The organism is Acidobacteriota bacterium, assembly GCA_039030395.1.
GTDB lineage: Bacteria > Acidobacteriota > Thermoanaerobaculia > Multivoradales > JBCCEF01 > JBCCEF01.
The window spans coordinates 1-57671 of record JBCCEF010000026.1; the positions used below are offsets into that span (position 1 = coordinate 1).

The 57671-nt window shown below is 65.6% G+C and carries 51 protein-coding genes, 2 tRNA genes and 1 pseudogene (1 of these 54 running past the window's edge); 25 read left to right on the plus strand and 29 right to left on the minus strand.

Going from position 1 to position 57671, the window contains the following annotated elements; translation table 11 throughout:
* Positions 1-386: 386 nt before the first annotated feature.
* From AAF481_17885 to AAF481_17910, 6 genes are all read right to left on the minus strand, one after another.
* A complete protein-coding gene (locus AAF481_17885) occupies positions 387-758 on the minus strand; it encodes a hypothetical protein (protein MEM7483048.1) in 372 nt (123 codons plus the stop codon).
* 163 nt (positions 759-921) lie between these two features.
* Positions 922-2025, minus strand: coding sequence for an efflux RND transporter periplasmic adaptor subunit (locus AAF481_17890; GenBank protein MEM7483049.1), 1104 nt, complete (start codon positions 2023-2025; stop codon positions 922-924).
* 234 nt (positions 2026-2259) lie between these two features.
* Complete coding sequence (locus tag AAF481_17895; protein MEM7483050.1) at positions 2260-3522, minus strand: ABC transporter permease; 1263 nt, start codon at positions 3520-3522, stop codon at positions 2260-2262.
* A gap of 15 nt (positions 3523-3537) precedes the next feature.
* Entirely contained in the window at positions 3538-4770 is a 1233-nt protein-coding gene (locus tag AAF481_17900; GenBank protein ID MEM7483051.1) for an ABC transporter permease, read from the minus strand.
* A gap of 20 nt (positions 4771-4790) precedes the next feature.
* The gene (locus AAF481_17905) at positions 4791-5525 is read right to left on the minus strand and encodes an ABC transporter ATP-binding protein (protein MEM7483052.1); all 735 of its coding nucleotides are present in this window, start codon (positions 5523-5525) and stop codon (positions 4791-4793) included.
* 247 nt (positions 5526-5772) lie between these two features.
* Positions 5773-6096, minus strand: coding sequence for a YhbY family RNA-binding protein (locus AAF481_17910; protein ID MEM7483053.1), 324 nt, complete (start codon positions 6094-6096; stop codon positions 5773-5775).
* Positions 6097-6212: 116 nt separating this feature from the next.
* On the opposite strand from AAF481_17910, the gene AAF481_17915 reads away from it, so the two are divergent.
* From AAF481_17915 to AAF481_17925, 3 genes are all read left to right on the plus strand, one after another.
* Complete coding sequence (locus AAF481_17915) at positions 6213-7280, plus strand: dipeptide epimerase (protein ID MEM7483054.1); 1068 nt, start codon at positions 6213-6215, stop codon at positions 7278-7280.
* Between the two features lie 97 nt (positions 7281-7377).
* Positions 7378-8154, plus strand: a complete 777-nt coding sequence (locus tag AAF481_17920) for a DUF481 domain-containing protein (protein ID MEM7483055.1) — start codon at positions 7378-7380, stop codon at positions 8152-8154.
* 143 nt (positions 8155-8297) lie between these two features.
* Entirely contained in the window at positions 8298-9398 is a 1101-nt protein-coding gene (locus tag AAF481_17925; protein ID MEM7483056.1) for a DUF1611 domain-containing protein, read from the plus strand.
* 107 nt (positions 9399-9505) lie between these two features.
* On the opposite strand, the gene AAF481_17930 is transcribed toward AAF481_17925, so the two are convergent.
* The 9 genes from AAF481_17930 to AAF481_17970 all read right to left on the minus strand — a co-directional run bounded on the left by AAF481_17930 (position 9506) and on the right by AAF481_17970 (position 19812).
* Positions 9506-9844, minus strand: a complete 339-nt coding sequence (locus AAF481_17930) for an SdpI family protein (protein ID MEM7483057.1) — start codon at positions 9842-9844, stop codon at positions 9506-9508.
* A 54-nt stretch (positions 9845-9898) separates the two neighbouring features.
* Positions 9899-11722 (minus strand): S8 family serine peptidase, encoded by a 1824-nt coding sequence (locus tag AAF481_17935; GenBank protein ID MEM7483058.1) that lies wholly within the window; start codon positions 11720-11722, stop codon positions 9899-9901.
* An 85-nt stretch (positions 11723-11807) separates the two neighbouring features.
* Positions 11808-13007 carry an alpha/beta hydrolase-fold protein gene (locus AAF481_17940; protein MEM7483059.1) on the minus strand — a complete coding sequence of 400 codons (1200 nt, stop codon included), beginning with the start codon at positions 13005-13007 and terminating at the stop codon, positions 11808-11810.
* Positions 13008-13110: 103 nt separating this feature from the next.
* Positions 13111-14148: a tRNA preQ1(34) S-adenosylmethionine ribosyltransferase-isomerase QueA gene (gene queA / locus AAF481_17945; GenBank protein MEM7483060.1), complete on the minus strand. Its 1038-nt coding sequence runs from the start codon at positions 14146-14148 to the stop codon at positions 13111-13113.
* Positions 14149-14155: 7 nt separating this feature from the next.
* Positions 14156-15430 (minus strand): MFS transporter, encoded by a 1275-nt coding sequence (locus AAF481_17950; GenBank protein ID MEM7483061.1) that lies wholly within the window; start codon positions 15428-15430, stop codon positions 14156-14158.
* A gap of 48 nt (positions 15431-15478) precedes the next feature.
* Positions 15479-16474, minus strand: coding sequence for an ABC transporter permease (locus tag AAF481_17955; protein ID MEM7483062.1), 996 nt, complete (start codon positions 16472-16474; stop codon positions 15479-15481).
* A complete protein-coding gene (locus AAF481_17960; GenBank protein MEM7483063.1) occupies positions 16467-17441 on the minus strand; it encodes an ABC transporter permease in 975 nt (324 codons plus the stop codon). Before AAF481_17960 ends, AAF481_17955 begins: the two co-directional genes overlap by 8 nt.
* Before the next feature lie 16 nt (positions 17442-17457).
* The gene (locus AAF481_17965; GenBank protein ID MEM7483064.1) at positions 17458-19125 is read right to left on the minus strand and encodes an ABC transporter substrate-binding protein; all 1668 of its coding nucleotides are present in this window, start codon (positions 19123-19125) and stop codon (positions 17458-17460) included.
* A 237-nt stretch (positions 19126-19362) separates the two neighbouring features.
* Complete coding sequence (locus AAF481_17970; protein MEM7483065.1) at positions 19363-19812, minus strand: Hsp20/alpha crystallin family protein; 450 nt, start codon at positions 19810-19812, stop codon at positions 19363-19365.
* Positions 19813-20027: 215 nt separating this feature from the next.
* Here AAF481_17970 and AAF481_17975 point away from each other — a divergent pair, with 215 nt between their 5' ends.
* Positions 20028-21407 (plus strand): ATP-binding protein, encoded by a 1380-nt coding sequence (locus AAF481_17975; GenBank protein MEM7483066.1) that lies wholly within the window; start codon positions 20028-20030, stop codon positions 21405-21407.
* Here AAF481_17975 and AAF481_17980 read toward each other — a convergent pair.
* The 7 genes and pseudogenes from AAF481_17980 to AAF481_18010 form a co-directional block, all read right to left on the minus strand.
* The gene (locus AAF481_17980) at positions 21387-21557 is read right to left on the minus strand and encodes a hypothetical protein (GenBank protein MEM7483067.1); all 171 of its coding nucleotides are present in this window, start codon (positions 21555-21557) and stop codon (positions 21387-21389) included. The two genes, AAF481_17975 and AAF481_17980, sit on opposite strands and share 21 nt — an antisense overlap.
* A gap of 19 nt (positions 21558-21576) precedes the next feature.
* Positions 21577-23103: an ADP-ribosylation factor-like protein gene (locus tag AAF481_17985; GenBank protein MEM7483068.1), complete on the minus strand. Its 1527-nt coding sequence runs from the start codon at positions 23101-23103 to the stop codon at positions 21577-21579.
* Between the two features lie 471 nt (positions 23104-23574).
* Complete coding sequence (locus tag AAF481_17990; protein MEM7483069.1) at positions 23575-23937, minus strand: roadblock/LC7 domain-containing protein; 363 nt, start codon at positions 23935-23937, stop codon at positions 23575-23577.
* 79 nt (positions 23938-24016) lie between these two features.
* Positions 24017-24673 (minus strand): annotated as a pseudogene (locus AAF481_17995) (DUF4388 domain-containing protein).
* The gene (locus AAF481_18000) at positions 24670-25809 is read right to left on the minus strand and encodes an ATP-binding protein (GenBank protein ID MEM7483070.1); all 1140 of its coding nucleotides are present in this window, start codon (positions 25807-25809) and stop codon (positions 24670-24672) included. Before AAF481_18000 ends, AAF481_17995 begins: the two are co-directional and overlap by 4 nt.
* Before the next feature lie 207 nt (positions 25810-26016).
* A complete protein-coding gene (locus AAF481_18005) occupies positions 26017-27390 on the minus strand; it encodes a sigma-54 dependent transcriptional regulator (protein MEM7483071.1) in 1374 nt (457 codons plus the stop codon).
* Positions 27391-27398: 8 nt separating this feature from the next.
* Entirely contained in the window at positions 27399-28169 is a 771-nt protein-coding gene (locus AAF481_18010) for a HAMP domain-containing sensor histidine kinase (protein ID MEM7483072.1), read from the minus strand.
* Positions 28170-28467: 298 nt separating this feature from the next.
* Between AAF481_18010 and rplU the strand changes: the two genes are divergently transcribed.
* The 6 genes from rplU (at position 28468) to AAF481_18040 (ending at position 32338) form a co-directional block, all read left to right on the plus strand.
* The gene (gene rplU / locus AAF481_18015; GenBank protein ID MEM7483073.1) at positions 28468-28776 is read left to right on the plus strand and encodes a 50S ribosomal protein L21; all 309 of its coding nucleotides are present in this window, start codon (positions 28468-28470) and stop codon (positions 28774-28776) included.
* A gap of 53 nt (positions 28777-28829) precedes the next feature.
* Positions 28830-29087 carry a 50S ribosomal protein L27 gene (gene rpmA / locus AAF481_18020; protein ID MEM7483074.1) on the plus strand — a complete coding sequence of 86 codons (258 nt, stop codon included), beginning with the start codon at positions 28830-28832 and terminating at the stop codon, positions 29085-29087.
* Positions 29088-29284: 197 nt separating this feature from the next.
* Positions 29285-30361, plus strand: a complete 1077-nt coding sequence (gene obgE, locus AAF481_18025; GenBank protein MEM7483075.1) for a GTPase ObgE — start codon at positions 29285-29287, stop codon at positions 30359-30361.
* Positions 30358-30972 carry a nicotinate-nucleotide adenylyltransferase gene (gene nadD, locus AAF481_18030; protein MEM7483076.1) on the plus strand — a complete coding sequence of 205 codons (615 nt, stop codon included), beginning with the start codon at positions 30358-30360 and terminating at the stop codon, positions 30970-30972. The genes obgE and nadD overlap by 4 nt, the downstream gene beginning before the upstream one ends.
* Positions 30969-31436 (plus strand): ribosome silencing factor, encoded by a 468-nt coding sequence (gene rsfS / locus AAF481_18035; GenBank protein MEM7483077.1) that lies wholly within the window; start codon positions 30969-30971, stop codon positions 31434-31436. Before nadD ends, rsfS begins: the two co-directional genes overlap by 4 nt.
* Positions 31433-32338: a sigma 54-interacting transcriptional regulator gene (locus tag AAF481_18040; protein ID MEM7483078.1), complete on the plus strand. Its 906-nt coding sequence runs from the start codon at positions 31433-31435 to the stop codon at positions 32336-32338. Before rsfS ends, AAF481_18040 begins: the two co-directional genes overlap by 4 nt.
* Before the next feature lie 208 nt (positions 32339-32546).
* Here the strand turns inward: AAF481_18040 and AAF481_18045 are convergent, their stop codons facing one another.
* The 6 genes from AAF481_18045 to AAF481_18070 all read right to left on the minus strand — a co-directional run bounded on the left by AAF481_18045 (position 32547) and on the right by AAF481_18070 (position 38428).
* A complete protein-coding gene (locus AAF481_18045; protein ID MEM7483079.1) occupies positions 32547-33569 on the minus strand; it encodes an HD-GYP domain-containing protein in 1023 nt (340 codons plus the stop codon).
* A gap of 467 nt (positions 33570-34036) precedes the next feature.
* A complete protein-coding gene (locus tag AAF481_18050; protein ID MEM7483080.1) occupies positions 34037-34813 on the minus strand; it encodes an enoyl-CoA hydratase-related protein in 777 nt (258 codons plus the stop codon).
* 82 nt (positions 34814-34895) lie between these two features.
* Positions 34896-35681, minus strand: coding sequence for an enoyl-CoA hydratase/isomerase family protein (locus tag AAF481_18055; protein MEM7483081.1), 786 nt, complete (start codon positions 35679-35681; stop codon positions 34896-34898).
* Complete coding sequence (locus tag AAF481_18060) at positions 35678-36415, minus strand: gamma-glutamyl-gamma-aminobutyrate hydrolase family protein (protein MEM7483082.1); 738 nt, start codon at positions 36413-36415, stop codon at positions 35678-35680. The genes AAF481_18055 and AAF481_18060 overlap by 4 nt, the downstream gene beginning before the upstream one ends.
* A 16-nt stretch (positions 36416-36431) precedes the next feature.
* On the minus strand, positions 36432-37613 hold the full coding sequence (locus AAF481_18065) for a thiolase family protein (protein ID MEM7483083.1): 1182 nt from the start codon (positions 37611-37613) through the stop codon (positions 36432-36434).
* Complete coding sequence (locus AAF481_18070) at positions 37613-38428, minus strand: enoyl-CoA hydratase/isomerase family protein (GenBank protein ID MEM7483084.1); 816 nt, start codon at positions 38426-38428, stop codon at positions 37613-37615. Before AAF481_18070 ends, AAF481_18065 begins: the two co-directional genes overlap by 1 nt.
* 442 nt (positions 38429-38870) lie before the next feature.
* Between AAF481_18070 and AAF481_18075 the strand changes: the two genes are divergently transcribed.
* From AAF481_18075 to AAF481_18145, 15 genes are all read left to right on the plus strand, one after another.
* A complete protein-coding gene (locus AAF481_18075; GenBank protein ID MEM7483085.1) occupies positions 38871-39629 on the plus strand; it encodes a hypothetical protein in 759 nt (252 codons plus the stop codon).
* A 235-nt stretch (positions 39630-39864) separates the two neighbouring features.
* On the plus strand, positions 39865-40095 hold the full coding sequence (thiS, locus tag AAF481_18080; GenBank protein MEM7483086.1) for a sulfur carrier protein ThiS: 231 nt from the start codon (positions 39865-39867) through the stop codon (positions 40093-40095).
* Between the two features lie 65 nt (positions 40096-40160).
* Positions 40161-40236, plus strand: a tRNA-Lys gene (locus tag AAF481_18085).
* A 122-nt stretch (positions 40237-40358) separates the two neighbouring features.
* Positions 40359-40445, plus strand: a tRNA-Leu gene (locus tag AAF481_18090).
* 56 nt (positions 40446-40501) lie between these two features.
* Positions 40502-41797, plus strand: coding sequence for a trigger factor (gene tig / locus AAF481_18095; GenBank protein ID MEM7483087.1), 1296 nt, complete (start codon positions 40502-40504; stop codon positions 41795-41797).
* A 237-nt stretch (positions 41798-42034) separates the two neighbouring features.
* Complete coding sequence (locus tag AAF481_18100; protein ID MEM7483088.1) at positions 42035-42640, plus strand: ATP-dependent Clp protease proteolytic subunit; 606 nt, start codon at positions 42035-42037, stop codon at positions 42638-42640.
* Between the two features lie 242 nt (positions 42641-42882).
* On the plus strand, positions 42883-44121 hold the full coding sequence (gene clpX, locus AAF481_18105; protein ID MEM7483089.1) for an ATP-dependent Clp protease ATP-binding subunit ClpX: 1239 nt from the start codon (positions 42883-42885) through the stop codon (positions 44119-44121).
* Between the two features lie 48 nt (positions 44122-44169).
* Entirely contained in the window at positions 44170-46587 is a 2418-nt protein-coding gene (lon, locus tag AAF481_18110; protein MEM7483090.1) for an endopeptidase La, read from the plus strand.
* Positions 46588-46798: 211 nt separating this feature from the next.
* Positions 46799-47401, plus strand: coding sequence for a ribosome biogenesis GTP-binding protein YihA/YsxC (gene yihA / locus AAF481_18115; protein ID MEM7483091.1), 603 nt, complete (start codon positions 46799-46801; stop codon positions 47399-47401).
* Positions 47398-48714, plus strand: a complete 1317-nt coding sequence (gene rho / locus AAF481_18120) for a transcription termination factor Rho (GenBank protein MEM7483092.1) — start codon at positions 47398-47400, stop codon at positions 48712-48714. Before yihA ends, rho begins: the two co-directional genes overlap by 4 nt.
* 6 nt (positions 48715-48720) lie before the next feature.
* On the plus strand, positions 48721-49518 hold the full coding sequence (locus AAF481_18125) for a menaquinone biosynthesis protein (protein ID MEM7483093.1): 798 nt from the start codon (positions 48721-48723) through the stop codon (positions 49516-49518).
* Positions 49519-49784: 266 nt separating this feature from the next.
* Positions 49785-50966: a cyclic dehypoxanthinyl futalosine synthase gene (gene mqnC, locus AAF481_18130; protein MEM7483094.1), complete on the plus strand. Its 1182-nt coding sequence runs from the start codon at positions 49785-49787 to the stop codon at positions 50964-50966.
* 222 nt (positions 50967-51188) lie between these two features.
* A complete protein-coding gene (locus AAF481_18135) occupies positions 51189-51605 on the plus strand; it encodes a hypothetical protein (protein MEM7483095.1) in 417 nt (138 codons plus the stop codon).
* Between the two features lie 11 nt (positions 51606-51616).
* Positions 51617-53128 carry a hypothetical protein gene (locus tag AAF481_18140; GenBank protein ID MEM7483096.1) on the plus strand — a complete coding sequence of 504 codons (1512 nt, stop codon included), beginning with the start codon at positions 51617-51619 and terminating at the stop codon, positions 53126-53128.
* An 8-nt stretch (positions 53129-53136) separates the two neighbouring features.
* Positions 53137-54018, plus strand: a complete 882-nt coding sequence (locus tag AAF481_18145) for a diacylglycerol kinase family protein (protein ID MEM7483097.1) — start codon at positions 53137-53139, stop codon at positions 54016-54018.
* On the opposite strand, the gene AAF481_18150 is transcribed toward AAF481_18145, so the two are convergent.
* On the minus strand, positions 54015-57671 hold the 3' portion of the coding sequence (locus tag AAF481_18150; protein ID MEM7483098.1) for a CHAT domain-containing tetratricopeptide repeat protein. 975 nt of this gene lie beyond the right edge of the window; only the last 3657 of its 4632 coding nucleotides appear in the window; its start codon lies beyond the right edge, outside the window — the gene reads right to left on this strand; the stop codon is at positions 54015-54017. The genes AAF481_18145 and AAF481_18150 overlap by 4 nt on opposite strands.

Sequence of the window (57671 nt, forward strand, 5' to 3'; positions counted from 1 at the left end):
TGCTCTCCATAGCCGTGGACAACAACGATGCGGGCTTTTGGCTTCGTGATGCCGGTGTTTTCGGTCGCAAGGCTGATTCCGTCCGAGGTGATGTATCGCCTCTCGTTGCGATCTGGTTCGTTCATGGACTGGATCTTTTATTGATAGACGGCGTAAGCCACGGGCGCGTAACCTCGATCCTTGAAGTGGGCGAGATAAAGTGTGTTGGAAATCCGAGGTCGCGGAAAGATCTTGACATTGGTCGCTCCGACGACCGTGTGGTGGAAAATCTTCTGCCGACTCGAGTGGTTCTCCGGAAGAATTTGTTGAAATCGAGGTCACAAAAGGTAGCCGCTCCCTGTGATCGTTCGTATTAGGCTAACTCGGAGATAGTCGAATCGAGAGCTTTACTTCTCGAAGGTGGTTTCAAACTGGATAGAGGCTTCTCCGGGTCGTTCCAGGATGTACGTCAGGTTGCCGCGCGATTCAATAATCTTGTACAGAAGGAAATCTCGCTGCTTCATGACAATGAAGGAGGTTTTGCCGGAACTATGCATTTCTTCTCGGTCGAGCCAAAATTTGACCGGTGTCGAAACGAAGGGATTTACCCCCTCATCCAGCGACTTGTAGTACTCCTTTTGTAGTCGGCTGTAGTTCTCTGGGATGCCGAGCAGGGCCCGATCTTCTTCGGGAAACTGCATCAGGGTCTCCTGGATTCCCTCTTCATCGAAGAAGACCTCCATCTCCAGCGTCGGAGGAAAGAGGTTTGAGTAGTCCAAGAATCCAAGGGTAGAAAGGCGACGTCGGAAGAGATTTCGCAAAATATGTGAGAAGTGCGATATTCAAATGTCTTTGAACAGGCCTCGCCATGGAGGCCTTGGCGGAGGTTACTCGAGGGCTTCCGGACCCTTGGCCCACCTAGACTGCTGAGTACTTCTCCTCTCAGGCCCCGGCGGCCTGGGCGCTGCCCGGGTCTTTGATCTGATCGGTTTCTTGGACGCCGGAGAGGACTTCGATGTTGATGCCGTCGGAGAGGCCGGTTTCGATGGGGCGGCGCTCGAATTCTTGGTCGGCGGTCTGGACTTCGATGTAGGGCTCGCCGTCGTCGAACTGGAGCCAGCTCTCTTTGACCGCCATCACCTCGTCTCGTCGGGCGAGGACGATGTCGGCGTTGGCGCTGTAGTTGGCGCGCACGAAGAAGTCGTCCTTCAAAATCAGGGCAGCGCGGATTTCGAACTGGATGGCGCCGTTTTCTTCGACACCCTTGGGAGCGATGTATTCGAGGGTGGCGGCGAATTGCTCGGTGTCGAGGGCGCCGATGGTGAGGAGCAGTTCCATCCCCTCGCGCAGCTTGCCCACTTCCGATTCGTCCACCAGGCCTTCGAACACCAGCTCGTCCATGTCGGCGATGGTGGCGATGGTGGTGCCGTCGTTGAAGGTGTTCGATTCGATCACCGAGTCGCCCACCTCGATGGGCACTTCCAAGACCATTCCCGGCACGGTGGCCCGCACGACGGTGTTGGTGGCGATGCCGGTCCGCTTACGGGCGCCTTCGCGCACCAGGGCGAGGTTGTCTTCTGCCGCCGAGAGCTCCTCCTGGGCGTTCTTTTGGGCCAGGTCGAAGGTCAGGAAGGTGGCTTCCGAGAGCAGGCCTTCCTCAAACAGCTCGCGGTTGCGGTCGAACTCTTTCTGAGCGTTTTCGAGGCCGATGCGCGCCCGGTTGACCCGCGTTTCGGCGTTCGACAGGGTCACCATGTCCGGCACGATGGCGATGCGCGCCATGCGGTCGCCCTTGGCGACTTCGACGCCGGGCTCGATGTAGAGCTCCTCGATGATGCCCGATACCTTCGGCTTGATGGTGACCTCCTTGCGCGGCACCACGGAGCCGGTCGCCACGGTCTTCTGCAGGATGGTGGCGGAGAAGGGCTCCGCCGTCTGCCACACCACCGGCTCTTCCTGTGACTTGGCGTACAGGAAGTAGAAGGTGCCGGCGAAGGCGACGAGGAGGGCGAGGCCGCACAGCGAAAGGAGGATTCTTTTCATCATTTCCCGGGTCCTAGAGATCAGTTCATCAGAGCGAAGTGCTTGCAGTTTTGGCCTGGCTTTCTCATCGGCGACCGTAGCGAGAGGCCGTAGGTCGCTGGAGATGCAAGGCATCCGCGGGTTCTGTGCCGAAGGCGTACTTTCAGTACGTCGAGAAGCAGGTTCCGCGGATAACGCAGCAGATTCAGTGGCATACGGACTCGCAGTAGGTTGACGGTGAGAAAGGCAGGCTAAGGGTCATTCGGTACGGAGTGCTATCACCGGGCTCACGGATACAGCCCGCCGTGCCGGAATCAGTCCGGCCAAGGCGCCGGAGGCGATCAAGATGAGGAGTGCCTGAACGGCGGTGGCGAGATCCACCCCGGGGTTCTGGAAGGCGCCGGTGGCGGCACCGGTCGATTCGAGTAGGCTGCGCGCCAGTTCCAGCAGCCCCACCCCTGCCAACAAGCCAAAGTAGCCGGCGATCGAGGTCAAGACCAGCGCTTCGAGAAGTACTTGGCGGATCACCTTCATCGGCGTCGCCCCGATGGCCCGCCGCAGGCCGATCTCCTTGGTGCGTTCCTTGACCAGGATCAGCAGGATGTTCGATACCCCGATGACCCCCGCCGCCAAGGTGCCGATGCCGACGATCCACACCAGCAGCCGGATGCCGGCAAACAGTCCCTGGACCTTCTGGAATTGTTCGTCCTGGTTGAAGTGGCCGAAGGCGCGTTGGTCTTCCGGGTGGATGCGGTGGCGCTTGGCGAGGAGCTTCATCACCTTCGCCTCCACCTCCGAGGCGCGCACCCCGTCCTGGGCTGCGATGGCGTACCAGTGCACCCGTTCGCCGCCGTTGAAGGCGCGCTGGAAGGTGGACAGGGGGATGAACAAACTCTGGGCCTGGCGCTCGGCGTCCTCGCCGTCGGCCAGCGACTCGAAGACTCCGATCACCTTGAAATAGACCCCCTGCACCTGGATCGAATCGCCGATCGGATCCTCGTCCGGCTCGAACAGCACTTCCTTGACCCGGCTGCCGATCACCGCCACTTTGCGGATCTCTTCCACGTCGAAGGGATTGAGGAAGCGGCCGGCGACCAGCTTGACCGGTTCGATGGCGAGGTACTCGGGCACGTCGCCCATCACGCTGAATCCGCCGGTGCGGTTGCCGCGGGTGACGTTGTCCGCCGCCCGGTGGCCGCCGAGCTGCGCCCGCGGCGCGACCACCTTGGCCTCGGCGATCTGCTCGCGGATGGCGACGGTGTCGTCGTTGTTGAACTCGTAGCGGCGTCCCGCCGGCAGCCCGCGGTAGGGCATGCTGGTGCTGCGAGTCCACATGAAGAAGCTGTTGGTGGCGCCGTCGCCAAAGCCAGCGCTGATGCCATTTTCCAAGCCGCTGCCGGAGCCGAGCATCACCACCAGCATGAAGATGCCCCAGAACACCCCAAAGGCGGTCAGCAAGGTGCGCAGCTTGTTGCGCGAAAGGGTGATCCAGATCTCCTGCCAGGCGTCGAAGTCGAACATCGTTCGGTCCCTTCCCTATTCCGTGCGCAGCGCTTCGATGGGTTGGATACGCGCCGCTTTGCGGGCCGGGAAGAAGCCCGCCAGGCAGCCGGCGGTAACCAGCACGGCGGTGGCCGCCAGGGCGAGGCCGAGATCGACACTGGGATCGCGGAAGAAATCGGTGTTCGGCAGCTTCGCGCCGCCCAACTCCAGCACCGCCACGCCCAGCACCAGGCCGATGTAGCCGGAGACGGCGGTGATCAGCACCGACTCCTGGAGCACCAGGCCGATGATCGAGCCGGGGGTTGCCCCCAGCGCCTTGCGTACCCCGATCTCCCGGGTGCGCTCCTGGACGGCGATCATCATGATGTTCGATACCCCCACCACCCCAGCCAGGATGGTGCCGATGCCGATGATCCACACGAACAGCCGGATACCGGTGATCACCTGCAGAATGCGCAGGAAGCCGGCGTTGTTGTTGCGCACGAAGAGCGCTCGGTCGTCTTCCGGGTCGAAGCGGTGGCGGCGGGCGAGCTGAAGCTGCGCCGCTTCGGCCATCGCCTGCGTTTCTTCGAGCGACGCGTCGCCGGTGGTGAACATGATCTGGCTCACCCGGTCGGCGCCGTTGAATACCCGCTGGGAGGTGGTGATCGGCAGGTAGATCTGCTCCATCTCGCCTTCGCCGCCGACGTCCTCGAATACCCCCACCACCTTGAACAGGATGCCGCCGATCGAGAAATACTCACCGATCGAGGGCTCGTCTCCGAACAGGGCGTCGCGCACCCGGGCCCCGATGGCCGCCACTTTGCGGTGTTCTGCGATGTCGAGGTCGTTCAGGAAGCGCCCCTCGACGACGATCGTCTTCTCCAGGTACTGGTGGCCCGGGTGCACCGAGCGGATACTGAAGTTGCCGTGCTGGCTGCCCCGCGCCACCAGCAGGTGGCCGCGGGTGTAGAAGCGCGACGTGATGTGCTCGACTCCCGGAATGGCGCGGGCGATTTCGGCGTGGTCGGCGTTGGTGAGTTGAACGTTGCGGCCGGGCTTCAGGCCCTGGAAGGGAATGGTGGTGCGGCCGGCCGAGATCCAGATGCTATTGATGGCGTCGTCGCGGAACTGATAGTGCACGCCGTTCGCCAGGCCGGTGCCGGAGCCCAGCAGGATCATCAGCATGAAGATCCCCCACGCGACGCTGAAGCCGGTCAAGAAAGTGCGCAATTTGTTCTGGCGTAGGGTGGAGAGGATCTCCTGCCATTTGTCGAGATCGAACATGCCGGGTCGTCGAAACCCCTCTAGGCGGTGGCTCCGGCCGCGCCCTGCGCGGTTGGAGAAGCGGTGGCGGCCGGAACTGTCGGCGACGACTCGTCGGCGTCGATGCGCCCGTCGACCAGATGGATCGAGCGGTCGGTCATGGCGGCGATGTCGTGCTCGTGGGTGACGATCACCACCGTAGTGCCCGCTCGGTGAATGTCCTGGAGCACCTCCATGACCTCGTAGGACGTCTTGGTGTCGAGGGCGCCGGTCGGTTCGTCGGCCAGGATCACCTGCGGGGCGGTGATCAGCGCCCGGGCGATCGCCACCCGCTGCTGCTGACCGCCGGACATCTCCGTCGGCAGGTGGTTCGCCCAATCGTTGAGGCCTACTCGGTCGAGCATCTCCAGGGCCTGCCGGTTCCGCCGCCGCCGCGGCACCTGCTGGTAATAGAGCGGCAGGGCCACGTTCTCGGCGGCGGTTTTGAAGGAGATCAGATTGAAGGACTGGAACACGAAACCGAGCAACCGGTTGCGCATGCGCGCCGCCTTGCGCTCGGAGAGTTCTTTCACCGGCTCGCCGGCGAGCGAGTATTCGCCCTCGTCGTAGCTGTCCAGGATGCCGAGGATGTTGAGCAGGGTGGATTTGCCGGAACCGGAAGAGCCCATGATCGAAACCAGTTCGCCGGCGCCCACCTCGAGATCGAGGCCCTTCAACACATGTAGCCGGTTTTTCCCGACCTGGTAGGACTTGTGGAGATTCTTCAGGCTCAGCATGGTCTTGCGGTCACTCCGTGGTCCTGCGATCCGTGCAGGTCGATTTTTGGAGGGTGAACTCATCGCTCGCCCGTCGTCTTCTACGGATGGGCCGACCGGTTTGTTTCGCTCCGGGGGCACGAAATACTACCTTGGTCGTATTCGGCGCCGTGCATCTTTTGGATGCAGATTTCTCGAGTGGTCGGTGGAGAATCCTCCGGCGAGCACTCCGGAGTACGGCATGGCGGCGGCGCGGTGAGGTGACGTCTCAGAGGCGGATCGAGCGCTTGTCCGGCTCCCGGTGGCGCCGGTAGAAGATCGCGATATGGCCGATGAGGCCGGCCGACTGGCTGGCCATGCGCTCGTCGATCTCGGCCATCAGCGCCTTCTTCTCGGCCTTGTCGCCGGGGAGCTGGATCTTGATCAACTCGTGGGAGTCGAGAGCTCGCTCCATCTCCTTCCACACCCCATCCGTCAGGCCCTGTTGGCCTACCCGCACCACCGGCTTGAGGCTGTGGGCCAAGCCCCGCAGGCGTCGGCGTTGGGCGCCGGTGAGTGGGTGAGGACGGTCTTCGGCGGTGGGCTGGTTCATGGGGTCTTGTTCCAGGGTTGAGGATGCTCCGGCGGAGCGGATGGGGGATCGTAGCATTCGGTGTGGCCGGGAGCTGGTCCCTGCTACAGTCCGGCCTGCCCGGAAGGTCCGCTGCCATGAGAATTCTACGCGCCACGAGCTCTCTCGAACGCATTCCCCTCAGCCGGCCGTACACCATCGCCTACGCTTCCTTCGATGCGGTGGAGATGTGCCGGGTACGGCTCGAGGCGGACAACGGGCTGGTGGGATTGGGCTGCGGATCTCCCGCCGAGATGATCACCGGCGAAACGCCGCGCTCGGCGGAGACCGCCCTGGCGGATCGCCTGGGGGCGGTGCTGGAGGGGACGGTGCTCGAACCGCTTCCGGCCCTTCTGGCGCGCGTCGACGAGGCCTTCCGGGAAACGCCGGCGGCGCGGGCGGCCGTCGACCTGGCCCTTCACGATCTGTGGGGCAAGGGATTGGGACGCCCCCTGGTCGAGATCTTCGGACGTTGCCACCGGCGCATGGCGACCTCCGTTACCGTCGGCATCCTCGACGCGCAGGAGGCCCTCGAAGAAGCGCGCGAGTGGATGGCGCGAGGCTTCCGCTGTCTCAAGATCAAGATCGGCCGCAACCTTGAGGAGGAGCTGGAGCTGCTGACCTTGCTCCGCGCCGAGCTGGGCGATGCGGTGCGGATTCGGGTGGATGCCAACCAGGGCTACCGCGCGGACCAACTACCGATCTTGTTTTCGAGCCTCGGCCGCCTCGGCATCGAACTGGTGGAGCAGCCCTTGCCGCCGGCCGAGGACGCGGCCCTCGGCGATCTGGTGCCGGCGGATCGCCGCCTCGCGGCCGGCGACGAGAGCGTACAGACCCCCGGCGACGCCCGGCGGCTGGCCGCTCGCGGCACCTACGGCGTGTTCAACATCAAGCTGATGAAGTGTGGCGGCATCGAGCCGGCGCGGCGCATTGCGGCAACGGCGGAGGAGGCGGGGATCGGCCTGATGTGGGGCTGTATGGACGAGAGCGTCGCTAGCCTGGCCGGCGCCCTCCACGCCGCCTTCGCCAGCCCGGCGACCCGCTTCCTGGACCTCGACGGCAGTCTGGATCTGGCCCGCGATCCGGCCCGCGGCGGCTTCGAGATCGAGGATGGCATGCTGCGCCTGCTCGATCGGCCCGGCCTGGGAATAGAGGCCGCAGACTGAGCTCTACGGATGGCTCGTGGTAAGGTGCGTCGCCGTGAAAACCCCAACGATTTATAGAGTTTTAGCGCCTGCTCTGGTATGTGTCGGGCTGTGGGGCGTGGCCGGTCCGGCGGCGGCCCAGGTCAATACCGAGCGCCTGCGCCTGGGCCAGTCGGAGGAGGGGTGGAGCGGTTTTGTCGCTCTTCGCCTGGCGGCCAAGGAAGGCAACACCGACCGCCTGGCGGCGGGCCTAGGCTTTCGGGTGCAGTACGCCGAACCAGAGCCTGGGGAGCGGTCGGACGATCTGCCGTCGCTCGATCCGTTGATGAAACGGCTGGTGTTTCTGGTCGCCGAGGGAGATTACGCGGAGGAGAGCGGCGAGCGCTCCGAGTACCGCTCCTTCGCCCATCTGCGTTGGGTCGAGCGGCGCTCCCCCAAACTCGCCCACGAAGTTTTCCTGCAGAACGAGTTCAACGAGTTCCAGCGCCTCGACAGCCGCTATCTGCTGGGCTTCGGTGAGCGGATCACCCTGCTTCGCAAGCCTTCCAGAGAGGTCTTCCTCGGTCTCGGTTTGATGGGTGAGGCGGAGCGTCTCGACGTTCCGGATGTCGGTCCCGATGAGCGGACTTCGGAGTTCGTGCGGGCCTCGACCTACCTGGCGGCCCAGATGAAGCTCGGATCGAAGGGCGCCACCGTCGTCAATACTCTCTACTACCAACCGCGGGTCGACCGATGGGACGACTTTCGGATCCTCGAAGAACTCGACCTGCGGGTACCCCTGGCGGAGCACCTCGAATTGAGCCTGGCGATCGTCGTGCAGCACGACAGCGAGGCGCCGGAGGATGTCGAGGAGTGGGACCTCTCCGTCACCAACGCGTTGAGGGTCCGGTTCTAGAAACCGCTGAAAAGGCTTCGCGTTCTTTCTCAGCGGCTTCTAGATTCATTGGCAGGGGGGCTTTTCAAAGTTGACCACTTTGGAGGGCAGTGAGCCCCTTCGTCTCCTTGCCGGAAGGCTTGGGGCCGTGGTCTCATCGGTTCATGGCCCCTGAACCCGCCCTTCTGCTGACCGACGGTCTGCTCGACACCCGCTTCGCCAAGACGGCACATGGGCTGCTGCGGGGCTCGCATCGGTTCACTCCCGTGGCGGTGGTGGATGCCGTCCACGCCGGCCGCGACGCCGGTGAGGTGATGGATGGGCGGCGCCTCGGCGTGCCGGTGATGGAGAACGTCGCGGCCTGCTTGAGCGGTGTGCTGCCGCAGGAACCGCGCTGGCTGGTGGTGGGGGTGGCCTTTCCTGGGGGGCGACTGCCGGTGACGGCGCGGGCGACGGTCGAGGAGGCCCTGCGCCACGGCCTGTCGGTGGTGTGCGGCCTCCACAAGCTGCTCGGGGACGACCCGGAATTGCGCGCCCTGGCCGAGGCCGGCGGCGGTGAGATCGTCGACATCCGCCGGCCGCGGCGGGATCCCCAGTTCTGGACCGGCGATGTCTTCGATGTGCCGGCCGCCCGAGTGGCGGTGCTGGGTACGGACTGCGCCGCCGGCAAGCGCACCACCTGCCGCTGGCTGTTGGAAGGCTGCCGAGAGCGGGGCGTCGCCAGCGAGATGATCTACACCGGCCAGACCGGCTGGCTTCAGGGGTATCCCTACGGCTTCATCTTCGATGCCACCCCCAACGACTTCGTGAGCGGCGAACTGGAGCGGGCGATCGTCGAGTGCGACCGAGAGCGGCAGCCGGATCTGATCCTGATCGAAGGCCAGTCCGGCCTGCGCAACCCTTCCGGGCCGTGCGGCGGCGAGTTCCTCCTCTCTGCCGCCCTCGACGGTGTGGTGCTGCAGCACCTGCCCGGCCGGCAGTTCTTTATCGGCCTCGAAGAGCGGGGCTGTCGGATACCGTCCGTCGAATCGGAAGTGGAGCTGATTCGCTCCTACGGTGTGGGAGTGCTGGCGGTGACCCTGAACGGCGAAGGGATGGAATCAGAGGCGCTGATCGCCGAGCAGGAGCGATTGCGCGAGGTGCTCGATCTGCCGGTGGTGCGTCCCTTGGAAGAGGGGGTCGGGGAAATCTTGTCACTGCTGGAGAGGAGGCTCGCCCCGAGCCCGAAGGGCGAGGCGGCGCCAGAGGCGCCGAGGACGGGGTGAGATCGAAAAGACGCGTCTTTTCGGGCGACGGGGCGCCCAGCCCCCTACAGAAGATCAGCTAGCAGGACTGCTGAAATCGTGCGCGAAGTGCTCCTTCAGCAATTCTGCTAGAGCCGCTGAGCGAAGCGGTAGGCCTGCCAGCAGGGGATCACCACCAGGATCGGCGCCATGGCGAAGGCGAACGCCAAGCCTTCGGAGCGGCCGACCGGCGGAGTGAGCGCCAGCAGGCCGATGATCCCCACCACCACGGACCAGTAGAGCAACAGCTTGCCGCCGTAGCGGTTGATCCGGTACCAGTTCTCCTCGGACTCGAAGGACTTCTTGAAACGCACCCCGTACAGGCGGTTCGGGGCGATGCGCTCCTGGAGCAAGGGAATCGACAGGCCGCCCAACAGCAGGGCGCAGAAAACGTTGCTGGCGGCGACCAGGATTTGCAGAGCGGTCATGGTTCACCCTACGGGTTGGGGGTGGAGCTCATTCCACCGCGTCGGGCAGGCGAATCAGGGTACCGCCGCCGACCAGGCCGAGGTCTCGCCGGACTCGAAGCCGTCTTCGAAAAGCACGTTGGAAACTACCGTGAGCTGGACCGTCCCGGTGTCCTCCCGCACGCCGTCGCTCACCGTGTACTCGAAGCTGTCTTCGCCCTCGTATCCCGGGTCCGGGCAGTAGGTGAGCGATTTGTCGTTCGAGTTGCAGATGGTGCCGTGTTCCGGTGCCGTCCAGCGGACGACGGCCAGGGGGTCGTCCTCCGGATCGGTGTCGTTGCCGGTCAGGGCGGCGAACAGGATGTCCAGCGGTCCGTTGTCGACATCGAGACGGTCGTTTTCCGCCGTCGGGGGTGCGTTGGAGGTGAGATCGCCGATCGCCGCCTGCAGGTCCGGGAACGGGCCGATGTGGCCGCCGGTGCCCTGCGAGATACCGGTGGCTACGAGCAGATTGCGCACCCCCAGCGGCGACAAGCGCTCACCGTACTCGGCCACCGCTGCCTGCTGCACTAGGGCCGCCGCCGAGGCGATGAAGGGCGAGGCGGAACTGGTGCCGTTGAAGGTCGCGGTGTAGCGCTGGTTCGGATCGCCCCCATAGGTGGCGAAGCCGCCGTAGCCCAGGGTGAACACTCCGGTGCCCCAACCCTGGAGGTCGACCCGCGAGCCGTAGGTGGAAAAGCTGAGTTTGTCGTGATTCGTGTTGTTCGAGCCGGCGCCCACCAGAATAGCGCCGCTGTGGCCGCGGCCGCGGTAGTCGTCGTAGTCCGGGCTGTCGAGGTTTTGGTTGCCGTTACCGGCGGCGCCCACCACCACCACACCGGCATCGACGCCGGTCTTGACGGCGACCCACACGGCCATCGAAAGCTCCGCCGGTCCGAAGCCGCTGGCGCCGCTGGTCTGCATTTCCAGGAGCACGACGTCGCCGGCGGCAGAGTCGGCGAGGGCGTGGGTGATCGCCGTCACCCGGCGCGGACCCTCCTCGACGGTCCACTCGGAGTAGGTGTAGATTCCGGCCCCCGGCGACATCCCGGTCACGCCGTAGGCATTCGCCACCGCGGAGGTCTCACCGATCACCGCCGTCCCGTGGCGGTCCCAGCCCAGGACCGCCACATCCGGGTGGATGGTCTGGCCGGGCTCGGCAAAGACGTCCCGGTCCACCAGGTCCTCGTGGCCGGGGTTCCAGCCGTATTCGCAGTCCGAGATGCGGATGCCGGAGCCGTCGAAGCCCTGGCCGGCGGCATAGGTGACGTCCATCCCGGGGTCCGGTCCCAGGTAGCCCTGGAGATCGGTGTGGTCCGGGGTCACCGGCGGAATGTCTTCGGGTGGCGGCACCAGGAGCGCCTCGAGTTCCGCGAATTCCACCTGCGGCAACTTCTGCAGCCGGTTGCCGAGGTCGGCGAGTTGGGCCGGCGAGCGGCCCGGCGCCTGCACGATCATCAGGCCGGCGAGGTCCGCCGCGGCGGTCCCGGTGCGGGCTTCGGCTCGCCGTTGGAGGGCGGTGAGCTTGCCCTCCGGCAGGTGGATCAACGGCTCGAAGGTGAGACCTTCACGCTGGGCGAAGGCGTGGAGGTTGACCAGGGAGGCATCGGTCTCGGAACGAAGCGCTCCCTGCACGGCGCGTCCCCGCACGCCGTCGGTGGTCTTGACGATCAGCCGGTAGCCGCTGGGCGCCGTCGTCGCCCGAACCGCTGTCGGTGCTCGCAGTTCCATCTTCGCCAGCGGTGGCCGGGGGGTAAGCCGCTCGGCTGCCGTGGCGGTGGCCGTCGGCAGGCCGAGGGCGCAAGCGATGGCGACGGAAACGATGGCGGCGGAAAAAATGTTAGCGGGACCTGCGGTCATGCCCTCTCCCCAATGCGATACGGAATGATTCGACGAGTGAGGATCTTAGTCTACCGCCGATGGCTTCGTCCCCTGCCGCGCAGCTCTATCTCTTCGCCAGGCTTTCCTTCGCCGCCGCCAGATTCTGTTCGTAGACACCCAGGTTGGGGCTGTTTTCTTGCTTGCCGAGTTGGACTGCCTTGGCGTAGCTGTCGCGCGCTTCGGTCAGGCGGCCGGCGGCTTTGAGCCCGTCGCCGAGGCTGTCCCACACGTTGGACGAGGCCGGATGATCCCGGGTGTTCTTCTCGAAGATGGCGATGGCTTCGTCGACCTTCTCTTCGCCGAGCAGCCGATAGCCGAGGAGGTTGACGCGGTTCTCCGGCACCGGTACCGGGTAGCCGTAGTGTTCGGAAACGGCGGCGAAGTGCCGTTCGAGGCCGTCGAGGCCCTCGTCGGCCAGAAAGGTCGGCGGTGGCCAGCGGTCGAAAATGGTGCGCATGGCGTAATACACCGTCGGCAGGGGGACAGAGCCGTGGTCTTCCCCTTCGAGCACCCGCGCCGTCCAGGCGAGCGAAGGCGGCGCCCGGTGGCGCAGAATCTCCTCGAAGCGCTTGAATTGGGTGAGCATGTCGCCGCCCTCGTCGCCGAGGGTGGCGTAGAGGCGTCCGGCCAGATCCGGGCGAGTCTCGATCATCTCGGCAAACTCCTTCACCGGTCGGCCGCCGTCCCACCACAGGCTCGGGCTGACGGCGATGAAGGCCTGGTAGGCGGCGGGATTCTCGGTGATCGCGTGGACCGCGAATAGGCCCCCGAAGGAGTGACCGACGAGGGCCTCGAAGGGCGCTGTGCGATAGCTCTGGCGTACCTGAGGCCGCGCTTCTTCAAGCAGGAAGCGCAGGAATTTGTCGGCCCCGCCCCCGGTCTCGATCATCTGCTCGCGGCCCTCTTCCGGTTCGCCGCGCCAGGGCGGGGTGAGGTCGCGGGTACGCTGGGTGTTGGTGATCCCGACGACGATCATCGGCGGAATGTGGCCGCTGCTCGCCAAGCTGCGGACCGTGCCGAGAGTGTGGAGAAAGCGCGTCTCCCCGTCGAGAACCCAGAGCACCGGATAGCGCTCGCTGCCTTCATCTCGATAACCCGCCGGCAGCGAGATCATCAGAGTACGGTCTTCGTCGAGGATCTCCGAGCGCACCGTGGTGGTCTTACCGATGGTGATCTGCTCGGCGCTGGCCGGGCCGGTGGAGCACAGGCCGGCGAGGACGATGAGGACGGGAAGGATTCGCGGGGCGACTACACGGTGTTTCACGGCGGTTTCCTCTCGGTTGGCAGCGGGTCGTTCGAGGTTTTGATCGCGTCAGCGGGTCGGCGGAGCGTTTCCTTCTGGTGTTACGTGTTGGAGCGCCGGGAGTTCATCGTTCGAGCAACATCGCATCGCCGTATGAGTAGAACCGGTAGCCGTGCTCGACGGCTCGAGCGTAGGCGTCGAGTACCCGCTGCCGACCGGCGAAGGCGCACACCAACATCAGCAGGGTCGAGCGGGGCAGGTGAAAATTGGTGACCAGGGCATCGACCACTCGGAAGTCAAAGCCCGGGGTGATGAACAGGTCGGTGCTGCCGGCGCCTTGGATCAAACCCTGCCGAGCCGCCCCCTCGAGGGTGCGGACGACGGTGGTGCCGACCGCCACCACTCGGCCGCCGGCCCGCCGGGTGCGGCGAACGGTCTCGGCGGTGGCGGCGGGGATGTCGAAGGACTCGACCTCCATCCGATGCTCATGGACCCAATCCGCGGTCACCGGTTTGAAGGTGCCGATGCCGACGTGCAGGGTCACCGTCGCGCGCTCGATACCGGCCTTGGCGAGGGCGTCGAGCAGCGCCTGATCGAAGTGCAGGCCGGCGGTGGGAGCGGCTACCGCCCCCGGCTGGGAGGCCCATAGGGTCTGGTAGCGCTCGCGGTCGGAGGCGGTGTCCGGCCGCTTGATGTAGGGCGGCAGGGGCACATGGCCGAGGCGGTCGAGAAAAGGCTCCACCGGCTGCGAGAAGCGCATGCGGAGCCGCCCGTCGCCGGGCATCCTGCGGGAATTGGGCAGGCCCTCGGCGGTGGCGGAAAGGCCCTCGCCCAGTTCCAGCAGGATGCCCGGCCGTGCCTTCTTGCCTGGCCGGGCGAGGACTTCCCAGCGCACTTCGTCCAGGCGGCGGATGAGCAGTAGCTCCACCCGCGCCCCGGTCTCCGCCCGGCGGGCGAACAGGCGGGCGGGGATCACCCGGGTGTCGTTCACCACCATCAGATCCCCCGGACGCAGAAGGGTCGGCAGGTCGCGCACGGTGTGGTGCGCGATGCCCGAGTCCTCAACTCCTGGCAGCACCAAGAGGCGGCTTTCGCCGCGCCGCCGGGCCTGCTGGGCGATGAGTCCTTCCGGAAGGTGGAAGTCGAAGTCGCGGGTCAGCACCGGCGGGTCAACTTTCGGAGGCCGGCAGACGGTCGACGAAACGGCGCTCGAGGCCGGCGAGCAGGCCCCAGGCGGCGAGCAGGGCCACCACCATCACCGCGCCGGAGGTGTGGAACGGCCAGCGCGGCCCCAGCCGCTCAAACAGCAGGGTGCCGGCGAGGGGGCCGAGCACTCGCGACAAGGAACCGAAGGAGCGCGACAGTCCCTGGATCTCACCCTGGGAGGTCTCCGGCGTGATGCGGCTGATCAGCGACATGGAGGTGGGGCTGTAGAGGCCCGAGCCGCCGGCTAGGAGCGCCCCGGCGACGGCCATCGAGGCCAGAGAGCCGGTGACGGGGATCAGCAGCAGGCCGGCGGCGGCCAGGCCGATGCCCACTTGCGCCAGCCGGCGATCGCCGAAGCGTTTCGACAACGGGCCGATCAGGCCGCCCTGGACGATCACCAGCAGAACCCCAATGTAGACGAAGGCCCAGGTGGTCTCCACCTGGCCAAAGCCGAAGCGGAACTGCAGAAAGAGCGCCAGGGTGGCTTCCATCAGCGAGAAGCAGAGAGTGAACACGAAGAGCAGCAGAAACAGCCCGCTGAGGGCTCGGTCATGAGCCAGGCGGCGCAGGCCGGCAGTGGGCAGCCAGGGGGTCTTCGCCTGCCCGGCGCCTCGGACCTGCCGGCTCTCCGGCAGAAGAAAGAGGATCAGCAGAACGTTGACCAGGGAGAGGGCCGCCGGCCCCAACGCCACCGCCGACAGGCCCCACTGGCCGAGCAGGCCCCCCAGCGCCGGCCCGCCGATGAAGCCCAGGCCGAAGGCCATGCCGAGGAGACCCATGCCCTTGGAGCGCTCCGCCGCCGGCAGGATGTCCGCGATGTAGGCCGGCGCCACGGCGAAGGTCGCCGCCGCGCCACCGGCCAGCAGGCGAGCCACCAGAAGCACCGCGATGCCGTGGGTGCGCATCCAGGCCGGGGTGAAGGCGAGGGACGGCGCGGCGAACAGCAGGTAGGCGAAAAGGCCAACGCTGACCGCCACCAGCAGTACCGGCCGCCGGCCGAAGCGGTCCGACAACAGCCCCAGCACCGGTGCCATCACCAGTTGGGCGAGGCTGTAGACGGCGAGCAGCAGGCCGATCTCGAACTCGCTGGCGCCGAATTCCTGCGCATAGAAAGGCAATAGCGGCAGGATCATGCCGAAGCCCAGGAGGTCCAGCAGCACGGTGAAGAACAGCGTGAGCATGGCCCCCTTGCGCGGCGGAGCTTCCGCCGTAGCTGGTTCTGTGGCCTTCGACTCCATGGTGGGCGAGTCTACTCGTTCCCGCGACCCTTTCGCCGCCCAGGTTCGCTAACGATGTCGTGGGTCGAGGGCGTCCCTCAGCCCGTCGGTGAGCAGATTGAAGGCGATCACTGTCAACACGATGGCGAAGCCCGGGAAGGCGGCCATCCACCAGCGCCGCACCGGGCCGCCGGTGATGTCGGCGATCATCTGCCCCCAACTCGGGAAGGGCTCCGGTACCCCGAGGCCGAGGAAGGAGAGGGAGGATTCGGCGAGGATCATGCCGCCGATCATCAATCCCGTTTGCACCAGAGCCGGGGTGAGGGCATTGGGCAGCAGGTGGCGCCGCAGGATCGCCAGCGGGTGCTGGCCGAGGCCGCGGGCGGCGTGGATGAAGTTCCTCTCCTTGAGCCCCAGGATTTCGGCCCGCACCAGCCGGCTGATCGGCATCCAGGTGGTGCCGCCGAGAATCGCCACGATGGCCCAGCGCCCGGGCGAGAGCACCGCCACCAGGGCGATCAGCAGGAACAACCGGGGCAGGGCGAGGAAGGTGTCGACCAGGCGCATCAGCAGTCCGTCGACGAGGGGCCCGCCGATCGCCGCCAGGCTGCCGACGAGGAGGCCGATGGCGAGGGCGACCAGGGCCGACAGCAGTCCGATGGAGAGCGAAACTCGGGCGCCGAAGACGATGCGCGACCAGAGGTCGCGCCCCAGCCGGTCGGTGCCCAACGGGAAGGTGCGCCGCTCGAAGGAGCCGTCCGGCAAGAGGTTCGCGACCTCCGCCAGGGGGAAACTCTCCGTCCGTCCTCGCCGGATGATCTCCGCCCGGTCGCCCGTCCGTTGGGCCCGTTCGGCGAGGATCGACAGGCGGTCGCCCGCGAAGTCGAAGACGAAGCGCTCGCTGCCCGGCGCGAGGAGTTTGCCGGCCACCGTGTCGAACTGATACTCCGGCGCGGCGGTGGTGAGCCACGGCGCGAGGGCGGCAACCACCGTCAGCAGCAAGACGAGGGCGACACCGACGGTGGCGGTGGGCGAGCGGCGCAGGACGCCCACGAGTCTAGGCACGGCGCACCCGCGGGTCGAGGGCGGTGTGGACGAGGTCCACCAACAAGTTGGCGCCGATCACCAGCACGCCGGAAAAGGCGGTGGTGGCCAGCAGTACCGGATAGTCCCGGGCGGCGATCGCCTGCACCGTGGCGCGGCCGAGGCCCGGCAGGCTGAAGACGATTTCGATCACCAGTGAGCCATTGAGCAGGATCGGCAGCGACAGGCCGAGGATCTGGAGTACCGGCACCATTGCGTTGCGCATGCCATGCACCCACACCACTCGGCGTTCCGGCAGGCCCTTGGCGCGGGCGGTGCGGATGAAATCCTGGCCGAGGATTTCGAGCAGGCCGTTGCGCACGAACCGCGCCGTGCCGCCGGCCGCCAGTACGCCGAGCACCAGCGCCGGCAGGGTGAGGTGGTGGAGGCGGTCCCAAAGTTGTCTGAACCACGGTAGCTGATGGGCCATCGGTGAGCTGCTGTGGCCGCCCGGGAACCAGGGCAGCCAGTAGCTGAACACCAGCAGCGCCATCAGCCCCGCCCAGAAGGCGGGCATCGCCCAGAGCAGAAGCGAAGCGCCGCGCAGTGCGTGGTCCTTCCAGGTGCCGGCGCGCCGCGCCGCCCATACGCCGAGGGGAATCGCGATCAGGTACTCCACCAGGATGGCCGCCAGGGCTAGGGAGAGGGTGGTGGGGAGCGCTTCGGCGATGATCCGGGTCACCGGTCGTTGCTGGGTGATGGAGTAGCCCCAGTCACCGGTCAGGGCGGAACTCAACCAGGAGAAATATTGCTCGTGAACCGGCCGGTCGAGACCGTAAATCCTTTCCAGCCGGGCGATCTGCTCCGGCGGGAGCTTGCCCGAAGTTCCTTGGGTGAGGGTGGCGAGGGGATCGCCGGGAGCGATCTGCAGCAGGACGAAGGTGAACGAGACGATCAGCCAGAGCAGGATCAGCGACGACACCAGCCGCCGGAAGAGGGGTCCCTTCATCCGTTCGCCCGGGCGGTCAGCGGGTCGTGGCGACGGCGTCGATCACCCACCACTCGGGAAGGTTGTCGTGCTGGAAGAGCGCTGACGGTTTGGCGTCACGCACTCGCACGCTCAAGCCGACACTGCGCTTCGATTCCCACAGGAAGGTGTAGGGCAGACGCTGGTTCAAGATCTCCTGCATCTCCAGCAGCAGGGGTTCGGCGTCGGCCAGTTCCACCTGCACGGCGATCTCGTCCAAGATCTCGTCCACCCGCTCGTCCGAGAAACTGACGAAGTTGTTCCCCATGTCGGGGATCTTTCGGCTGTGGAAGGCGTAGCGAAAGTCCATGGTGGTGGGAAAGGTCCAGCCCATCACAACGGCGTCGAAGTCGCGCTCGTCTTTACGGGCTATGAAGTTCTGAAAGTCGATGACCTGGGGGGTGACGTCGATCCCGATGCGTTTGAGTTGGCTCTGGATCATCACGGTGGCATCCAGTCGCTGGCGATTGCCCACATTGGTGATCAGCTCGAAGGCGAAGGGTTCGCCGTCGCGGTCGAGAATGCCGTCGCCGTCAGTGTCCTGCCAGCCGTGATTCGCCAGGATTTCCTTCGCTCTCGACGGGTTGTAGGGGTAGGGCTCGAGCTGGTCGTTGTGGATCCAGACATTTTGCAGAATCGGCGAGTCCGAAACCCGGCCGGCATCGCCCCACAGGGCCTCCACCAGGGTGACGCGGTCGATCGCCAACGTGAGGGCCTGGCGCACTTCCTGGGCCTGGAACATCGGATGCTTCTGGTTCCAGCCGATGAAGATGAAGCTTGGACCCCAGTACTGCAGCAGTCTCACGCCCTCCGATTCCTTCAGACGGTCGAGCTGATCCGGTGCCGGGTTGCTCGCCATGTCGATCTGACCGGCGAGGAGCTGAGAGATTTGGTTGGACTGGTCGGTGACGATGCGGAAGACCACCCGGTCGAGGTACGGCTGCACCGGGTCCCAGTACTCGGGGTTGCGTTCCAGCACGATCTCCTGCTGCGGCGACCAGGAGGCGATCAGGAACGGGCCGCCGAAGACGGCGTTGTCGCGAAACCACTCGCTGCGTTGCCGCCACTCGGAAAAGGGAATCTCCGACCAGCGGTGCTTCGGCAGGACGTAGCTCTCGTTGAGGTGGAGCATCTGGTTCGGGTACACCCGGTCGAAGTGGAATCGAACGGTGTGCGGATCCACCACCTCGACGTCGGTGATCGACTCTTTGTACTCCACCGTGTCCCAGGCGACATCGGGATCGATCTGCGCCTGCCACGAGAACCGCACGTCCTCGGCGGTGATCGGGGCGCCATCGCTCCAGCGGGCGGTCTTGCGCAGCTTGAAAGTGGCCGTCTTATGGTCCTCGGACCATTCCCAGCTCTCCGCCAGACTCGGTGTGAAACTGGGCGGGCCGTCCTCGAAATCCGCCTGCTCTCGGGCGAGCTGCGGGAAGACGTGGCGCAGGACCAGTTCCGTCGGCCGGTTGGAGGACACGATCAGCGGATTGAAGCCGCTGATGTCGGCGCTGGTGGCGATGATGATCGATCCGCCCCGCTTCGGTTCGTTGTCCTGCGGCGGGTCCTGCTCCGGCGCGCTCCGCGGACCGCAGCCGGCCAAAAGTAGGGAAAGGCTCAGGGCGGCGAGGGCGGTGGCGGCGAGGAGCGGAAGGAGTTTTGTCTTCATGGTGTAGACGCATCCTACCGGATTGTTCGCCCGCCACCCGACCCGTGAAAGAAAGCACAAGAAAACCGCCCGGAATGCCGGGCGGTGGAGGGTCTGATGGAGGGCTTTCGTTCGGCACCCCGCGCCCGAGCCCGAAGGGCGAGGCGGCAGCGGAGCTGCCGAGGACGGGGTGAGCCCGAAAGTGTTCTTTCGGGCGAGGGGCGGACCGCGTGCGGGCGCCCAGCCCCCTGGCGATCATCAGCCTGCAATCTCAATCTTGCGCGGCTTGGACTCCTCGGCCTTCGGTAGTTCGATGGTCAGCAGGCCGTCAGAGAAGGACGCGTTCACTTGATCCGTTTGGACGTTCGAAGGCAGGGTAAAGGAGCGCGAGAAGGAACCGTAGGCGCGCTCGATGCGGTGGTAGCTCTCGCGCGAGCTGTCCTGCTCGAATTTGCGCTCGCCGCGCAGGGTGATCATGCGGTTTTCGAGGGTGATGTCCACGTCCTCGCGCTTCATCCCCGGCAGCTCGACGAAAAGGGTCAATGCCTCGTCGGTCTCGCGCACGTCCACCGACGGGATCCAGCTACGGTTGGACACTTCCTCGCTCGGCCGCGACAGGGAGAAGGCGTCGCCAAAACTCTGGTCAAAGAAGCGGTGCAGGCTGTTGCGGAAGAGGTCGGGGGTGGTGCGAACCATTCCATTGCTCATAGCTTTCTGTCTCCTGAGGACCTGCCGACGCCGGGTCGGTTCAGCTCCTGGGTTGGTTCAAGCAGCGCTCAGATCCACTCGATCTTGGCGCAATCGTAGTGATTAACGCTAAGGTAATGCCGTTCATTCCCGGAAATTGAAAAAATTTTAGTAAATCCAGCTAAGATTCTGGTGGAGGTAGTTTGACAATCCCGGTGCTATTCTTGAAAACCGCCATGGCCTCCGCGACCCAATCCTCCCGCCGCCTGCTCTTTGGCTCCATCGCCTTCGGCCTTTTCGTGCTCTTCGAGCTGGCGCTCTTCGGGGTGTTGATCTTCCAGTCCCTCTCGAAGCGCGAAGTGAACAAGGTGTTGCTCGAAACCCAAGCCGAAGCGCAGCTCCTGGCGGATCAGATCGCCAGCGGGGCGGAGAGCCAGCGCGATCCGGATCTGTTCACGGCGGTGGCTTCCCAGCGGCTGGTGACCACCCTGATCGAAGAGATCCTGCACGAGAAGAAACTGGTGAAGCACATGCGGATCCTCGACGCCGAAGGCACGCTGGTGTGGGAGGGCTACAGCGAGCAGACTCGGCGGGTGCGGCCTTTCCCGGAGGGCGATGAACTGGCGGCCGGTGAGCGGCGGGTGTCAGAGGTGGTCAATGAATGGGAGGAGCCCTTCGAGCGGGTGGAGGTACCGATCGACGTGTTCGGAACCTTGCAGGTGGGGATCAACCCGGACGAGCTGGCGGCACGCCTCGGCGTATTGCGCCAGGATCTGATCCGCCAAGCGGTGATCATCGGCGCCGTTTCGATCCTGCTCCTGCTCACCGCTTACGCGGTGATCTGGCGCTTGGCGCGCAAGACCAGCCGACTCGAAGAGCAGGCCGCCGAGGCGGAGCGGCTGGCCTATATCGGAACCCTGGCGTCGGGCCTGGCGCACGAGATCCGCAACCCCTTGAATTCTTTGAACCTCAACATGCAGATGTTGCAAGAGGACGAGGCCGATGCCGGCAACCAGCGTCTACTTTCGATCACCCGCTCGGAAATTGGGCGGCTGGAAGGCCTGGTGACGGACTTTCTATCCTACGCCCGGCCGCGCCCGCCGGAGGTGGAGACGGTGGCCGTCGCCGGTTTGTTGGAACGCACCCGGCAGCTCCTGGTCGGCACCGCTCGGCGAGCGGAGGTGGATTTCGAGGTGGTGGACCGCACCGGTGGCGCGTCCCTCGAGGTGGATGCGGAGCAGCTCGGTCAGTTGCTCCTCAACCTGGCCCAGAATGCCCTGTCGGCGGTGGAAGAGGTGGAGCGGCCGGGAAAGATCTGGCTGCGGGCGAAGGCCGAAGGCGAGGCGGTGGTGCTGTCGGTAGAAGACAACGGCGCGGGCCTCGGCGATGCCGATCGCGAGCGCCTCTTCGACCTTTTCTATTCCAACCGCAAGGGCGGCACCGGCTTGGGCCTCGCCATCGTCCAGCGCATTGCGGCGGCCCACGGCGGCCGGGTCGTGGTGGCTGATCGACCCGGCGGCGGCACCATCATGTCCGTGCACCTGCCGCAGGCGCGCGGCAAGGCACCGTCGCCGGCCTCCGTGCCGGCGGCGGCGCTAAGCGCGGGGCACCGCTAGGGCGTCGAAGTCGTCGGGGGAGAGGAACTGGTCGAGGTCTTCATTGCCACACATCGGGCAGAGACACTCGAGCAGGTCCGTGTCCTTCCACTCAAAGACATAGACGGGCGATTCGCATTCCAGGCAGATCAGGTAGTCCGGTGCGCTCATCAGGCCCACGATCCTACCTTCACGTCCTAGCGATTTCGACCAAGGAGTCGACGATTCCCGGTGCCGTGGTCTGTGACCTCCGGCGGCTGAGCTCTGCGGCCAACTCGGTCCGGTCTCCCGCCCAGGTCCTCAAGCCGTCGGCCAGGGCTCTCGGCAGATCCCGTACCGGCCGTTCGCTGTCCGTTTCGGCCCTTTCCTCACCGGACTCCGGCTCGGCGGGGGTCGTCGGCATCAGGCCGGTGAAGACCCAGCGGCCGTCTTCCGGCCCGACACTGTCCAGGTTGGGGTGGAGGGGGTCCAGTTCCGGGCGATCGCGCAAGGTCATCAGAGCCTCGGCAGCGGTCACCAGGCGGTGGGCGAGTTCCGTCGCTTCGCCGTTGGCGAAAGCGTCAAGGAGGAGTCCCCGCAGGGTCGCGCTGCGGCCGACGACCTGCCACAGTCGCCACCGGCGGAGCGAGTCCTCGGCGAGCACGATGCAGCGCTTCGAAGACAGAAGACCGCCGAGACGCGAGTGCCAGCGCGCCCAAGCGATCAGCCGCTGGCGGCCGGTTTCGAGCTGATCGTAGCGAGCGCCGGGCGGTGAGTGAATGAGCCACCGGGGATTTCCCACGTCGGCCCAGCCGCCACCGGTGAGGCGGCCCATGCGCGCGGTATCGGGCTCGGCCTCGTGCAGGATGATGCGCCCGCCGATGGGGGGCCAGATCATGCCGCCGGGGATCGACGGGTCGGGGGGGCGCGGCACCGCCTCGTGGCGGTCGCCGTGGGAGTGCGGATCCGCTGCCCGCGGTTCGTGCACCTGCGGCCCCGTCGGTCGGGCGACCGGTTCTTGGGTCGTCCCTTGCGGAGGGCCTGCGGCGGGCACTTCCTGGCGCGGCTGGGCGCCGGCCAGCCGGAGCGGCATCTCGCCTTCCATCGCCTGCAGGGCGCCCAGCAGGTCAGCGGCGTTGTCGACCGCCGGCGAGCCCTCGGCCAGAACGCCGAGGCGGGTCATCTCGCGGGCCCGGTCAAGCGCTAGCCGGACGGCGAGGATGAAAGTCTCGCGGATACCTCGGCCCTGGGACGCCACCGACTCGGTCACCGCCACCAGGTTTCCCGAGGAGAGTCGCTCGCGCACTCGATCGAGGGACAAGGCGCCGGGCAGATCTCGTTTGTTGGCTTGGAGGATGACCGCCGGACGCGGCTCGATGGGATTCAGCAGGGCATTCAGTTGATCGAGCGCCTCGAGATCGGCATCTAGGCACTCCTCGACGGTGTCGGCGACAAAGACGATCGCGTCGGCGGACTCCAGCAGAGCCCGCCGACGAGGCCACAGGCTCGTCTGGCCGGGTACGGTGACCACCTGGCAGCGGATGGACCTGCCGTCGAAGCGGCCGCCGACGTAGTCCAGCCAATCAAAATAGAGGGTCCTTCCTTCCGATTCGCCGGCGCACACCACCTCGCGACCGAGGCTCTTTCCGAGGGCTATGAGACTCGAAGTCTTTCCAGCCTGGGGCGGCCCGTCGTAGACGATACGGACGACCAGTTGACCCTGATCGAGGATGGCCATGATGCAAAGAGTCGAGAAGGTGGACGCCCCGGGTGCCGATCCGCCCCGGGACGGGAGCGCCTTCTGCCGACTCGACTCAGGCCAGTTCGCCGATGTAGCGGGCGACCGCCGAGCGAACGATCGCCAGGTTGGTGGTGGACCGGTCGGCGGCCAGGTAGAGGAACGAGCCCTTGCCGATCAGCTTGATCAGGTGGATCTGATCGCTGAGCGTCAGCAGCATGTCCTCGAGGTCGGACTTGAGGCCCAGGCTGTGGATGGTCTTGAGCTTCAACTTGACCATCTCGCTGTTGTAGGCACTCGCCGTCGACAGGTCGAAGTCCGGTCGCTCGCTGCGCGTGGCCAGGGTCATTCCCGAGTCCATGTCGACCAGCGACGCGCCGATGAAGCCGTTCACATCGGCCTTGATTTTGTCGATCACCGCGTTCATTTCTTGTTCCGTTGCCATGTCATTTCCTCCTAGGTTTTGATTTGTTAGATGACCAGGTTCTTCTCGGCCTGGCCGAGCTGGTGACGGCCCATCGCCAGATTGGCCCGGTTCTTGTCGAGCACCAGATAGATGAACAGGCCGTCGTTGTTCGACAGGGGACGAATCAGGTGATACTGCCTGCTCAGGGTGATCAGGATGTCGTCGATCTCGTCGTCCAGCGCCAGCGACTTCATTGTCGCCCGCTTCGCCCGCACCACTTCCGTGTTGCCGGCCGCCGCCACTTCCAGATCCATCTGACCCCCGCCGTGCGATCCCAGCATCATGCCGCTGTTGCTGTCCACGATGCAGGACCCCACGAACCCGGTGATGTCGCCCAGAACTTCCAGAGTTTCGTTCACGTTCGCCATATTCACTCTCCTCTTTCGATTGCGGAGTTTCGGAGAACTCCGATGAACCCCTCTCTTGCTGCATCCTGGATTCGTCCAGGCGTTGCAAGCCCTCCAACATCAACTCCTGCCACGGAACCTCGATCGAGGCCTCGGCGGCGACGGCACCGGGTTCGGTGCTGAAGTCGCCTCCTCCCCAGGTCAAGACCTCGTAGGCTGCTTCGGCGCCGACCTGATCTCCCAGGGCGGCATGGACGATGTCTCCGTTGGAGAACCACAACTGACCCTGTTGCGCACCGTTGCGCAGCGTCAGCGCGCCGGTGAAGCGGGACAGGGCGTAGATTTGAACCAGATCCGGCAGGGACATCAGCTCGACGGATCCGGAGAATCCCTGCGCCTGTTCGAGCGCGCGCTCCACCACCTTCAGAAGGTCGGCGGAGGGGAACGGCTTCTCCAGATACTCGATCGAACTCTTGCGGATCTCGAGCTGAACTTCCGATGTTCCATAGGCGGTCATCAGCACTGCCGCCAGCGCCGGTTTGACCTTGCGCGCGGCCACCAGCAAGTCGATGCCGCTCATCCCCGGCATCCGCAGGTCGGTGACCACCGCGTCGGGCGGATTCTCGCGGATCGCCGCCAGGGCCTCCTGCGGATCCGAGTAGGACGACGTCTCCCAGTCCGATCGTGCCTTGCCGAGCCGGCGGGCCAGGGTCCAGGCCAGGTCCTGCTCGTCATCGACCAGGAAGACGCGGGTCACGGTGCGGCCTCCTCGAGCGGTGCGGCGGGCAGGGCGAGGGCGAAGACCGTCTCCCCCCGCCGAGAGCGGACTTCGAGGGAGCCGTGATTGCGCGAAGCCACCAGCCGGGCGACCGCCAAACCGAGTCCGGTGGAACCCGGCTTGGTGGTAAAGAATGGCTCGAACACCCGCGTCATCAGGTGGGCCGGAATGCCGGGGCCCCGATCGAGGACCTCGAACAATACCCGCTGGTGGTCGTCCGCGCCGGAGCGCACCCGTACCTCGACTTCCGAGGCCGGCTCGCCGGCTTCGACGGCGTTGAGGATCAGGGCTTTCAGGCAACTGGCGGTTTGTGGCGCGTCCGTCAACACGCGCGGCGCGCCGGGATCGATTTTGACCCGCACCTGGTCGCCGACGCCGGTCAGGGCGAGGGCGGTCTCGACCAGGAACCGCGGTTGAATCGGCGAGGTGAGCGAGATCGCCGTACCGCCCAGGTCGAGGCAACTTTGCACCAGGCCCTCGAGGCGATCCACCAGCCTGCGGATCCGCACCGCGTACTCGACTAGTGGGCTGCCGGTGGGCAGCTCTTCGAGCAGTCCCTCCGCCAGGCCTTGTATCGCGGCAATGGGATTGCGCACTTCGTGGGCGAAGCCCGCCGCCAGCCGGCCGGTGGCCGCCTGGTATTCGATCTCTCGCATCCGCTCATCGAGCGACCGGCCGTCCTCCAGGCTGCGGAAGATGATCAAGGCACGAATGCCGCTGGCGGTCGGAAACTCGGTCCGCTGCGGCACGACCGTGAGGCCGATCTCCCGCGGCGTATCGTCTCCGGCCGGTACGAACACCGCGAGGCGGCGCTCCTCGCCGCCCTCAATTACCGCCCGTAGCGCTTCGACCATGGAGTCCTGGCCGAGAAAGCCTTCCAAGACCTCGCTGGTGTCGAGGTCCTCCACGGTGATGCCAAGGGCGTCCAGGCCGGCTGAATTGATGTAGCGGACCCGCAACTTCCCGTCGAGAGCGATCACCCCGGCCGGCAGGAGTTCGAGAATGCCCTCTAGGGCGACGGCCTTCGCGGAGCCGGTTGCGCCACCGGCGGGTCTCGCCGGCGAGGCTGAGCCTTTGGGCGACGGGGGCTCCTTGAGGTGGATGAACGGGGGCACGTGGTCTTCTCCAGTGCCGAGCTGCGGCCCGGCTTGGTGGTGTACAAAGCAGCTATCGGGCCAGCCCTCGGACGGCAAGGTAGCCGAGATAAAGTCCATAAAATGTGTGCTTTGAAGGCGAAGCGCAAGGGATTGCAGAGTCTCTCGGTCTCCAAATGGAGACCGGATTCAGTCTCCATTTGGAGACTGGCAGGGGCTAGGCGCGCGTCAGGCTTGCTGCGGCGAGAGGCCGTGCCGCTGGAGCTTCTTGTAGAGGCCGCTGCGTGAGATTTCGAGCACCCGAGCCGCCTCGCGGACGTCGCCGGAGAACCGTCGGAGGGTGTTCTGGATGTGCCGTTTCTCGGCTTCCACGAGGCTGGGAACGGGACCCGAAGCCAGTCCGGCCGTCGCCTCCGATCCGGGTTGCGCGCCGCCTCCGTTGCCGATGGCGCGTTCCACCTCGTCAGCACCGATCGAACGGATGCGGCCAAAGAGTAGGGTGCGCTCAATGACGTTGCGCAGTTCGCGAACGTTGCCCGGCCAGGAATGCTCCAAGAGCTTCTCTTCGGCCTCCGGCTCGAGTTCCGGTGCGCTGCAGCCCAGCTCTTGAGCGAGGCTTCGGCTCAAGCTGCGGGCGAGTTGGACGATGTCTTGCCGCCGCTGGCGCAGCGGTGGAACGACCAGTCGGACGGTGTTGATGCGGTACAGGAGGTCGAGCCGGAAGTGGCCGGTCTGCGAGCGCGCCTCCAGGTCGTGATGGGTGGCGGCCATCAGCCGCACTTCGGCCCGCCGCTGGCGCACATCGCCGAGGCGGCGGAAGGTCTTCTCTTCGAGAACTTTGAGCAGCCGCGGTTGGACCTCGGGGCTCATGTCCCCGATCTCGTCGAGGAACAGGCTGCCCCGGTGGGCGACCTCGAGCAGCCCCGGTTTGGCGGTCACCGCGCCGGTGAAGGCGCCTTTCTGATGACCGAACAGTTCGCTCTCGAGGAGTTGGCGGGACAGACCGGCGCAGTTGAGGTCGACCCACGGCTCGTCCCGCCGCGGTCCGTTCTGGTGCAGCCAGCGCGCCAGGACTCCCTTGCCGGTTCCGGTTTCGCCCTGGATCAGCACCGATACCGGCACCGCCGCCACCTGGAAGGCTTCCTCCTTCAGGCGCTCGATCGCCGCGCTCGTGCCGACAAAGGGGTCGACTTCCTGTCGCCGGTCACGCTGTTGAGAGGCCTGGTAGACGCGTTCCGCCTTGCGGCTGTCGGCCAGCCGCCGGGCCATCGTCGCCAGGGTGTCGAGTTCCACCGGTTTGGCGAGAAACTGCTGCGCACCCTCCTTGATCGACTCGACCGCAAGCTGGATGGTCGCCTCGCCGGTCAATACAATGGCCGCCAGGCCGGGCTCGTGGCGGCGCAGGGTACGCAGCAGGGCCAGGCCGTCGCCGTCCGGCAGCCGATAGTCGACGACCACCACCTCCGGTCGCGCTTCGAGGAATTTCTCGGCCGCTTCCGAGAGCCGCCCGGCTTCGATGACCTGGAAGCCGCGTCGGCTGAGAAACCGGGCGATGGCGAACCGAAGATCCTCTTCGTCTTCGACCAGGAGGAGTTTGCCCAACTCGCCGCTCACCCCGCGGACCCGTGCGCGGGCAGCGTCACCCGGGCCACCGCGCCGCCGGTCTTGCGGTTGCGCAGGGCGATCTGGCCCTTGTGTTCGGCCACCACCTTCTGCACGATCGACAGGCCGAGGCCGGAACCTCCCCGTCGCCGGCTGAAGAACGGTTCGAAGGCGCGAGCGAGTTCGTCCGGCGCGAAGCCCGGTCCCCGATCCTGAATCGAGAGCACCACCGAACCACCCTGGGCACGAAGGGCGAGACGCACGACCCGCTCGCCGGGCGCGGCCTCGATGGCCGTGTGCTGAATCGCATTGTCCAGGAGGTTCTGGATCATCCGCCGGAGCGCCGCCGGATCCCCTGCCACTTCCGCGTCGCCGACGCAGAGTTCCGGTTGCAACTCGACCTGCGACGTCAGGAGCGCCAGGTCGGCGGTGGCGATGACGTCCTTCACCAGGCTCCGCATCGCAACCGCTTCGCGCCGCTGGCGGCTCGGACGGGCGAGTTCCAGCAAGCAGTCCATCAGGAGCGCCAGACGGCGAGCGTCGCGCTGGATGCGAACGCCGTACAGGTCGAAGGGCGCCTCCGGCTCGTCGGTCCAGGCCTCCAGGCCGGCGAGGATTGAGGCCAAGGGATTGCGGGCCTCGTGGGCGATTTCGGCCACCAGCCGGCCCAGGGTTTCGAAGCTCGGATGGTCGTTCGTCGGGTCTTGTGAAGGTTTCCGTGAAGGTTTGGCGCGGAGGCCACGGGTGGGCTCCGCGAAGGTCAGCAAGTTCTCGCGCATGGATACATCCCCCTCAAACAATCAAAACCAGCGACATCGCCCCGATGCCGCCGAACGGCGTCATTGTAACCTAAGTCGCTTGTTTGTAGTCACTTATGGTGCTTTTCGAAATTCTAGAAGGGCGGTTTTTAGGCTGTGAAGTGAGACTTCCGGTGGCTCTTCCGAAAGCGAGCGGACTCCGCGCCGCTCCGAGGAGTCAGTGGGCCGGTCGTTGACCCCTCTGGGAGGCCGTGATACGTTCTCCCGTCCACAACGCTGTGGAATGCCGTAGGAGTGTGTCCCTAGGAGTTTGTTCCCAATGTATGCATTGATCGAAGCTGGTGGAAAGCAATACCGGGTCGAGCCCGGCGATGTGATCGACATCGAGATGATGGCCGAGGTCGAGGATTCCGTGTCCTTCGACCGCGTGCTGATGGTGTCCGACGGAAGCGACGTCACCGTGGGTACACCGGTGGTGGACGGAGCCGTTGTCAAGGCGTCCGTTGTCGACCAGGTGCGGGGCCCTAAGATCCGCGTCTTCAAGATGAAGCGCCGCAAGGGCTACCGGCGGACCAACGGTCACCGGCAGAACTACCTGCGGGTGCGGATCGACGACATCTCGGCTTGACGCCGCGCGTCCGGCTCTCCGCCCACGCGGCGGCGGCGCGAAAGGAGTGACAGATGGCACATAAGAAAGGGCAGGGATCGAGCCGCAACGGCCGCGATTCGAATCCGAAGAACCTGGGCGTCAAGATCTACGGCGGCCAGGCCATCAAGAGCGGGCAGATCATCCTGCGCCAGCGGGGAACCCCCTTCAAAGCGGGTGAGAACGTTGGCCGTGGCAACGACGACACGCTGTTCGCCATGGCCCCTGGAACCGTCGAATTCCAGGATCGTGGGCGCCACGGCAAGGTCGTGCACGTCCGCCTTGGCGAGTAGCGGGTCGCTGAAATAGCGCTTCGCGTATGATTTCAGCAACGCCGCTACTCCGTTCTTCTCAGGGGGCCGGGCGCCCCCTCGCCCTGCGGGCTCACCCCGTCCATGGCGGCTCCGCCGCCGCCTCGCCCGTAGGGCTCGGAGTGAACTGCCGGCCGGCGTTGGTACCCTGGTAGTACGATCTCCTTCTCTAGAATTCCTTGATTTTTCTCGACGAAGCGAAAATCCGCGTCCTGGGTGGGCGCGGAGGATCGGGCTGTGTTGCTTTTCGGCGCGAGAAGTTCGTGCCGAAGGGCGGGCCGGCCGGTGGTGATGGGGGCAAGGGCGGTTCCGTGTGGCTGCGAGCGGACGCCGGCATGAATACCCTTTTCCCCCTGCGTGGCAAGTACCGGTGGGCCGCCGAGCGCGGGCGCCACGGCGAGGGTTCCGACAAGACCGGCCGAAGCGGCGCGGACACGGTGATCCTGGTTCCCTGCGGTACTCAGGCCTGGGACATCGAGAGCGGCAAGCTGCTCGGTGAACTGCTGGCCGAGGGGGAGCGATTGGAGGTTGCCGCCGGCGGCGACGGTGGCCGCGGCAACGCCCGCTTCGCCACCGCGACCAACCGCGCGCCGCGGCGCGCCGAGCCGGGATTCCCGGGCGAAGAGCGGGAACTGCGGCTGGAACTCAAGCTGATCGCCGACGTCGGTGTGGTGGGCTTGCCGAATGCCGGCAAGTCGACCTTCATCAGCCGAGTGACGGCGGCGCGCCCCAAGATCGCGGATTATCCCTTCACCACTTTGGTGCCGCAACTCGGAGTGGTCGCCTCGGACGTCATGGCCGATCCTTTCGTGATCGCCGATCTGCCGGGACTGATCGAGGGTGCCTCCGAAGGTGCGGGCTTGGGATATCGCTTCCTGCGGCACGTGGAGCGCTGCCGGGTGCTCCTGCACCTGGTCGATCTCTCCACCATTGAAGGCGATGTGGCGGACGACCTGGAGGCGATCGAAAAGGAGCTAGGCGCCTTTCGCCAGGAGCTACTGGATCGCCCCCGGCTGATCGTTGGCAGCAAGGCGGATGCAGGCCTGCCGGAGCGCCGTCAGGGGCTGCGCGCCGCCGCCGCCGAACGCGGAGCGCCGTACTTCGAGATCAGTTCGGTGACCGGCGAAGGCTTGGCCGTGGCGTTGCGGGAACTCGCCCGACGCCTGGCCGAGGCGAAGCGCGCCGAAGGAGCGGAGGATAGCGAGGAAACGGTGGAGTGGTCGCCCCTTGGTCCGCCGCGCGGAGAGGATTCTTGAAGGGGCGCATCGGCCTCTTCGGAGGCAGCTTCGACCCGGTCCATCGCGGCCACCTCGATCCGATTCTCGATGCCCGCCGCCGCCTCGGCCTGGAGCGCGTGATCTTTCTGCCGACGGCGCGACCGCCGCACAAGCCGAAGCGGCGCTTTGCACCGGCGCTGATGCGCTACGCGATGGTCGAACTGGCTTTGCTCGACGAGCCGGACCTATGGGTGTCAGACCACGAACTCCTGGGCGAGGGGCCAACCTACACGGTGGATACGGTGGCTCATTTCGCCGACCGCTGGCCGGGGGCGGAGCTGGTGCTGTTGATCGGCAGCGACTCGTTCGCCGAATTGCCCACCTGGAGGCGCTGGCGGGAACTGATCGAACGCATTCGCCTGGCCGTGCTGGTGCGTCCCGGCTGGGAGCCGGAAGCCCTGCGGGGTGAATTGCCGGCGGAATTGCGGCGGTTGATGGACCGTCAGCGGATCGACTTCGTGGCGGACCGGCCGCGACCGATTTCTTCGACCGACCTGCGGGATCGGCTGGCCACCGGCGATGAGTTGCCGGACGGCTGGATCCCTGAGCAGGTGCTACGATTCATTGAGAAATACAAGCTCTACCGATGAAAACAGCCAGCCCATCCGAATCCCCGTCCGAATCCAACGCCCAGACCGGCCGGTCCGGCAAGCCAGAGGTTCCCGACGTCAGCGCTCGCGTTGCCCTCGCCGTCGCGGCGGCGGAAGACCGCCAGGCGGCCGATCTGCGGGTGCTCGACCTGTCCGAGGTGAGCGGTTTCACGGACTACTTCATGCTCTGTAGTGGCACCAACGAACGCCAGGTGCAAGCCATCGCAGAAGCGGTGGAAGGGGCTCTGCGGTCGCACGGAGTTCGCGCTCTCCACGTCGAGGGCCTGCGCGCCAGCGCCTGGGTTTTGCTCGACTTCGGGTCGCTGGTGGTCAACGTCTTCCTCGACGAGAGCCGGCGCTACTACGGCCTCGAGAATCTCTGGAACGACGCTCCGGAGGTCACCGCGGACTTCACCCAAGCCGGCACCGCGGCCGCCGACGGCGATTTCCCCAACGGAGATTGAGCCCCGACCTCGCCACCCTGCTCGCCACCTCTCCGGCCCTGCGCCGGCAACTGGTCGGCATCGAAAAGGTTGCCGGGGTGCTCGCCCCGGTGCTGCTCCTTGGCGAGGCCGGTAGCGGCCGCTCGACCTTGGCCCGCGCCCTCCACCGGGCCGGTGGCCGACCGCAGGGGCCACTGGTCGAGGTCGACTGCGGCGCTATTCCTCCGGATCTCTTCGACAGCGAATTGTTCGGCTATCGTGCCGGCGCCTTCACCGGCGCGGTGAGCGATTCCCCCGGCCGCCTCGGCCGGGCCGCCGGCGGCACGCTGGTGCTCGATCGGGTGGAGAGCCTTCCCCAGAGCGTGCAGCCCAAGCTGCTGCGGGTGGTGGCGGAGGGAGTCTTCTCGCGTCTCGGAGGCGAGGAACAGGCGGCCGACGTGCGCTTTGTGGCGATCGGTGGATCGGATCTGCCGCGGCGGGTCGAGGGCGGGGCCTTCCGCTCGGATCTCTACTACCGGCTGGCGGTGGTGTCTTACGAGGTGCCGCCGCTGCGCGACCGGCGCGACGAGATTCCGCACTTGGCCGAAGCGCTGCTGGCGGATCTAGCAATCCGTCTGGGCCGGTCGCCGGACATCGACCTCGACCGCCAGGCTCTGTCGTGGATGACCGGCCATCCCTGGCCGGGAAATCTGACCGAGCTGCGCAATGTCCTGGAGCGCTCGCTGGTAGTGAATACCTCCGGCTCGGTGCTGGCCCCGGAAGCCCCGGCGTCGGCCCGTCCCCGGTCCTTGGCGGAAGTGGAGAAGGAAGAGATCCTGCGCGCCCTGGCCCACACCCGCGGCCATCAGGGGCGTGCGGCCGAAATGCTCGGCATCAGCCGCAAGGCACTGTGGGAAAAGCGCCGCCGCCACGGCATTCCCTAGCGACCACCATACTTTGCAGAATCTCGGTTGAGCCAGAACCTTTGCAACTAGGTCCCGAACCCGGAGGGTGAGGCGGCGGCGGAGCCGCCGAGGACGGGGTGAGCCCGAAAGCAGAGCTTGCGGGTGAGGGGCAGGCCGCGTCCGGGCCTAGAGACCATCAGCAAAAGGGCTGCTGAAATCATGCGCTAGGCGCTTCAGCAGCCCCCATTTACCCGACCTTCTGTTGGTCGTCGCGCAGGTCACCGGGGTGCCGGTCGCTCGGCAACCGCAAATCAACACTGCCGCGCAGGCTGCGCAGCCGGCGCAGTTCGACCTCCGGGATCTGAACGAACACCTCCACAACATCCGGGTCGAGCTGCGAACCGGCCACCCGCTCCAATTCCTCGATCGCCTCCTTGTGGCCCTTGGCGCGCCGATAGGGCCGCTCCGAGGTGATCGCATCGTAGGTATCGACCACGGCGAAGATGCGCGCCGTCAAGGGGATTTCTTCGCCCGACAGGCCACGCGGATAGCCGGCGCCGTCCCACCGTTCGTGGTGGCTGTAGACCACCGACAGGGCCGGCTTCAGGAACTTCACGTCGGCGAGAATCTCGTAGCCCCAGTTGGCGTGCTGGCGCATGATGTGCCATTCCTCTTCGGTCAGCGGTCCGACCTTGCGCAGGATGGCGTCCGGCACGGCGATCTTGCCGACATCGTGGAGTAGCGCACCCCACTCGATAGCGCGCAGGAAGTCCGGCCGGTGGATGTTCATGGAACGCGCCAGGGCGACGGCGTACTGGGCGACCCGGAAGGAATGGCCACTGGTCTCCTGGTCGCGAGCGTCCACCGCCGCCACCACCGCGCCGATCGCTTCTACGTAGGAGCTTTCGCGGTCTGTCTGGGATTGCTCGAAGGAGTGAACCAGGTGGCGCAGAGCCTGGCGCAGGTGCTCGATCTCTCGGATCTGCTGTGTGTCGAGCATGCTCTGAGACAGTTCGTGGACGCCGCCGAAGTCCCGCCGCCGGGTGCCCGCGTGGGCCATTTCTTCTGTCATTTCCGAAAGCTGGCGGAGCGGCCGGGAAAGATCCCGGGAAACGGCCCAGGCAATCACGCCGGCGATGCCCAGGGCGAGCGCCGCCAAGAAAAAGATTCGCAGTGGGAAGGAGGAAATGTAAGAACTTACAAGGACGCCCAAGAACCCGATCGTCACCAGCAAGAACGACGTTCCGAATACACGAGTCTGGAGCCTCATCGAGAAATCTCCAGGATCCACTTCGGACGGGGCAGCGGTCCGTTCGTTTCAGAACAGCCCAACAAGAAAATCTTCAATCCCAACACCGGCGGAATTATATGCCAATTTTCCCCAATGAGCGAGGCCTTAACGGCATCTGCGCTAATCTAAATTGGCAGTAGTGTAGATTTGTAAATGTTATGGTTTGCGACGTTTTCGGTTTCTCTCGGCCCGGTTCCATCCGGGTGGAAAATATTCGTGCGAGGGGATAACCGGCGGCGTTTCTCGCGCGCTACCCGGCGCGCCGAGAGACGGCTGGAGCGCGCCGGGAGCCACTTTGAAAAAAATTCAGGCGGTCGAACCTCCGCCGAGCGGCGGGGTAATCCGCGGATTCTTTACGCCGAGAGCCTCGAATTTCGAGGCGCAACGAGTCGGTGAGTCGAGGGGGCGGTCCCGCGTCCGGGCGCCCAGCCCCGCTCGAAAATGAGTCACCGTCCTTGCCAGGCGGCCGGCCGCTTGTTCAGGAAAGCGTCTACGCCCTCGGCCTTGTCCTCCGTTGAGAAAGCGAGGCAGAACAGGTCGCGCTCGTAGCGAATGCCGTCATTGAGCGGGAACTGCGCCGCGGCGTGCACGGCCTCCTTGGCGATGCGCAAGGTGAGCGGGCTTTTCGAGGCGATCTTGGCGGCCAGCTCCAGGGTCTTCTCCCGCAGCTCGTCCGCTGGGAACACCATTTCGACCAGGCCGATGGAGTGGGCTTCCGCCGCCGGGATCATGTCGCCGGTGAGCATCATGCGCATGGTCTGACCGAGGCCGACCAGTCGCGGCATGCGCTGGGTGCCACCGCCGCCGGGGATCAGGCCGAGGTTGATCTCCGGCTGGCCGAAGCGCGCCTTGTCCGAGGCGACCCGCAGATCACAGGACATGGCGAGCTCACAGCCGCCGCCGAGACAGAAGCCGTTGACCATCGCGATCACCGGCTTCGAGAAACTCTGCATTACGTCGAAGATGCGGGGACTGCGCATGGCGTGGCGCTGATCGAAGGGGGAGCGCCCCTCGAACTCGCCGATGTCGGCGCCGGCCACAAAGGACTTTTCGCCGGCGCCGGTGATCACCACCACGCCGACGGAATCGTCCGCCTCGAGGCGCTCGACGGCTTCCATCATCTCGTCGCGCACCTGTTGGTTGAGGGCGTTCAGTTTGTCCGGCCGGTTGATGGTCAACACCATCACCCGTCCGTGCTGTTCTTCGAGCAGGGTCTTCTCCATGGGATATCTCCTCCGTCCAGTCCGATGGTTTTTGAATGGGGTGCTCTTGAGAGTCGAGAGATGAGCCCGGTGGCCGTCGCGGTCAGCGGTGCTTCCAGTCCGGTGCCCGTTTCTCCATAAAAGCGGCGATGCCTTCGTGCATGTCCTCGCACCGGGCTAGTTCTTCCAGATACAACCGCTCGCTCTCACCGACGGCGTGGGCGAAGTTCCCTTCCGTCGTGCGCACGGCGCGCTTGACGAGAGGGGTGACCGCGGCGCTCATGGCGGTGATCTCAGCGGTCAGCTCGGCCACCGCCGCCGGCAGATCCGCCGTCGGCACCAGTCGGTTGATCAGGCCCCAGCGGTGGGCTTCCGTAGCGTTCAGAGTGCGGCCCGTGAGCAGCAGTTCGAGGGTGCGGTGGGTGCCGATGCGCGGCGGATAGAGGGCTGCCGCCCAGGGCGGAAAGCATCCCAGGCGGATCTCCGGTTGGCCAAAGACCGCGTCCTCCGTCGCCACCACCAGGTCACAGGAGGCGGCCAGTTCCATGCCGCCGCCGAGGCAAGCGCCGCGTACCGCGGCGATCGAGACCGCCGGCAGCGCCCGCAGCCGGTGCAGCGCGCCGTGAAAGGTCGCGAGCATTTCCTCGATGCGATCCGGCGTGTGGTCCTGCACCGCCACCCCGGCGGAAAAAGCGCGCTCGCCGCTGGCCTGGACCACCAGTACCTGCGGCGCGGAATCGGCACCGGCGAGGGAGGCCAGGGCGGTGTCCATCTCGCCCAGCGTGGCAAGGTCGAGAATATGGAGCGGCGGGCGCCGGAGTTCCAGGGTCGCCACCGGGCCGGTCCATTCGAGGGCGATGGCGGCCGATTTCTCGGGCGAGGGCGTCACGGTGATTCCCCCGAGTCGTCCGCTGCCTTCAGAAACTCATCCCACAGTGTGCGCTGTTGAGGCAATGCCAGGAGGTCTTCCGGGTGCCACTGGACGGCTCGCACCCACCAATCGCCGGCCGGGCCGCTGGCGCTACCTTCGACCGCCTCGATCAATCCGTCCGGCGAGCGGGCGACGCCCACCAGGCCCGTCGCGAGATCCTTGATCGCCTGGTGATGGCGACTGTTGACCCACGCCGGCTCGCGGCCGAGGATCCGGCCGGTGGCGGTGTCCGGCTCTTCGACCAGCACTTCGTGGGCCAGGGCGTCGAGGGGATGTTCCACTTCGTGTACCGGCGGGCCGCCGCGCTGGGTGGGGATGTCCTGCCACAGGGTGCCGCCCAGGAACACGTTCAAAGACTGAAGGCCCCGACAGATACACCAGGTGGGCACCCGGGCGTCCCGGGCGCCGGCCAGGGATTCGAGGTCGAGCCGATCGCGCTCCGGCTCGGTCTTCACCCGCGAGTCCGGCATCAGGTCCTCGCTGTAGTGGTGCGGCTCCAAGTCGTTGCCGCCGCCCACCAGCAGGCCGCGGGCGCCGAGCACCGTCTCGCGAGCCTCCGCCGCGTCCGTCGGCAACAGCAGCCGGATGTCTTCCGCCGGCACCCCAAGGGTGCGCAGCGCCTCCACGTTCCGGCGCGCTTCGGCGTTGTTCGAGCCGGCGACGACGATCGGTTTCCCGACGGTTGCGCTCACGAGCCGGTCCAGCACATCAGAACCGTTCTACCAGGGCCGCGAGACCCATGCCGCCAGAGACGCACAGGGTCGCGATACCGCGCCGCCGGTCCCGCTCGGCCATGCCGTGGAGCAGAGTGACGAGAAGGCGAGCGCCGGTCGCGCCGATCGGGTGGCCGAGGGCGATGGCGCCGCCGTCCGGATTGACGCGCTCGGGATCGATGTCGATGCCTCCGAGGCAGGCCAGCACCTGGCTGGCGAAGGCCTCGTTGAGCTCCATCTCTTCGATGTCCGAGGTTCCGAGGCCGTGCCGATCGAGCAGTTGAGCCACCGCCGGCACCGGGCCGATGCCCATGATGCGCGGCTCGACCCCGACCACCGACCCGCCGACCAGCCGGGCGACCGGTTCCAGGCCATGCTCCTCCGCCGCTTCGGCCGAAGCCACGATCAATGCGGCGGCGCCGTCGGTGATCCCCGATGCGTTGCCGGCGGTGACCGTGCCGCCGTCGCGGAACACCGGCTTCAGGCGGGCCAGGGATTGCGCCGTCACCCCGTCCCGCGGGTGCTCGTCCGCAGAGATCACCGTCGTCGCCTGGCGGCCGGGGACCTCCACCGGCGCGATTTCCCGCACGAAGCGTCCGCGCTCTCGGGCGGCCTCGCAGCGTTGCTGGCTGCCGGCGGCCCAGCGGTCCGCCGCCGCGCGGTCGATCCCCTGCTCGTCCGCCAATTCCTCGGCGGTTTCGCCCATCACCAGACCGGAGAGCGGGTCGTTGAAGCCGTCGCGGTACATGCCATCGGTCAATTCGGCGTGGCCGAGGCGGTAGCCCCAGCGCGCCCGCGGCAGCATGTAGGGCGTGTTGGACATGCTCTCGGTGCCGCCGGCCAGCACCACCCGGGCTTCGCCCAGGCGGATGGCCCGCGCCGCGGCGAACACCGACTGCAGGCCGGAACCGCAGGCCTGGTTCAAGGTGAAGGCCGGTCGCTCCACCGGCAGGCCGGCGCGGTAGCCGATCTGGCGCGCCGTGTTGGGCCCGCCGCCGGCCTGCCGCCCGTGGCCGAAGATCGCTTGATCGACGGCGGCGGGTTCGAGACCGGCGCGGGTGAGGCAGGCACTCGCCGCCGCCGACCCGAGATCGGCGGCGGACAGAGCGGCCAGGGCGCCGCCGAACCGCCCGATGGGGGTACGGACCGGCGCCGCCAGAACGATCTCTCGTTCCATCAACGGCCCGAGAAAGAGGGCTTGCGCTTCTCGACGTAGGCGTCGAGGCCTTCCGTGGCGTCGGAACTCTCGAACAGCTGCTGCTGGAGTTCGCGCTCAATCGCCAGGCCGCTCTCAAAGGGCACCTCGGCGCCGCTCTGCACCGAACGCTTGATCCGGCCGACGGCCTTCGAGGCGCGATTCGGCGGGCAGAAGCTCTTGGCGAAGTCGTGGATCTCGGCGTCGAAGTCGTCGGCGCTGAAGATCCGGTTGACGATGCCGGCGTCCTCGGCCTGCTCGAAGGTCAACAGGTCGCCGGTGACCATCAGCTCGATGGACTGGCTCTTGCCGATGAGCCGCGCCAGGCGCTGGGTGCCGCCGGTGCCCGGCAGCACGCCGAGGTTGATCTCCGGCAGGCCGACCCGGCCGGCGTCCTTTTTGGCGATGCGCATGTCCGCCGCCATGGCGATCTCCAGGCCGCCGCCGACGGTGTGGCCGTTCAAGGCCGCGATCACCAGCTTGGGGGTTTGCTCCAGGCGGTTTAAGGTCTCGTTGGCGTGCAGGCAAAAGTAGTACTTGAAGCGCGGCTCGGCGTTTTGCAGCATGCTGATGTTGGCGCCGGCGCAGAAGAACTTCTGGCCCATACCGCGCAGCACGATGACGTAAACATCGTGGTCGAAACGGGCGCGCAGAATGCAGTCGTCCAACTCCCGCATCATCTCGTGGGTGTAGGTGTTGGCCGGCGGATCGTCGAGGGTCAGGTAGGCGACGCCCTCCTTGACCTCGTAGTGCACCAACGTCCGTTCAGCTGTCTCATGAGCGGTAGGCTCAGCCATATCTCTCTCCTCGGATTCGAATTTGCGATTTTGGTCCGCGGCTCCTCCGTCGGCCCGAAAGGAACGCGCGTGAATCGGAGACGGCTCCCCGCTTCGCTTTCATCTCCCGGAACGTCTCCTGGAAGCCCTCCTCGAAGGGCACTGGGGAAACCGCGCAAAGATTGTCTCATGCGCGTCAAGGGCCGGCCAACCGACTCATCCGTCGAGGCGCGGGCGGTGGGCCGATCTTGATTGTCCGTCGCCTCGGCCGTAAGATTCGGCCTCAACGTTTCGGTCGGTGAGTTGCGGTATCCGTTGCCGGGAGTCGTCTCGCATCGGCGGAGATCGGCCCCTGACCGCGGCCACCGGTTTCTCTGGTGGTGCGTTTGTGTCTTTTATGCAGTGTTGATCCCGGTATGAATGCCCTCGTCGTCGAACCCCGTTCCTCTGTGAGCCTCGCGCGGTGATCACCGGCTACAACACCGACGTGCGCCACGGCGACGTGGTGCTCCACGTCCAGACCGAGGACAAGGGCGAGAACAATCCCCGCATTGAGAGCCTGGTCTACTTTGGTGGTCAGGTGCTGGCGTCGCGCCGCGCCGAGTACGGCGAGCTGATCGACCAGGGCAAGGAGGCGATCGTCTCGCTGATGGACCGGCAGCACCGGACCATGATCGCCGCCATCCGAAGCGGTCGCCTCGACGACAAGCTGGCCGCCCTACGAGGCGGCAGCCGGTCGAGCGGGCCGGTGATCGTTTCGCCGGACGATCTCCCGAAGGAAGAAGTGGCCAAGGTCGAAATCGACGAGGGCGACGCGACCCACTCGGACACACCGGAGGAAGAGACGAAAGAGGCCGAAGCCGAGGGGCGGGCCGAACAGACCCTCGATCAGGTGATCCTGGAGTACCTGACGAGCGAGGCGGATCAGGAGCACCTACAGCTCGAACTGGAAGACGAACTGAGCCTGATGCTCGGGCAGGCGGCGTCCGTCGCGTTGCGGGCCCAGTCGAGCAAGGGGGCGCGGCCGATCGGTGGCGCCGAGGTGGCGGTCAAGATGATCTCCACCGTCGACGAGCCCAAGACCCTGGCGAGCGGCAGCACCGACGGCGAAGGAGCCCTGCGCCTCGAATTCGAAATTCCCGCCTTGAGTCGGGGCACGGCGGCGTTGATCATCACCGCTTCCAGCTCTATTGGCCGCGCGGAGTTGAAACAGCTTCTTTAGTTTTCGGGGGGCTTTTCAAGCCCTCCGCCCCTAAGAGACGCAAGAAACGCGGTTCTTGGGGCCACACCCCTGCGCGGGCCGCCCCGAGACGGGCCTGAGGGCCCGGCTCGCCTGAGCGGCTCGCGCGCATGCGAAGATTCTCCAGCTACGGGACCTAGCCGATCTCTGACCGGTTCGCCGTGGTGTCGGGAACTTTGGAAATATCTTTGGGTCGTCAGCGGTTCTGGTGCCTCCTATGAGCGAGTCAAGCCCCACGGCGAGCCTCTTGTCCATCACCGTCAACGGCGCAGCGCGCCAAATCGCGATCGGTGCGACCGTCGCGGACCTCCTCGCAGAGCTGGATCGCCACCCGCGGGCGGTGGCGGTGGAGTACAACGGTTTGATCCTGCCGCGGACGGAGTACGGGGCGACCTCATTGGATGAGGGAGATCGCCTGGAGATCGTGCAGTTCGTGCAGGGTGGCTGAGGCCGCCGATTCGCGGCGATTCAGCTTGCCACCCTCCGGGGCTTTGGGTATATTGACGCCTCATTGGGCCGCTAGCTCAACTGGCAGAGCAGCAGACTCTTAATCTGCGGGTTCGGGGTTCGAGTCCCTGGCGGCTCACCAATCATTTGTCGGTACCGATCCGGTCATAGTCACTCCTCAGAAGTGCGATGGTGAGGGGCGAAGCGTCTTTCCGACGGTAGACGGAAGGGCGCGGACCGGTGGCGATGTTTCGCTTCGGGTCGGCGAAAGTGGCGGAATTGGTATACGCGCTAGACTTAGGATCTAGTCCCGGAAACGGGTTGGGGGTTCGAGTCCCCCCTTTCGCACCAGCTCAGTCCCCATTTTTCTCAAGTCCTTCCGTTCAAAGCCCGAGAGGTAGCTCGCGATGACCGTTCTCGCCATCGAAACCGTTGGACCCTGTAAGAAGCAGCTCCATATCGAGGTGCCCGCCGCGACGGTCGACCGAGAGGTCGGCAAAGTGGTGGCGGATCTCGGCAAGCGCGCCAAGCTGCCGGGCTTCCGGCAGGGCAAGATCCCGGCCGGTGTGGTGCGCCAGCGCTTCAAGGACGACATCCGTCAGGAGGTCATCGAGCGGATCATCCCCAAGGCCTGGGAGGCGGCGGAGAAGGAGAGCGACCTGGACGGCTTGGCGGCGCCGCATGTCGATGAGGTCGGCGAATTCGTTGCCGGCGAGCCTTTCATTTTCAAGGCGTCGATCGAGGTGCGGCCGGAGTTCGAGTTGGGCAGCCTGGAAGACTTCGACCTGCCGGAGCGCGACGAGGAGCCGAGCGAGGCGGAGGTCACCGAGGCCCTTGACAATATCCGCCGGCAGGTCGCCGACTGGGTGACCGTGGAGCGGCCGGCGGCGCGCGGCGACAAAGTCAAGACGATGATTGAAGAGGTGACCGAAAACGCGGAGTCCGAAGCGACGGAAGCGGCGGGTGGGGAAGAGGCCCCAGAGATCGCTTCCGAAGCGCAAGAGATCGAGGTCGAGATCGGCAACGAACAGATCTGGGAAGAGCTGTCTCTCGCCCTCACCGGCCTGGCGGTGGGCCAGCGCGGCTCCTTCAGCCGTCCCGAGGGGGAAGGCGACGAGGCGCGGGTGCGGAGCTTTGAAGTGGAAGTGGTCTCCGTCGAAGAGCGCGACCTACCGGAGCTCGACGATGAATTCGCCGCCAAAGTCGGCGAGTTCGAAACCGTGGACGCCCTCAAAGAAGAGGTCATCGCCGGCGTGCGACGACAGAAGACCGAGGCGAGCGACCGCGCACGCCACCAGGCCCTGCGGGAGCAGCTTCGGGCGCGCCACCCGATGGAGCTGCCTGTGGGCGTGGTCGATCACGAGATCCAGCTCGTGCTGCGCGACTACGCCGGCGAGCTGCAGCGCCGCGGGGTGGATCTCGAGAACGCCGGCCTCAACTGGCAGGAAATGGGCGATCAGGCCCGCCCACAGGCGGAGCAGCGGGTGCAGGAGCGCTTGATTCTGGACCGCATCGCCGAGGTGAAAGAGATCGAGGTCGGGCCGGACCGGGTGGACGCCGCGCTGGCGACCATCGCCCGGGTACAGGGCGAGCGGGCGGAGTCCCTGCGCGCCGCCTTCGAGCGCGACGGCCGGATGGAGGGCTTGATTCGCCAGCTCCGCCGGGAGCGCACGGTGCGCAGCCTATTGGGCGACGAATCTTAGGGGTGCAGAACGCCCCCCTCGGCCGAAAAGTGCGATTTTTCGGCCTCACCCCCGTCCTCGGCGGGCAAGCGCCCGCCGCCGAGCCCTCTGGGCTCGGAAGCAGGCTGCTACCCACGATTTGGGCAGTCTGCGCGTCGAACCAGATGACTTGGAAACTTTGAGTCATGAGAAGGTAAAACGACCAGGAGTTCGACCACGGAAGGTCGACCTACCGCGAAGGGAAGGTACTTTTAAGACATGCTGATTCCGATGGTGGTGGAGCAGACCAACCGGGGCGAGCGCGCCTTCGATATTTACTCGCGCTTGCTCAAGGACAACATCATCTTTTTGGGCCGGGCGATCGACGATGAAGTGGCAAGCCTGATGATCGCCCAGATGCTCTTCCTCGAGGCCGAGAATCCCGAGAAGGACATTTCCCTGTACATCAACTCGCCCGGCGGTGTCACCACCGCCGGCTTCGCTATCTACGACACCATGCAGTACATCAAGCCGGATGTGGCGACCTATTGCACGGGCCAGGCGGCGTCCTTCGCGGCGGTGCTGCTGGCGGCCGGTACGCCGGGCAAGCGGACCATCTTGCCGAACAGCCGGGTGCTCATTCACCAGCCCTGGGTGCAGGGCATCGGCGGCCAGCAGACAGACATTGAGATCCACGCCAAGGACATGCTGTCGATCCGCGATCGATTGGACGAGCTGCTGGCCCAGCATACCGGCCAGAGCAAGGAGAAGATCCACGAGGACACCGAGCGGGACAGGATTCTCAGCGCCGACGAGGCGGTGGAGTACGGCCTGGTGGATCGGGTGATGACCTTGCGCCCGGACGGGCCGAAGGCTCAGGACTGATCGCCGCCCCGGAAATACCCGTGGGGGGCACCTTGTTATAGAGGGCGCCACGGCGGAGAGATTTTCGAGCATCCGAACGGGCCGGAAGGGCCCGTTCAAGTCTTGCCGCAACACCCAGCCGATCCGCGCCATCAAGGTTGACGCCAAACGGGATCGCCCGTACCATCGGCTGGAGGTGCGGTTTCGCCATCGATGCATTTTCTGTGGGTGGATGAATCCGCCGATCCGACACCGGAGGAGACATGCCGAAGAAAGACAGCGGCGACGAGGTTCTGAGGTGCTCGTTCTGCAATAAGAGCCAGCGCGAGGTCAAGAAGCTGATCGCCGGGCCGACGGTATTTATTTGCGACGAGTGCGTCGACATCTGCCTCGACATCATCGCCGAGGATCGGATGTTGGAGCAGCAGCAGGACACCACCCTGCCCAAGCCCCAGGAGATCAAGGCCCTCCTCGACGACTACGTGATCGGACAGGAACAGGCCAAGAAAAAGCTGGCCGTCGCCGTCTACAACCACTACAAGCGCATCGACTTTGCCGAGAAGGCCCACAGCGAGGTGGAACTGCACAAGTCGAACATCCTGCTGATCGGCCCGACGGGCACCGGCAAAACCCTGCTGGCCCAGACGCTGGCCAAGCTGCTCTCGGTGCCCTTCACCATCGCCGACGCCACCACTCTGACCGAAGCCGGCTACGTGGGTGAGGATGTCGAAAACATCATCCTCAAGCTCTACCAGGCCTCCGGAAACGACAAAGAGAAGACCCAGCGGGGCATCGTCTACATTGACGAGGTGGACAAGATCTGCCGCAAGGGCGATAACCCGTCGATCACCCGCGACGTCTCCGGCGAGGGCGTCCAGCAGGCGCTGTTGAAAATCCTCGAAGGTACCCAGTGCAATGTGCCGCCGCAGGGCGGCCGCAAGCACCCGCACCAGGAGTTCCTGCAAATCGACACGACCAACATCCTGTTCATCTGCGGCGGCGCCTTCGTCGGCATGGAAGAGCAGATCGGCCGTCGCATGAATGAGAAGAGCCTGGGTTTCGGCGCCGACGTCAAGTCGGCCAAGGAAGAGCCCGCCGGTCGCCTGTTGCAGCACGTGCTGCCGGAAGACCTGATCAAATTTGGACTGATCCCGGAGTTCGTCGGCCGCCTGCCGGTGGTGGCGACCCTGGAGCAGCTCGACGAGCACGCCTTGGTGCGAATTCTGAAAGAGCCCAAGAACAGCCTGCTCAAGCAGTACCAGACCATCTTCGAGTTCGAAGGCGTGGAGCTGGAGTTCACCGACGGCGCGCTCCAGGCGATCGCTCAAGAGGCGATCAAGCGCAACGTTGGCGCCCGTGGCCTGCGCATCATCCTCGAAGAGTTGATGTTGGATTTGATGTACACCGTTCCTTCGCAGCGCGACATCAAGAAGTGCATGATCAACGAAGACGTCGTCGCGCGTAGCGTCGATCCCCTCACCCTCTTGAAGAAGGCCGGCTGAGCGAGGGGCGCTTTCCCACGCGCCCCGCCCTCCCGCCGGACCCCCTACATGGCTTCAACTTTCGTTCAGACCCAAGTCGAGAAGCTGCCGCTCGTCCCGCTGCGGGACATGGTGGTCTTCCCCCACATGATGGCGCCTTTCATCGTCGGCCGGGAAAGCTCCGTGCGAGCCCTGGAGCAGACCCTGGCGACCTCCGCCAAGCAGATCTTCCTGGTCGCTCAGAAAGACCCGAAAATCGACGAGCCGGTGCGCGACGACATCTTCGAGATCGGTGTGATGGCGTCGGTGATCCAGAACTTGAAGCTGCCCAACGGCAACGTCAAGGTGATGGTCGAAGGGGTGCGCCGCGGCCGAGTGCTCGACGTCTTCGAGGAAGACGGCGCGATGTGGGTCGAGGTGGAGACCTTGGCCGGAGACTTCCCGGCGAGCGAAGAACTCCAGATGTACATCACCAAGGTGCTGTCGGCCTTCGAGCAGTACGCCAAGATGTCGCACCATCTGGCCTTCGAAGGCCTGATGTCGACCTTGAAGGTCGATGATCCGGACCGCTTCGCGGACATGCTGTCGGCGCACCTGATGGTCGCCACCACGGAGAAGCAGTCCCTGCTGGAACTGGTCAACCCCTACGAGCGTCTGCAGCGCCTGCACGATCTGCTGGACGTCGAGATCGAGAAGATCAATCTCGACAAGCGGATCAACGTCAAGGTCAAGAAGCAGATGGAGAAGGCCCAGAAAGAGTACTACCTCAACGAGAAGATCAAGGCGATCCACCAGGAACTGGGGCGCAAGGACGATCGCGGCGACGAGGTGGCGGAACTCAAGGAGAAGATCGAGAACGCCGGTCTGCCGAAGGAGGCGCTGGAGAAGGCCGAGCAGGAGCTCAAGCGCCTGGAGTCGATGCCGCCGGTGTCCGCCGAGGCCACCGTGTCGCGCAACTACATCGACTGGCTGGTCAGCGTGCCGTGGAAGAAAAAGAGCCGCGAGCAGAAAGACCTGGACCAGGCCGAGCAGATTCTCGACGAGGACCACTACGGGCTGGAAAAGATCAAGGAGCGGATTCTGGAGTTCCTGGCCGTCCGCCAACTGGTCGGCCAGACCAAGAGTTCGATCATCTGCTTCGTCGGACCGCCGGGCGTCGGCAAATCGTCCCTCGCCAAATCCATCGCCCGGGCGATGTCGCGCAAATTTGTGCGCCTGTCTCTGGGCGGCGTACGGGACGAAGCGGAGATCCGCGGTCACCGCCGTACCTATATCGGCGCCTTCCCGGGGCAGATCATCCAGATGATGAAGAAGGCCAGTACATTGAATCCGGTCTTCCTGCTCGACGAGATCGACAAGATGTCGATGGACTTCCGCGGCGATCCGTCGTCAGCGCTTCTCGAAGTGCTCGATCCGGAGCAGAACGACGCCTTCGTCGACCACTACCTGGACGTCGAATACGACCTTTCGAAGGTGATGTTCATTGCCACGGCCAACGTTTCGCACCCCATCCCGGCGCCGCTCCTGGACCGCATGGAAGTGATCCAGCTCTCCGGCTACACGCTGAACGAGAAACTGGCCATCGCCAAGCAATTCCTGGTGCCCAAGCAGCTCGAAGCTCACGGCCTGTCGGCCGACCAGGTGACCTTCGAGGACGAGGCGTTGCGGGTATTGTCCGAGGGCTACACTCGCGAGGCGGGAGTCCGCAACCTCGAACGAGAGATCGGTTCCGTTTGCCGCAAGCTCGCCCGCCGGGTGGTCCAGGAGGGCGAAGAGCTGGAGATGGAAGTGGCGCCGGAGACCATCGGCGAGTTGCTGGGCAAGCCCAAGCACCGCCCCCGCCGCAAGGCAGAAGAGTCCGAAGTCGGCGTCTGTACCGGCCTCGCCTGGACCCAGGCCGGCGGCGAACTGCTGGAGACCGAGATCGGCCTGATGAAAGGCAAAGGCAAATTGATCCTCACCGGCAAGCTGGGCGACGTGATGCAGGAATCCGCCCGGGCTGCGGTCTCCTACCTGCGCAGCCGGGCAGAGATTCTGGGGGTGGACACGGAGTTCAACGAAATCTACGACCTGCACATCCACGTACCTGAAGGGGCGATCCCGAAGGACGGCCCGTCCGCCGGCATCACCATGGCGACGGCGTTGGTCTCGGCCCTCACCCAGGTACCCGTTCGCAAGGACATTGCGATGACCGGCGAGATCACCCTGCGGGGCAAGGTCTTGCCTGTGGGCGGAATCAAGGATAAGGTTCTAGGTGCCTTCCGCGCCGGCATTACGGAGGTCATCCTTCCCAACGAGAACGAGAAGGACCTCGAGGACATCCCCCAAGAGGTGTTGGACGTCCTGGACGTGCATCTGGTTTCCTCGATGGACGAGGTGCTCCGGCTGGCTCTCGATGGCGAGGTGACCTCGCCGCCGCAGGGCGAAGGCAAGTTCAACGAGGCGGCTCCCGAGCCGCCGGTGGGGCCGGACACGCTGGCCCACTGATCGCAAGAGGCCCGGCAGCGAAGGGGCTTTCGGATCGAGGGGGCGCCTAGCCCCCTAGGCAAGGAACCGCTAGCAGGCTGACTGAATCCAGCGGCGAAGCCGTGATTCGGTAGCGGCTAACGCGGATCGATTCCGACGAACAGTCTTTGAAGTCTTTGTAGCGCTCGCCCTCTTTGGGGAGCGCACGGTGGGTCCAAAGGGCGCACAGGCAATGAAGATCGACGATGCACGGCTTGCCCTGTCGGCCCACACCGAGCGGATGCTGTTGCGCGACGGGCGCCCGGAGGTGGTTTTTGCGGGGCGCTCGAACGTCGGCAAGTCCAGTCTGCTCAACCGGTTGCTGGGCCGCAAGGATCTGGCCCACACCGGCTCGAAGCCGGGCCGGACGCGGTCGGTCAATTATTTTCTCATCAACGACCGTCTGTATTTCGTTGACCTGCCCGGCTACGGCTATGCCAAGGCGGCGAAACAAGAGCGGCGACGATGGGCCGAGTTGATCGACCACTACCTGCGGCAGGCATTGCCCGGAGCGTTGGTGGTGCTGCTGGTCGATACGAAGGTCGGCGCGACGGAGCTGGATATCCAGGCCTACGAGTATCTGGACAGCCTGGGTGGTGACATCCAAGTAGTGGCCACGAAGTGCGATCGCGTGCCTCGCGGCAAGAGATCGAAGATGTTGGCGGAAGTCCGCCGCACCTTGGACCTCGACTCGACAACACGAGTCGTTCCGGTGTCAGCCCGCACCGGCGACGGAATCAAAGAGCTGTGGAGCGTGATTGCTCAACGGGCCCTCTCAACCGGAGCGGAAAAGTGACTGCGAAACCCAGAAAGAATCAGCAAAAAGGACATCGCCAACAGGACAAGAGGCGCGAACCGGCCCTCGATATCCGTGCTCTGAAGGAAATGAGCATTTCGCAGCTCAGCGGTATCGCGAAGGATCTCGGCGTGGAAGGCGCTGCCGGTATGCGCAAGCAGGAGCTGATGTTCAAGATCCTGCAGGCGCAAACGGAGAAGAGCGGCCTGATCTTCGCCGAAGGGGTGCTCGAATGTCTGCCGGACGGCTTCGGCTTCCTGCGGGCGCCGGAATACAACTACCTGCCCGGACCGGACGACATCTACGTCAGCCCGAGCCAGATCCGGCGGTTCGACCTGCGCACCGGCGACACCGTCTCCGGCCAGGTGCGCCAGCCGAAGGAGGGCGAGCGCTACTTCGCCCTGATCAAGGTCGAAGCGGTCAACTTCGAGCACCCGGAAGCGGCCCGCAACAAGATCTTCTTCGACAACCTCACTCCGCTCTACCCGGAAGAGCGCCTGGTGCTGGAAGTTCCCGGCGACATGGCGTCCCGGGTGATGGACCTGGCTACACCTATGGGGAAAGGCCAGAGAGCGCTGATCGTCGCGCCGCCCCGTACCGGCAAGACGATGCTGCTGCAGTCGATCGCTCACTCGCTGGAGAAGAACCACCCGGAGGTGATCTTGATCGTGCTGCTGATCGACGAGCGCCCGGAAGAGGTGACCGACATGCAGCGCTCGGTGCAGGGAGAGGTGGTGTCTTCGACCTTCGACGAGCCGGCGACCCGCCACGTGCAGGTGGCTGAGATGGTGATCGAAAAGGCCAAGCGGCTGATCGAGCACCGCAAGGATGTCGTGATTCTCCTGGACTCCATTACCCGTCTGGCACGCGCTTACAACACCGTGCAGCCGCCTTCCGGCAAGGTGCTTTCCGGTGGTATCGACGCCAATGCCCTGCATCGGCCGAAGCGATTTTTCGGCGCCGCCCGCAACATCGAGGAGGGCGGTTCGCTGACCATCATCGCCACCGCCCTGGTGGATACCGGCAGCCGCATGGACGACGTGATTTTCGAAGAGTTCAAGGGCACCGGCAACTGCGAGATCCACCTCGACCGCAAGCTGGTGGAGAAGCGCGTCTTTCCGGCCATCGACATCAACAAGTCCGGCACCCGTAAGGAAGAGCTGTTGATGCCCGAGGACGAGCTGCGCCGGGTGTGGGTGCTGCGCAAGGTGCTGAACCCGCTGTCGACCGTCGAGTCGATGGAACTGCTGCTCGACAAGCTGTCGAAGACCAAGGCCAATCAGGACTTCCTGAATGCCATGTCCAGAAAGTAAGATTCATTGCCCAAGCTGCGCGTTGGCATCGTCAACTACCTGAACAGTAAGCCACTGGCTTGGGGGTTTCTCAAGGGGCATCACGCCAACCTGTTCCGGCCGAGCTATCATCCGCCGGCCCTGGTGGCGCGCCTGCTGGACCAGGGCGGCCTCGACATCGGTCTGATCCCCTCCATCGAGGTCGCGCGGATCCCCGATCTCCAGATCATCCCGGACCTGTGCGTCGCTGCCGAGCAGGAAGTGCGGAGCGTGCTTCTAATCTCCCGCAAACCGATGGACGAGGTGCGCACCGTCGCCCTCGATCACCACAGCCGCACTTCCGCAGCGCTCGCCACCATCGTGCTGCGAGAGCGCTACGGGCGGGATCCGGAGACGGTGACCGCCGCCCCGGAGATCGATCGCATGATGGAGCGGGCGGACGCCGCCCTGATCATCGGCGATCCGGCACTGACCGTTGACCGCGACCGCTATCTGGTCCTCGACCTGGCGGCCGAATGGGTGGCCCTGACCGGCCTGCCCTTCGTTTTCGCGGTGTGGGCGGTGCGCTCGCAGGTCCACTTCGCGGATCTCGCCTACTACTTCAAGGCCAGCCTGCGGCTCGGCCTCGGGTCCCTCGACACGCTGGTGCGCGAAGCGGCCGCGGAACTCGACCTCGACACCTCCGAAGTGCGCTCGTACCTGACCGAGAATCTGAGCTTCTTCCTGCGCGACGAACAGCGCCGCGGCCTCGAAGAGTTCTACCGCCGAGCGCAGGCCAACGGCTTGATCGAAGCAATTCCTGCGCTCGTCTTCCGAGACCCTTGAAGGGTGGTGCCCGTAGGAGGTCGGTCGATCTCCTAGCCACTCCCGAACTGTCTTGTGGGAGCTGCTCGAGCTACCAGGGAAAGGCGCTCCGAGCCCGGAGGGCGAGGCGGCGGCGGAAGCCGCCGAAGATGGGGTGAGCCCGAAAAATCCATTTTCGGGCGAGGGGGGCGCTCAGCCCACCTGAAGAAAATCAGGCTAGAAGGCCGCTGAAATCGTGCGCGAAGCGCTTAGTCAGCGGCCTGCTAGCTGCTAAGATCGGAGCCATCATGGATTGGTCACCTTCCGGACGCCCCGTACCCCAGATTCTCGAAGACGCCCTCGCCGGACGTCGGATTTCCGCCGGCGACGCCCACACCCTGTTGGTCGAAGGCGATCTGCTGGAGCTCGGCATGGCGGCGGACGAGGTGCGCAACCGGTTCAACCCTCCGGCAGTGGCGACCTACAACATCGATCGCAACATCAACTACACCAACGTCTGCGTCTACAAGTGTCGCTTCTGCGCCTTTTATCGCAAGCCCGGCGATCCGGAAGGCTACCTGCTGCCGCACGAAGAGATCGGCAAGAAGATCGAAGAGACCCTGGCTTTGAACGGCACCGGCATCCTGATGCAGGGGGGCGTGCATCCGGAGCTGCGGCTGTCGTACTACGTCGACCTGCTGAACTTCATCCGCGACCACTATCCGGAGGTCCACATCCACGCCTTCTCGCCGCCGGAGGTGAAGTTCATCGCCCGAAAGGAGCGGATGAGCTTCTATGACGTGGTGGCGGCCCTGAAGGACGCCGGCTTACAGTCCATCCCCGGCGGCGGCGCGGAGATCCTTTCGGACGTGACTCGCAAGCGGGTGTTGGCCCAGCCCAAGACTTCCGCTGACGAGTGGATCGACATCATGCGCCAGGCCCACCGGAACGGTCTGCGCACCTCCTCCACCATGATGTACGGCATGGGCGAGCCGCTCGAAGCCCGGGTAGAGCACTTCCAGCGCATCCGAGACCTGCAGGACGAAACCGATGGCTTCACCGCCTTCATCTCTTGGACCTTCCAACACGACAACACCGACCTGCCGGACATTCCCGAGACCTACGCCGACGAGTACCTGAAGACTCTCGCCGTGTCGCGGCTGTTCATGGACAACATCGTGCACCTGCAGACCAGCTGGGTGACCCAGGGCAAGAAGATCGGCCAGGCCGGCCTGCGCTTCGGTGCCGACGACATGGGATCGATCATGATCGAGGAGAACGTCGTCTCCGCCGCCGGCACTGCCTACAAGATGAGCCAGGCGGAAATGGAGCACCTGATCCGCTCCGCCGGCTACCAGCCCAAGCAGCGCACCAATCTCTACGAGCGCTTCGTCACCGCCGCCGACACCGCTGCCACGGCGGAACTCTATCGGCCGGCCCTGACCGCCGCGAATCGCTCGCTGGCCGGCGGTTTGCCGGTGGTGGTCTAGAGAACGACTCCCACGATCTCGTCTTTGAGTCGCTGGTAAATCTTGAGGCCGTCGCGAGAGCCGCAACCGGATCGCCGAGCCCCTGGCGCCCGCCGGTTTACACACCCAAGAAATTGAGCGCGAGGCTTCGGCATCGGGGAGTTTCTACCCTCTGGAACAACCTTCCAGACTCCGCCCCCGGTAGGATCTGAATCGTCTTTCTTGGTCCCCCGAGACTCCGTGATGATTCAGCACTTTGCCCTCGTCTTCCTCTGCCTCGCTTCCCCCCTGCTCCTTGCCTCCCTGATCCTCGGCGGCCGTTGGGGGGAGATCGTCTTCCTGGTGCTTTCGCTGCTCTTTCCGCTGGCCTTGATCGCCCTTGGCCTGCGTCGCGACCGAGCAGCGGGTGCGGTGGGCTGGATGCTGGGAGGTCTGGCGGTGGTGCTCCTCGGTTCCGCTGGAGCGATGGTCTTCGCCACCGGCGCGGAGCAAGCGCTGGTGGCGGGCCTGCCCCTTGGAGGCGCCCTGATGCTGTACGGCATGGGGCTGCTGCCGCTGCTGCTGGTGCCGTGGATCTACGCCGTGACCTTTCGCTGCCACGGTCTGACGGAGGAGGACTTGCGATCCCTGCGATCCCTGCGCTCCCGGGACGGTGAGTAGGCCTTCGGTCGATGGACATCCTGCACAAACCGCTGATACTAGCGACCATCGCCCTCTACGGCCTGTTCGTCGTCGCCGTGGGCGTCTGGGCCCTACGGCGCACCGCCGGTCCGCGGGACTTCTTCATCGCCGGCCAGCGCCTGGGCCTGTGGGTGACCGGGGTCGCCACCATGTCCGCCGCCTTCAGCGGCTTCGTCTTCCTCGGCGGGCCGGGGCTGACCTATCGGTTGGGCTTGGGCTCCCTGTTCATCGTCTTGCCGGTGGGGTTGACCGGCGGCATGCTGTGCTGGTGCGTCGGCAAGCGCCTGCGGCTTTTGGCGGAGGTGCGCGAGGTCTACACCGTGCCGGATGCCCTGGCGGCTCGCTTCGGCGGCCGCGGACCGGCCGGCTGGGCCGCGGTGGCGGTGGCGGTGGGGAGCGTCGGCTACCTTGGGGCGCAGTTCCTCGCCCTCGGCCGGCTGCTCGAAGTGCTGCTCGGCGGGCGCGAAGCCCTCGGTCCCTGGAGCCTGGCCCTGGCCATGGCCCTCGGCTTGGCGGTGGTGCTGTTCTACTCCGTGGCCGGCGGCATGGTGGCGGGGGTCTATACGGACTTCTTCCAGGGCCTGTTGATGCTCGGGGCCGCCGGGGGCGTCTTCTACTACGCCCTCCGGTCCGTCGGCGGCTGGCGCTCCATGACCGAGGCGATCGCCGGCTCGGGAAGCTTCGGCACGGGCTTTCTCGAACCCTTCGGCACCCTGCCGGTGCTCGCCGGGCTGGGGTTCTTCTTCGTCTTTGGCGTCGGTACCCTCGGTCAGCCGCACATGCTGCACAAGTTTTACATGCTCAAAGACCCCGAAAAGCTGCGCTGGCTGCCGCTGGTGCTGGGAGCCTCTCAGGCGCTGTGCGTGCTGATCTGGCTCGGCATCGGCCTGGCGGTGCCGGCGCTGGTGGCGACCGGTGAGCTGGCGCCTCTCGCCACGGCCGACGACGCGGCGCCGCTTTTTCTGCTCTCCCACACGCCGCAGGTGCTCGCCGGGCTGGTCTGCGCCGGCATTCTAGCGGCGATCATGTCCACCGCCGACTCTTTCGTGAACATCGGTTCTGCGGCCCTGGTGCGAGACCTGCCACGGGCCTTCGGCCGACCGCTGGCCGACGAATTTCGCTGGGGACGCAGGGCGAGCGTCGGGGTGGCGCTGCTGGCGGGAGTCGTCGCCTACTTCTATGACGACCTGATCGCTCTTCTCGGCACCTTCGCCTTCGGCACCTTCGCCGCCGCCCTGGTGCCTGCTCTGGCGGTGGGTCTCAACTGGCGGCGGGTGACCTCGCGGGCCGCCACCGCGTCCATCGCCACCGGCACGGTCGCCAACCTCGGCCTCGAAGGGCTCTCGCGCTACGAAGTGCTGCCCCTCGCGCCGGGTGCCATGCCGTCGGCCGTCGCCCTGGCGGCCTCCTTCACGGTGCTCTTCGCCGTGACCCTCGCGACCCCGGCGTCCGAGTCTCGGCCTACGCTGCCGCCGGATCTCGACCGGGCACTCTCCCTTTGAGCGGTTCCGTGATCCGGGTCCTCGTCAACCCGGCCGCCGGCCGCCGTCTGGGAGGCCGTGGCCTCGATCGCCTGGCGGAACTGGCCGCCGGCGTCGGGGCGCCCTGCGAGGTCAGCCGCAACGCCTCGGATTTGACCTTGCGCGCCCGGCGCGCCGCCGCCGACGGAGTCGAACGGCTGCTGGTCGCCGGAGGCGACGGCACCCTCCACCACGCCATCCAGGGCCTGGCCGGCAGCGGCTGCGCCTTGGGAGTGATCCCGCTGGGAACCGGCAACGATCTCGCTTCGGCCCTCGGCTCCCGGCGAGGCATCGCCCAAGCCATCGAGTACCTGACGACGGCACCGGTCGGTACCATCGACCTCGGCCGCATCGGACCGCCGGGCGAGCCGAAACGGTGCTTTTCGGTATACGCCGGGGTGGGGTTCGACAGCGAGGTGGCCGAGCGTGCCCACCAGGGGCGGCGCTTCCTCTCCGGCAAGGCCGTATACCTGTGGTCGGTCCTGCGCACCCTGGTGGACTTCGAGCCGCCGACCCTACGAATCGAACACGACCAGGGCGCCTTCGAAGGACCGGCGATGTTCGTCACCGTCGCCAACGGACCGTGCTTCGGCGGCGGCATGAAGATCGCGCCGGCCGCTCGCCTCGACGACGGATTCTTCGACCTGGTGGTCGTCCGCCGGGTGTCTTGCCTCGCCCTCTTGAGGGTCTTCCCCAGGGTCTATCGCGGTACCCACGTCAGCCATCCGGCGGTCACCATCGTCCGCACCCGCCGCGCTCGCCTCGAGAGTGACCGTCCCCTCACCGCCTACGCCGACGGCGAACCCGCCGCCGCTCTGACCGGCGACGGGCTGGAGGTGGAGATCGAACCGGGGGGGCTCAGAGTGATCTAGCCTGTCCTAAACCCACGAAATTTCTCGCTCGCCGGCAGCACCCCCGGCAACCGCACCGCCGGGTCGCCGACGACAATGTAGTTGCGGGCGTCGAGGGTGGCTTTGCGGATCCGCGAGAGGTACTGACCACCCTCCGGCGGTAGGGTGCGGGCGCCGAGAAGGCCGGTGAGCACCGTACTCTTTTCCGCATAGCTTTGGTTGAGGCACTCCATGGCGTGGCCCAGCCGGCGGCCGTTGAGGAGCTGGCGGCACACGCTGTCGAACACCTTGACCGTATCGCCTCGGCCGCTCGAAAAATCGAAGGATGTTCCCCAGGCCCGATCGACATGACCGACGAAGCCTTGGGCACCTCGCGCCAGCATGCGCTTCGCGAGGTGGGAGATCATGGCCTTCGGTGCGATGCGCTGAGGCGGACCGATGAGACGCTCGGAAAAGTCGTCGAAGGCCGGGGAGCCGGCGCTGTAGCAGGCGAAGAGGAAGGCGATCATGCCGCGGAGGTCCGAGCTTTCGGAAAGATCCTCGCCGCTGAAGTATGCGTCCTCGGACATGGTGCCCTCCAACTCGTAGTCCGAGCAGACCAGGGCGCCCTGGAGAGTTCCGAGACGACGGTCCGCCGGGTCGCAGCGTAGCCCGTGGCCGGCGGCGAACAACAGCGCCGGCGGGTCTTCGAGCAGTTGGGTCAGATCGGCCTTGCGGGTCGATGCGGCCCGGACAATCTCGAGCTGGGAGGGTTTGAGGCGAGTCGGACTCGCCAGACTTTGGGTCAGCGGATCGACCAGCGAATCGATCAGGTACCTTTCGTTGTCGCCGTCCCCTCCGACGCCGAAGATGGAGGCTCTGCGGCGATGCGGTTGTCCGGCTTCCGTCTGCAACACGGAGTCGGCGTAGCGGGCGTAGTCGTCGACCTTGTCGAAGCATAGGCGCCCCAGCGCGTACTGCACGTCCAGGCCGTACTGAAATTCGAAGGGCGTCTCTTCAGGATCGCCGACCACCATCAGAAAGTAGGGCATGACCTCGGGGTCTGCCGGCCCGAAGCCGAGTTCGTGCTCGAGGCGAAAGCGGTCGCTGGTGCAGTCAGCGGGTAGGCGGATCGATCGAAACCGCTCCGCACCGGCTTGGTCTCTCCGGTGGCGCAGCAGGGGGGAGAGGGCCTCTTCCACCACCGGCGGCACCGACGGGGCGAACAACACCGCCCAGCCGGCCTGATCGAGCCGTTCCGCGTCGATTCCGAAAACCGTCTCTCGAAATGGATCGTCGATCCGGTGGTAGTGGGTCCACCAGTCGAGCCGGTGGGAGAGATGCGGGTCCGGAAGGATCTTCTCTCGATGCTCGAACAGCGCTTCGCCGTCCGGAGCCGGCGGCAGTCGGCGACCGGTTTCCGCCTCGATGCCGTTGATGTACGAGTCCGGGTTGAAGCGATTCGAGGAAACAGCCGGTACCTGGCCTCGCCGCGGTAGCGTCTGCTCGTTGGGCATGGGCTCATTGGGCGGCCGGCGCGAGGGTTTCTTATCCGGAGGAATCGGGTAGCTCGGCGGTGTGCCTGTGGGCTCCAGGAGGCCTCCACCGCCTGCATCTTTCTCGATCGGTGGGTCGTCGTAGCTGCGTTTGGCATCCGGCGAGGGGTCGCCGGACAGTACAAAGGCCGCCCAGTGGCGCGGCTCTCGCCAGGCCTCCTGGTCACCCTTCAGCAGACTGAGTTGGGCCGTGCGGAGGGCCTCGGCAGGCGCTAGCCTCTGCTCGAGGAGCCCGCGGTAGAACGCCTGCATCAGGGCGGCCGTGCTCCGGTCGTTGACGTTCCACAGGCTCATGACGACCCTTGGTGCTCCGGCGTAGTGGAACGCGCGAGACAGTCCCTGTACACCTTCGCCGGGAACCTCTCGACCGATGCCGGACTGGCAGGCGCTCAGGACCACCAGCTCGGCGGCAATGCGGCGATCGAAGATCTCGTGAGCGTAGAGATGCCCCTCTTGTGGGCGTCCCTGGGCGTCGAATCTCGAGAAGAGCAGCGAAGAGAGCTGCGGATGCTGCGGATCGACGATGCCGTGCGTCGCCAGGTGGAGGATGCCGGCGTTCTCCAGGTATTCAAAAAAGGTTGGGCTCTTGGCGGCGTCGAAGTCGAGGCCCACGACTCTAGCCTCCTGAGGGAGGAGCTGAGCGATCGCCAGGGCTTCCGATCGCGAGTGCGAGAGGCGGGGAAACTCGAGGAATTCGTTCGGACTCGCCGCCGGGCGGCCCGTCGGCGGAAAGCCTTCGGACAGTCGAGGATCGGTAGGGGAGAACACCGGGTCCGCGAAGATCGCCATGGGGATCGCCGGCTGGCGCCGCCGGGGAGCTTCTTGCCGAATTGCCGCCAGGGTGCTGGCCGAGGGCAGAACCACGACTTCGCGCTGCTCGAGCAGGTAGATGCGGTCGGAATCCGATGGCTGGGCGACGCGCAGGGCGGAGAAGGGGACCATCTCCAGGATGCCGTCGGGCACGATCATCCAGCGTTCCGAAGATGGCATGGCATTGGGTGGAGGCAGCAACCGGTCGGCGAGCTGGGCGAGGGCGGCGTGCCGTAGGGAGCTTGCGCCCTTGGCGCGGGAGAGTACCCACTTCATGGCGTCCCCAACGGACGCTTCCATCTCCTTCCGACCCGCCAGGGAATGGATTTCGAGACTGCCATGGGCATCGAGGCTCCAGACAAAACTTCGACGTTCGCCCACGCTGTAGACCAGCAGATGGGACCGCCGATCCAGCACTCGCGTTCGTACCTCTTCCAGGGAAAGGGGGGCCGGCCGGGTGAGGGCGGCAAACTGTGGATGCGCTTCGAGAATGCGTCCCCTCAGGCTCTCCAGGCGGACCAGCAGATCCTGGCGCTCCAGCTCCAAGCTCGGGTCCTCGACGCCGCGCGATCGATTCTGTAGCCCGTGCAGCGCGGCAAGCAGCTCTTTTTCTTGCTCGAGCAGTCCCGATGGAACGTCGACTCTCAGATGGGTCTCAGCCAGGGAGTCGAGAAAGGTGCGCGCCCGGCGGCGCTCCGCAACTTGCAGAGCGCGCTCCGCGTAGCTAGGTCCTTGGCGGGGAGAGGTATCCTGCAGGTGAAGCTCTGCAAGGAGATCGATCAACTCTTCGAAGTAGCGCTTCTTGGAGGCCAAGAACCACATTCGAAAGTCCCAGCCGGAGTGCTGTAGGCGCTGCCCCTCCACCAGGTCCACAGCGGTGGAGAGTCTCTCGAGCGCTGGCCCGAGGTGCCCTTGGTCGCGCAAGGCGAGGCCGAGGCCGAGGAGCGCCATGGCGCGTCGGCTTTCGTCTCCCCACCGCTCGAAGGCGACGAGCGAATCCTCGAAAGCGGCGATCGCTGACTCGGACCTACCTTGCTCCTGGAGAAGGGCCCCAAGATTGAATTTGATGACCGCCGCCAGGCGCCAGTTGTCGTCTTCTTCGGCCTTGCTCTGAGCTGCAGAAAAGTGCTCGATGGCCTGGTTTAGCTGCTCGTCGGAAACCTTCGATGAGGAGCCCACCCGCGAGTAGGCGAGGCCGAGGCTGTTGTCGAGAAAGGCCGACCACCGGCGATCGAGCTTTCCTCTTGGACCCGCTTCTGCGGCGGCCTCTAGGGCCTCGATGGCCTGATCCCAGCGATGCAGGCGTAGGCGGGTGTCTCCCAGGTGGAT

Bases quoted from the DNA above. Each gene is read 5' to 3' on its own strand.
- AAF481_18070 (MEM7483084.1), bottom strand. From the start codon at position 38,428: ATGGCTGAGCCTACCGCTCATGAGACAGCTGAACGGACGTTGGTGCAC.
- AAF481_17990 (MEM7483069.1), bottom strand. From the start codon at position 23,937: ATGGCGAACGTGAACGAAACTCTGGAAGTTCTGGGCGACATCACCGGG.
- AAF481_18140 (MEM7483096.1), top strand. From the start codon at position 51,617: ATGGACATCCTGCACAAACCGCTGATACTAGCGACCATCGCCCTCTAC.
- AAF481_18045 (MEM7483079.1), bottom strand. From the start codon at position 33,569: ATGAGGCTCCAGACTCGTGTATTCGGAACGTCGTTCTTGCTGGTGACG.
- AAF481_17895 (MEM7483050.1), bottom strand. From the start codon at position 3,522: ATGTTCGACTTCGACGCCTGGCAGGAGATCTGGATCACCCTTTCGCGC.
- tig (MEM7483087.1), top strand. From the start codon at position 40,502: ATGACCGTTCTCGCCATCGAAACCGTTGGACCCTGTAAGAAGCAGCTC.
- AAF481_17890 (MEM7483049.1), bottom strand. From the start codon at position 2,025: ATGATGAAAAGAATCCTCCTTTCGCTGTGCGGCCTCGCCCTCCTCGTC.
- AAF481_17900 (MEM7483051.1), bottom strand. From the start codon at position 4,770: ATGTTCGATCTCGACAAATGGCAGGAGATCCTCTCCACCCTACGCCAG.
- AAF481_17910 (MEM7483053.1), bottom strand. From the start codon at position 6,096: ATGAACCAGCCCACCGCCGAAGACCGTCCTCACCCACTCACCGGCGCC.
- rplU (MEM7483073.1), top strand. From the start codon at position 28,468: ATGTATGCATTGATCGAAGCTGGTGGAAAGCAATACCGGGTCGAGCCC.
- AAF481_18065 (MEM7483083.1), bottom strand. From the start codon at position 37,613: ATGGAACGAGAGATCGTTCTGGCGGCGCCGGTCCGTACCCCCATCGGG.
- lon (MEM7483090.1), top strand. From the start codon at position 44,170: ATGGCTTCAACTTTCGTTCAGACCCAAGTCGAGAAGCTGCCGCTCGTC.
- AAF481_17980 (MEM7483067.1), bottom strand. From the start codon at position 21,557: ATGAGCGCACCGGACTACCTGATCTGCCTGGAATGCGAATCGCCCGTC.
- AAF481_17915 (MEM7483054.1), top strand. From the start codon at position 6,213: ATGAGAATTCTACGCGCCACGAGCTCTCTCGAACGCATTCCCCTCAGC.
- AAF481_18010 (MEM7483072.1), bottom strand. From the start codon at position 28,169: ATGCGCGAGAACTTGCTGACCTTCGCGGAGCCCACCCGTGGCCTCCGC.
- AAF481_17975 (MEM7483066.1), top strand. From the start codon at position 20,028: ATGGCCTCCGCGACCCAATCCTCCCGCCGCCTGCTCTTTGGCTCCATC.
- AAF481_17960 (MEM7483063.1), bottom strand. From the start codon at position 17,441: ATGAAGGGACCCCTCTTCCGGCGGCTGGTGTCGTCGCTGATCCTGCTC.
- clpX (MEM7483089.1), top strand. From the start codon at position 42,883: ATGCCGAAGAAAGACAGCGGCGACGAGGTTCTGAGGTGCTCGTTCTGC.
- yihA (MEM7483091.1), top strand. From the start codon at position 46,799: ATGAAGATCGACGATGCACGGCTTGCCCTGTCGGCCCACACCGAGCGG.
- AAF481_17935 (MEM7483058.1), bottom strand. From the start codon at position 11,722: ATGACCGCAGGTCCCGCTAACATTTTTTCCGCCGCCATCGTTTCCGTC.
- AAF481_17905 (MEM7483052.1), bottom strand. From the start codon at position 5,525: ATGCTGAGCCTGAAGAATCTCCACAAGTCCTACCAGGTCGGGAAAAAC.
- AAF481_18135 (MEM7483095.1), top strand. From the start codon at position 51,189: ATGATTCAGCACTTTGCCCTCGTCTTCCTCTGCCTCGCTTCCCCCCTG.
- AAF481_17970 (MEM7483065.1), bottom strand. From the start codon at position 19,812: ATGAGCAATGGAATGGTTCGCACCACCCCCGACCTCTTCCGCAACAGC.
- AAF481_17985 (MEM7483068.1), bottom strand. From the start codon at position 23,103: ATGGCCATCCTCGATCAGGGTCAACTGGTCGTCCGTATCGTCTACGAC.
- AAF481_17930 (MEM7483057.1), bottom strand. From the start codon at position 9,844: ATGACCGCTCTGCAAATCCTGGTCGCCGCCAGCAACGTTTTCTGCGCC.
- AAF481_17965 (MEM7483064.1), bottom strand. From the start codon at position 19,125: ATGAAGACAAAACTCCTTCCGCTCCTCGCCGCCACCGCCCTCGCCGCC.
- AAF481_17925 (MEM7483056.1), top strand. From the start codon at position 8,298: ATGGCCCCTGAACCCGCCCTTCTGCTGACCGACGGTCTGCTCGACACC.
- AAF481_18100 (MEM7483088.1), top strand. From the start codon at position 42,035: ATGCTGATTCCGATGGTGGTGGAGCAGACCAACCGGGGCGAGCGCGCC.
- rpmA (MEM7483074.1), top strand. From the start codon at position 28,830: ATGGCACATAAGAAAGGGCAGGGATCGAGCCGCAACGGCCGCGATTCG.
- AAF481_17950 (MEM7483061.1), bottom strand. From the start codon at position 15,430: ATGGAGTCGAAGGCCACAGAACCAGCTACGGCGGAAGCTCCGCCGCGC.
- mqnC (MEM7483094.1), top strand. From the start codon at position 49,785: ATGGATTGGTCACCTTCCGGACGCCCCGTACCCCAGATTCTCGAAGAC.
- thiS (MEM7483086.1), top strand. From the start codon at position 39,865: ATGAGCGAGTCAAGCCCCACGGCGAGCCTCTTGTCCATCACCGTCAAC.
- AAF481_18050 (MEM7483080.1), bottom strand. From the start codon at position 34,813: ATGGAGAAGACCCTGCTCGAAGAACAGCACGGACGGGTGATGGTGTTG.
- rsfS (MEM7483077.1), top strand. From the start codon at position 30,969: ATGAAAACAGCCAGCCCATCCGAATCCCCGTCCGAATCCAACGCCCAG.